This is a genomic window from Bradyrhizobium sp. USDA 241, from assembly GCF_049739505.1.
Classification (GTDB): domain Bacteria; phylum Pseudomonadota; class Alphaproteobacteria; order Rhizobiales; family Xanthobacteraceae; genus Bradyrhizobium; species Bradyrhizobium liaoningense.
In genome coordinates, this window is sequence record NZ_JBMGPZ010000004.1 from 281895 (window position 1) to 339293 (window position 57399).

A 57399-nucleotide genomic window follows, 5' to 3' on the forward strand; every position below is an offset into this window, starting at 1 on the left:
AAAGATGACGTTGAGGACGATCCAGCCGATGGGGAAGAACCCGGTGACGATGCCCAGCACCGAGGCGCGGATCGACATGTTCGCGGGCATGGTGAAAACGAAGATCGTGATCAGGTTGGTCACGATCACGGCGATGACGGCCGCGATATGCGCCTGGACGCGGCCGCTCGCGATGAGGACCAGCAGCGTGACGACGGGCACCGCCGCCGCGATGGTCGACAGCACCGGGCTGTTGAGCGGATCATAGATCTGATTCCACATGGACTTTCTCCCCACGCATGTTGCGACAGGCGGCCCGCGTGGAGAGCCGTCCTGCTTGACGCTGAAAGTGATAACCCCGGGCTGGACGCCAATTCCTCGCGAATGCAGGCGGTTCCCGTCCGCTCACAAGCTCGCGAAATGCCGAACCCCCCGTGGGTCGGTCAAAATCCCCCGGGTATGGTCACTTGAAACTCCCCCACCTGATGATCGCCGTCAGCGCCGCTGAACAGCAGTAGCCGGTCAGGCAGGACGTTTATGTTCGACCCCTTTAGCCAGCAAGGGGCCGGGGAGTTGAACGTCTTGAAGCGACATCTGCAAAGCACCGTACTTACATTACTTGATCGCAACACCAGCCAGCGCGAGATTCACCGGCTGACGGGTGTCGATCGCAAGACGATCCGGCGTTATCAGGCGCTGCGGGCCGGTGCGGAGGCAAATTCCCCCGGGGAAGTGACCACCGGCTCGGTGAGCGCGGACGGCCAAATTCCTCCACCCCGACCACCGGCTTTTGGGACATCGGAAGCGACGGTCACCAGCAGCCTGGCCCGTTCGGCTTGCGAAGCGCATCGGACGTGGATCGAAGAACAGGTCCGGCTGAAGCGGAACGCGCAGGCGATTTACCAGGACCTGGTTGATCAATTTGGCTTTCCGTCCAGCTACCAGAGTGTCAAGCGGTTTGTGCGCCGGTTGCGGCACGCTGATCCTGAGCAGTTTGATCGTCTTGAGTTCCTCCCCGGCGAGGAAGCTCAGGTCGACTATGGCGAGGGCGCGCCGACGGTTGATCCGAAGAGCGGGCGGTACCGTCGTCCCCGCCTGTTCGTGATGACGCTACGCTACTCGCGGCGCAGCTTCCGGCGGGTAGTCTGGAAGTCCAGCCAACAAGTCTGGGCGCAGCTCCACGAAGAGGCGTTCCGGTATTTTGGCGGGGTCCCCAGCTATGTCGTGCTCGACAACCTGAAGGAAGGCGTCCTCAAGCCGGATTTGTACGAGCCCCAGCTCAACCCGATTTACAGCGCGATGCTGGCTCATTACGCCGTGGTCGCCGATCCCGCGCGCGTGGCCGATCCAAATCGGAAAGGATGCGTCGAGAATGCGATTCAACATACCCAGGGCACTGCGCTGGCCGGACGGCGCTTCGAGACGCTGGAGGCGCAAAACGAGTTCTTGAGGCACTGGGAGGAGAACTGGGCTTCCAAACGCATCCACGGCAGCACGCGCCGTCAGGTCGAGGCGATGTTCCAGGAAGAGAAGCCGCACCTGCGGCCGCTGCCTGTCGCTCCCTTCCGCATCTTCACCGAAGTCGTCCGGACTGTCTGCGACGACACCACCGTACGCGTCGACAACAGCTATTACGCCGCGCGGCCCGCGCCGATCGGCAGCCAGGTCGTCGTGCGCATCTACACCACCACGATCGAGATCCGTGATCGCCACACCCGTGCGCTGCTGCGTGTTCATTCCCGGATGGCGCACCCCGGTTCTGTCGTCCTGCCGACCAGCGAACGGCCGTTCAACCCGTCGCGGCAAACCGCCGTGCTGCTGGCGAGCGCCGAGCGCATCGGACCGCAGACCAGGGCCTTGTGCCAGCAGGTGTTCGACACCGAAGGGCGCCCCGGACAGCGCGCGATGTGGGGCATTGTCGGGCTGGGCCGGAAGTATCCGGCGCGGCTGGTCGAGCAGGCCTGCGCGCACGCCATCGACAACCGCATCTACCGCTACAAGCACGTGCGTGCGACCGTCGAGCGGTTGTTCGAACAGGCGATCGAGCAGGTTGGAGTGACGCCACAGCCGGCATCGCCGCTCACCCAGGATCATCCGCTGATCCGTACCCCCGCGGAATACGGCGACCTCTTCAGCCGCGCTGTGCGGCGCGACGCCGACGACAATGGTCGGCAGGCCGAGGCTCACGACGATCACGCCACGGCAATCCGCGCTCGTGTCGCCTGCGCAACCCCGGCCAACTCCGGCGCCACGAGCGCTCCCGCTGCACCTTCTCACCTTAAACTGGAGACCTAGCCACATGATGACCATGCCGGAAATTGAGCGTTGCCTACGACAGCTGCGCCTGTCGGGTGTCCGCGACACGCTGCAGGCGCGCGTGCTCCAGGCGCAGGGTGCGGATTTCACGGATCGTGAGCATCGATTTCGCGCGATCGTGAGCACTGAATTCAGACGATCGTGAGCAGCCCGCTACGGCCGATGGGAGATAGAGTCAGTGTTCTGGTTGGCCGTCAAGGGTGATGGTTTTGGCGCTGCGTTTTCGCATGCTTTCTCCGGTGAGCTGGAGGCGGTGGGCGTTGTGGACGAGGCGATCGAGAATGGCGTCGGCGACCGTGGGGTCCCCAATGGCTCCATGCCAGGTGTCCACGGGGAGCTGACTTGTGACGATGGTGGATGCGCGGCCATGGCGGTCCTCGAGGATTTCGAGCAGATCGCGGCGTTCCGCGGCGGTGAGCACCGATAGTCCCCAATCATCCAAAATCAGAAGCTGAGCGCGGCCGAGGCTTTTGAGGAGCCGGGCGTAGCGTCCGTCTCCGCGCGCGAGCGCGAGCGCCTCGAACAGCCTTGGAACGCGATGATAGAGGACTGATCGGTTGTCGCGGCAGGCCTTGTGGCCGAGCGCGCAGGCTAACCAACTTTTGCCCAGGCCGGTTGCCCCGGTGACGAGCAAATTCTCGTGGCGATCGATCCAGCGACCTTCGACGAGTTTGGCGAAAACGGCGCGGTCGATGCCCCGCGGGGTGCGCAGATCGACGTCCTCGACGCAAGCAGTCTGGCGCAGTGCGGCGATCTTGAGGCGCGTGGTGAGCCGCCTGGTGTCGCGTTCGGCGGCTTCGCGGTCGACCAACAGGCCGATGCGATCTTCGAACGGCAGGGCTTCGAGATCGGGCGATCGGCGCTGCTCCTCGAAGGCCTTGGCCATTCCGGTCAGGCCAAGCTCGATCAGCCGTTCGTGGGTTGGGTGGTTAAGCATGCCGGGTCTCTCCTTGCTTCAGTGGAAGTAGTCGCGTCCGCGGATGTTGCCGTGGCGCAGGGGCTGGTGCTCGAAAGATTCGTCGAAGAACGTGCGATCGAGGCCGTTCTGGAGGATCGATCTAATCGAGGCGACGGAGCGCGCCTTGATGAGGATGCCCCTCTGGCAGGCTGCGTCGAGGCGTTCGGCGCCGTAGCTTTTGACGAGCGCCAGAATGCCAAGGCAGGTTCGAAAGCCTTGTTCTGGATGGGGGCGGGCGTCGATCACGGCCTGGAAAAACGCTGCTGTCGAAGGACCGATCCGCTCGCCGGCGGCGATCACCGCGGCGGGGGTCCATTTGCCGTAGCGGCGATGGGCGCTGGGCATGTGGTCGGCGATGGTGGTGTGTCCGCGTCGGTTGGGCGCGCGGGCATGGCTGGCGATCCGCTGGCCCTTGTGGAAGATCTCGACCGTCCGATCGTCGATACGGGCATCGACCAGCTCGCCAATCAGACGATACGGCGCGGAGTACCAATGGCCGTCGACCTCGACATGATAATCGGGAGCGAGGCGGCAGCGCTTCCAGCGTGCGAAGGCATAAGGCTGATCTGGCAGCGGGGTTAGCTTGGGTTTGTCGAGTTCGGCAAACAGTTCGGCGCGGCTTGAGCCGAAGCCACGCATTTGACGAGCATTGAGTTCGTCGACGAGTGTCTTGATGGCGGCGTTGAGCTCGGCCCGGGAAAAGAAGCGCTGATTGCGCAGCCGGGCCAGAATCCAGCGCTGGGCGATTTGCACCGCGACCTCGACCTTCGCCTTGTCTTTTGGGCGCCGCGGCCGTGCGGCGAGAATGGCCGTGCCGTAATGGCTCGCCATCTCGGCATAAGTGCGATTGAGGCCGGGATCGTAGCGGTCGGGGTTGCTGACGGCGGCTTTGAGGTTGTCGCAGACCACGAACGTCGGCGTTCCGCTCAAAAACGTGAACAAGTTGACGTGGGCCCGGATCCAGTCGGCCAAGCTCTCGCTGGGGCAGGCCTCGGCGTAGGTGTAGTTCGAAGCGCCCATCGCCGCGACGAACAGCTTCATCGGCTGCACTTCCCCGGTCAGGGGATCGACGATGTCGATGGTGTCGCCGGCGAAATCCACGAACACCTTCTCGCCGCCCAGATGAATCTGCCGCATCGAAGGTCGGACCCGCCCCTTCCAGGCCTCGTAGGTAGTGCAGAACCACGTGTACCCGAAACCGTCGGGATTAACGGCGCGATACTCCTCCCAGAGCAGGCGACGGGTTACGTTGCGCCGGCGGAGCTCTTTATCGATGTAGCTCCAGTCGGGCACCGGCCGCTGCGGGCTCTGAGACGCTGGTCGTGGGGCCGGGAAAAGCAAAAGCTCCAGGTCTTCATCGGTCATTCCCTCCGGAAGCGGCCAGCTCAACCCAGCAGAGCGGGCGCGGCTCAGGTAGCTGTGCACAACGCCGTTGCTGACGCCCACGCTCCGCGCGATGGCCCGCTCTGGCAGGCCTTGAAAATGTTTTAACCGAAGGACTTCCTTGATCCGGCGCATCGACAATCTCTGGGTAGGCATTGGACTTCCTCGTTAACCACGAGGTCATCCCTAAGCCGGTTGAGTTGTCGGCCGAAGCGCTGCAAGGCTCCGAAAGCCTTGCTCACGATCCCGCGAAATCGTTGCTCACGATCGTCTGAAATCTCTGCTCACGATCCCCTGAAATCCGCGCTCACGATCCCGCGAAACGCGCACGCAGGGCGCCAACCAGCCCTTCCTCGAGACCTTCTCCCTTATCCTGCAGGATGAACTGGACCGTCGTCAGTCCCGTCTTATCGAGCGGCGATACCAGCAATCCGGGCTCGACGAAAAGCTGACGCTCGCCGAGTTCGACTGGTCCTTCAATCCCAAACTGCCACGTCAGACCTGCTTCCAGCTCCACACCCTGGCGTTCATTGCCGCTGGCGAGAACGCTCTGCTTGTTGGCAAACCTGGCACCGGGAAGTCGCACATCGCCAAGGCGATTGCCTATCAGGCGATCCTGCAAAGCCACAAGGTCCAGTATCTTGAGACCGACGACTTCTTCCACCGCTACGCCCTGAACTCTCCGGCACAACGCGAGGTCCGGCTGCGAACCATCATCGACTGCGATCTCCTCGTGCTGGACGATCTATTCCTCGCACGCGCCATCCCCGACGCCGCCGGCACTTTGCTGCAGACCCTGATCCATCAGCGTTACAAACTGCGCCGCAGCGTCATCGTCACCTCCAATCGCGTCGTGCAGGATTGGGGGGCATACCTTGGGGACAACACTATGAGCACGACGATCCTCGATCGCCTTATGCATCATTGCCATCTGCTTGAGTTCGACGGACGCAGCTATCGGCTCAAAGAAGCCGCTGAAGCTCTTGCCCGGGAAACAAACTCAAACTAACAGTCCCTTGTCCTGCCTCGCGGGTGGAGGAATTTGACTGACCACACCCGGAGGAATTTGAAGTGACCCGCGGGGGCCGAACCACCCTGCCCCGCGCCATCGAACCCCATGCTAGGGTTGTGGGCTGCGACAATCCAACGCAAATTGCAGATCTTGCAACTTTAGTCTAAGCGCGCCCGTTTCCGCCATCGCCTCAAGTGTTTGGCTCTGGGCCGTTATGCACATCTCCCGAGGAGACCCTGCTCTGTGAAGAACATCAGCGCCACGCTCGCGATCGTCTGGCGAATCGCCGTCCCTTATTTCCGATCCGAGGACAAATGGGCCGGCCGCGGCCTGCTCGCCGCCGTGGTCGCGATGGAGCTGGCACTGGTCGCGATCGACGTGCTGGTGAACCAGTGGCAGAACCGGTTCTACAGCGCGCTCCAGAACAGCGACTGGGACATCTTCGTCAGGGAGATCTGGATCTTCGTCGCGCTCGCGTCCACCTATATCGCGCTGGCTGTCTACAAGCTTTACCTGAACCAGTGGCTCCAGATTCGCTGGCGGCAATGGCTCACCCGGCATTATCTCGGCGAATGGCTTCAGAACGCCACGCATTACCGCATGCAGCTCAAGGGCGACGCGGCCGACAACCCGGACCAGCGCATCACCGAGGACGTCAAGAATTTCGTCGAGCAGACCCTGAGCATTGGACTCGGCCTGCTCTCGTCGATCGTGACGCTGTTCTCTTTCGTCATCATCCTTTGGGGCCTTTCCAACGCCGCGCCGCTACGCCTGTTCGGCACCGACCTCATGATCCCCGGCTATCTGTGTTGGGGCGCGCTGATCTACGCGATCTTCGGCACCGCGCTGACGCACTGGATCGGCTCACCGCTGGTCAACCTCAATTTCGAGCAGCAGCGCTACGAGGCCGACTTCCGCTTCAACCTCGTCCGCGTCCGCGAAAATTCCGAGCAGATCGCGCTGCTCAGGGGTGAAGGCGCCGAGCGGGCGCGCCTGCTCGATCGCTTCGGCTTCGTGATCGCCAACTGGTACGCCATCATGAGCCGGACCAAACGCCTCACCGCGTTCACGGCCAGCTATCAGCAGGCCGCAGTGATCTTTCCCTACGTGCTGGTGGCGCCGGCCTTCTTCGCCAAGAAGATCCAGCTTGGCGACATGATGCAGACCGCATCCGCCTTCTCCAGCGTGCAGGGCGCGCTGTCGTTCTTCGTCACGGCCTACCGGTCTCTGGCGGAGTGGCGCTCGATCGTTGCGCGCCTCGATGGCTTTGAGATGTCCGTCGATTCAGCCGCGAACCTGCCGGCACATGAGCCTGCCATTGCGCTGGAGGTCGCCGGCGGCGGCCGCCATATCGACCTCGAACAGCTCTGCGTGAACCTGCCCAACGGCACGCCGCTGGTTGCCGCCAAGGCCTTCACCATCGAGACGTCGGAGCGCGTGTTGGTGACCGGACCGTCCGGCTCCGGCAAGTCCACGCTGTTTCGGGCCATCGCCGGCATTTGGCCGTTCGGTACCGGCACGGTTGTCATCCCCGAGAAGGCAAAGCTGATGATGCTGCCACAGCGACCCTATTTTCCGGTCGGCATGTTGCGCGATGCCGTTGTCTACCCGGCAGCCCCCGGCGCGTTCGACGCCGCGCAAGTCCGCGATGCACTGATCGCCGTCGGGCTGCCCGACCTTGCCGAGCGGCTGGAGGAGGACGGCCACTGGAATCGGACGCTCTCGCTCGGCGAGCAGCAGCGACTGGGGCTTGCGCGCGCGCTGTTGCATGTACCGGACTATCTGTTCCTGGACGAGGCCACGGCGTCGCTGGACGAACCCTCCGAGGCCCGGCTTTACCGCCTGCTGACGGAGAAGCTGCCGCACGCCACCATCGTCTCGATCGGCCACCGCTCGACGCTCGACGCCTTCCACACGCGCAAGGTGGCGCTGGTGAAGGACGGTGCGATTCACGTCCTCGGCGGCGAACGGGCGGCAGCGGAGCCGAGCGCGGCGCGTTGAGGCGCAAAGGGGCGCGGCGCCCGCCTCCTCTCGTGTCCCGGACAAGCCACACGCCCTTCAGCGTTGAGGCGCACAGCCGGGACCCAGGTGTCGTACTTCAGAAGGATGGCCCCGGCTCTGCAGCGCACCGCTGAACCGGACGATGCTTCGCATCGCCGGGGAAGCGCTGCGCTGCGTCCGGGGCACGAGAACGAGACGCGGTTCACATCCATAAATCGACACTGCAAACACAATCACGGAGTGCGAGGCGTCAGCGCCGGTCTTCAGCCCCACCCTTCGCACTCTCGCCCAGCGGTCGAGCATCCTTCTCACCAGCCCCAAAGCGAAAGGGCGGCGGGTTGCCCCGCCGCCCTCGTCAGTCGTCTCGGAAAGAAACTTACTTCAGGTTGGTCATCGCCGTCAGGTCGACAGAGAGCTTGGCGACGCCAGCAGCGCTACACCAGTTGGAGCCGAAAGCCGTGGCTGCGTTCGCACCACCATTGATCGGGGTGACGAAGCCGGGGCTCGAGTTGGTGGCGGAGAAGTCACTGGTGAAGGCGTTGCAGTCGCCCTTCGACAGATCGGTATCATAGTAGCGCAGATCGAGCGTGAACACCTTGTAGGTGAAGCCGACACCGACGTTCCAAGTGTTGTAGCTTGGCTCCTTGATACCGTTCGCGTAGACCGGATCGCCTGCGATGCCGTAGAAGATGTCGGACGTGCCGAGCCACTGGCGGCCGAACTCACCCGACACATACATGCCGACGCCACTGGCGCCGAAGGTCGTGCTCGGCGCAGTCCACTTGGCCGTGACCGAGGCGTAGTTGCCCCAGGCGCCGAGGTTCAGGAAGTTCGGCGAATAGTACTCGTTGAAGCCGACCGTCCACTGGTCGTTGATGGCGACGTTCAGTTTGGCATAGGCTTCGAAGAAGCTCGCGTCCTTCTTGGCGAAGTTGCCGTTGATCGGAAGGCCGATCGCGTCCTGGGAGTTATCCAGGGAGGTACCGCAATTGCCCTGCGCGAGGGTGCCCTGCGAACCGAAGCAGCTTCCGCCCGGATAGAGATAACCCCAGACACCGAAGTCGAAGGCGAACATGCCGAAGGTCGGGCGGATACCGCCGTAGATGTCGACTTCGGCCGCAGCGCGGTTCGGGAACGAGATGCTCGCAGCGGCCGTACCGATATAGAGCTGGAGGTCCTTGTTGACGTTGTAGCGCGGCTCGAAATAGGCCGTGACCGACGGGTTGTGGTTCGACTGGGTAATACCACGGAAGATGTAATCGTTCGTGATACCGGCGCCGAAAGCGACATCCCACGGATCGAAGGCCGGGGGCGGCGGGGCCTTCAGCGCTTTCACCCGCAAGTCCGCCGCGAAAGCCGAGCCCGTGACCATTGCCAGCGCCGTTGCCAACAAAACCGCTTTTTTCATTTCGATCCCCATCGCCAGTTCTTAGACCCCAGTCGGATCCCGGAAGCCCCCCGGGGTGCTCGACCTGATTGCAAATTACATCACTGCGACAATCTGGATTGGCGGATAGGAACCGTGAAGCAAAAAGCGCGGGCATCTGCCGACTTTTTAGGCGTTTTGACCAATTCACGAAAGGTTGTTGGCCTGTGTGGCTTCCCGATCACATTTTTCTCATTCCAAAGTGCACGGGAGGCCCGTGTAAGTCCGGGGTCTTCGGCTGGGTGACGCCCAGGCCACGAATCAGACAGGCGCGGCAAACGGCTGAGACTGAATCAGCTTGCGACGATGCAAAAAGGCCGCAGCGCCCGGCGCCGCGGCCTTCCTGATTGCAGATCGCTTCAAGCAGCCAAGGAGCGGCCCGGCTTACCCCTGCCCCTCTGCCGGCGCGGGTTCCGCAGAAGACGAAGGCATCGCCCAGCTTGTCTCGGAGGCAGGCTCGGGAGCCGGAGCTTCCACTGGTGCCGACGGCTTCGGAGCAGGAGCTGCCTTCGCCTTCTTCGGTGCCGCTTTCTTTGCGGGCTTCTTGGGTGCGGCCTTCTTGGCCGACTTCGCCGCAGCCTTCTTGGCGGCTTTCTTCGGGGCTGCCTTCTTGGCAGACTTCTTCGCAGCTTTCTTTGCAGTCTTCTTGGCAGACTTTCTTGCGGACTTCTTGGCTGCCTTCTTTGCGGTCTTCCTCGCTGCTACGGCCTTCTTCGCTTTCTTGGCCTTCTTGCTTTTCTTCTTCTTCGCTTTCGCCATCGTGGTCCTCCTGTTGCCGCCGAACAATGGTCGATCGGGCGTCGTTCTGCCGTCACCTTCGGACGAAAGCTCGAGCCCTTGAAAGCTCAAGCTTGTGCATTCGATGTCGGCCGCGACCCGCCCGTAGCCCAATCGAGAAGCTCAATCGTGTGTACGACCGGAACTGACGTGCCACTGGCAATCTGCACCATGCAGCCGATATTGCCCGCGGCAATCATGTCCGGCTTGACGCTTGCGATGTTGGCGACCTTGCGGTCGCGCAACCGGCCCGCAAGCTCGGGCTGGAGAATGTTGTAGGTCCCCGCCGAACCGCAACACAAATGACTCTCGGGCACATCTTTCACCACGAATCCATTCTTGGAAAGCAATTCTTTCGGAAGGCCCGTGATTTTCTGCCCGTGCTGCAACGAACACGCGGAGTGATAGGCGACGACGATGTCGTCCTGTCTCGCAGTCGTCGCGAGTTCGAGGCCGGCGACGTATTCGGTGATGTCCTTGGCGAGCGCCGATACCTTCGCCGCATCGGCCGCGAACGCGGAGTCCTCGCGCAGGAGATAGCCATAGTCCTTGATGACCGTGCCGCAGCCGGAGGTCGTCACCAGGATGGCGTCGAGCCCCTCGCCGGCCGCTTCCTTGCGCCACGCCGCGACGTTGGCGCGAGCTCGCGCCAGCGCATCCCGGTCGTTGCCAAGGTGATGGGTCAGCGCGCCGCAGCACTGCTCGTCCCGGACCAGGACCACCTCGATGCCATGGCGGGTGAGGAGACTGATGGCGGCCTGGTTGATGCGCGGCGCCAGCACCTGCTGGGCGCAGCCCTGGAGGAGCGCCACGCGTCCGCGCTTCTTGCCGAGCGCGGCGAATACGCTGCCCGCGGCAGGCCCGGCCGGCGGCAATCGGTTCGGGGCCAGCGCCAGCATCGCCTTGATGCGCTGGACCAATCCGGGCGTGGCCGAAGGCCGGGGCGTCGGCAGCAGGACGCTCAGCGGACGGGCCAGCTGCGCCAGCCACATGCTGATGCGGAAGCGCTGCGGGTCCGGCAGGACGAAGGCCAGCACCTGACGCAGCAGCCGCTCGGGCAGCGGCCGCTGATAGCGCTGCTCGATCCGGACCCGCGCCTGGTCGACGAGGTGCATGTAGTTCACGCCCGAGGGGCAGGTGGTCATGCAGGCAAGGCACGACAGGCAGCGGTCGATATGCTTGACCACTTCGGCCGTCGGCGCCTGGTCCTTCTCCAGCATCTCCTTGATCAGGTAGATGCGGCCGCGCGGGCTATCGAGTTCGTCCCCGAGCAGCACATAGGTCGGACAGGTTGCGGTGCAGAAGCCGCAATGGACGCAGGCACGCAGGATCTTGTCGGCTTCCGCGATGTCGGGGTCGGCGAGTTGCGCGAGCGAGAATTCGGTCTTCATGACGCAGCGCCCCGGCTTAGACGTCCGCGGTTGAGAATGGCCTTTGGATCGAAGCTGGCACGCACCCGCTCGCTGAGGGCGGCGATCCCGGGCGCCTGCGGCTGGAACACGTCGATCGTGCGCCTGACATCCTCGGCCGCCCGGATCAGCGTGGCGTGCCCACCGACCGCGTTCGTGCGCTCGCGCACGGCCGGGGCATGCGCGTCCGGCTTCGGTGGCACTGCCGCCCAGATCAGCCCGCCGCCCCAGTCGTAGATCACATCGCCCCCCGTCTCGCGTGCCAATTGCGTGCCGAGTGCCGCGCCCGAGGCCGGCGGACAGACGATCCGCCACACCGGCCAGGCGCCGAGCGCGCCGCTGGCCGCAAACGGCAGCACATCGCGGATCGCGGCCCACAGCGCCGCGGAGGCCGCGTCCTCGACCAGAGTCGCAGCTCCGAACGGCGCCAGCAATTCACACAGCGAGTTCGCGCGGTGGGCGGCGGAGGCCGTGATGCCCTCGAGCCGCAGCACGGTCAGAGCCTGGCCTTGGCCGGCAATGTCGCCAAGCCCCTCGACCTTGGCCCGGAGTTCCGATTTCGGCAGATGCGCGGCACCGGAGACGTCGAAGGGCGAACCGAGCGCCGCGGTCATGGCCTTGTTGGCGGCGGCATCATCCAGCCCGAGCAGCAGCAGCGTCCGCTCAGCCTCGGGCTTGGGCATCACCTTGAGCGTGACCTCCGTCATCACCGACAGCGTGCCCCAGGACCCCGCGAGCAGCTTGCAGAGGTCGTAGCCGGTGACGTTCTTCACCACCCTGCCGCCGGTCTTGAAGCTGTCGCCGAAGCCCGAGACGGCGTGCGCCCCCAGGAGATGGTCGCGCGCCCCGCCGGCCCTGATCCGCCGCGGTCCGGCGAGCCCGGCCGCGATCATGCCGCCGATGGTGCCGCGCGGGGGCGTGCCGAGCAGCGGCGCGGTGTCCATCGGCTCGAAGGCGAATTGCTGGTTCTTGGCATCGATCAGGGACAGCACGTCGCCCACCGGCGCGCCGGCCTGGAGGGTGATGATGAGTTCGTTCGGCTCGTAGGAGGTGACGGCATTCAGCGCCGAGAGATCGAGCACAGCGTTGGTGGCCATGGCGTGGCCGATGCTGCGCTTGCTGCCATGACCGATGATCTCGAGCGGCTGCTCATTGGCAATCGCCGCGCGCACCACCTGTTCAACGTCTTTGGCGTCTCTGACCTTGAGCGTATCCACGGGAACAGGCGGTAGCGAAATTTGCGCAGGAAATCAATTCGACGCGCGACGAAGCGCAGTGCCGCCCTGCGACATCCGCACTACGATCGTCATCGAACCATTGCCGCCCCGAGCTTTGCTACCGATTGGAGATATCTCGTCGCAAAGGAGCTCCATCATGAACGAACAGGCAATGAACCAACGCGCCGTCCATCAGGCCGTCGGCGGCGGACTTCTCGTCGTGGCGCAATGGGAAGCCAAGGCCGAGGAGGCCGATCGGGTCGCCGAGATCCTGCGCGGCTTCCTCCCGCAGGCGCAGGGCGAGCCAGGCGTCAAGCTGTTCCTGATCAGCCGCGCCAAGGACAATCCGGCGCAGTTCCTTTTCTACGAGCTGTTCCGCGACGAAGCCGCCTTCAAGGCGCACCAGGAGAGCGCGCATTTCAAGACCTACATCGCGGGACAGGCGCTGCCGCTCCTGGCGAGACGGGAGCGGGCGCAATACGGATTGCTGTGAGCGCGCAATCGCACATGCGAGTGATTCCGCCTGCGGCCATCCTTCGAGACGCCCGCCCTTGGTGGGCCCTCAGCATGAACCACCTGTCAGACGTCATCTGAGGTGGTTCATGGAGAGGGACCGCGAAGCGGTCGTCTCGAAGGACGAGGCGCGCGCTCAGGTCTTTCAAGAACGCCCTATGCGATTGCCCTGCCACATGGGGAGAGGGGAAACGATCGCCGACCTCACGTTTCACAGCGCACTTCTAGCCCGTCCTATTCGTGAGAGTGCGGCTTTTGGGCCCGATTGATGCGGCCGCACATCTTGTCTGACGAGGCGCACAGGATTGCCTTCGGCTTTTCGCCGCCTGACGACCGGTACTTTGCAACGCGCTTGAGGGATGGGTTGGGCGAACGGGGGCGGACGCCCCGCCGGTCAAGGACCGAGCGGCAGCAGCGCGCCGGGCAAGCCGCAGATCAGGTCGGCTTCGGGACATGCCGCGGCAAACGCAAGGCGAATGCGGCTCGTGGTCTCGACGACACGGGCGGCGATTTTCAAGAGCCGAAGACGCAGCGTCGCGAACTCGGCAGCGGCCAATTCCCGGGCTTTGGGAATGGCGTCGCGCACGGTCAGCATCAGCCAATAAGCGGCCGTATGGAGCACGAGACGGACCTGGTTGGCGAGCGCCGAACGGCAGCTGGTGCGATCGGAGGCGAGCTGCGTCTTATGCAGCTTGATCAGATTCTCGGCTTGGCCGCGCGCGCAATACAGGCTGTCGTAGATCCACTCGGCCGAGCCGACATCGAGGCTGGTGACGACGAAGCGGATGTCGAGGCCGAGCATCGTCGCCTCAATACGGGCGACAGTGCGCCGTTCGCGATCCCAGGACTTTGCCTTGTGGCGCGTCTCGGTATAGCCACGCAGAACCGGCAGGTTCTCGATGGCGCGTCGCGTGCGGATGTCGTCGGCGACCTCGTCGACTTTTCTGGCGAGAGGCTTGGTGCCGGACAGACCGAAGATGTAGTCGATGCCGTTGGTCTCGCACCACGCCATTGCCTCCGGCCGGGCATAGTGCCCGTCGCCACGGAACGTAATTTGCGTGTTGTGCCATCGCGTCCGGATATGCCGTACCAGGCGGCGCAGATGGGCACGCACCTCGACGCCGCCCGGCGTCTTGCCGGGCCGCAGCACGACGGCCACGGGCCGGCTCTTCTCCGTGTCGTAGACGTGGATCGGCAGGAAGCAGCGTTCGTCATAATGAGCGTTGAACAGCGAGAGCTGCTGATGGCCGTGGACGACGTCGCAGGTATCATCGATGTCGAGCGTGACGGATGCCGGCTCGCGCGGGTAGCTATCCATCCATGCGTCGACCAAAGTGTAGGTCAGCCGGATCACGTCGCGCAGGCGCGGAGCATTCTCCAGCCGCGACAGCGTCGGCTGGGAACACAAATCCCGGCCCGTGTCCGGTAGGCGACCGCAGGCCAGTTTGAATGCCGGATCGGACCTCAGATGATCGAGGTCGTCGGCGTCCTCGTAGCCGCAGCAGATCGCGAACATGCGAGCGCGGAACATATCGACCAGGCTGTGCACGACCCGCGTCGGATCGCGCCGATCCGGGAACACCCGGGCCAGATTGTTGGCCAAACCGAGACGCCGCTCGGCCATCGCCAGAAGCATCACGCCCCCGTTCGAGGTTAGGCGCCCACCATCGAAGGCAGCTGTGACTTTCTTGGCGTGAACGGCTGGAAACGAGAAGGGCGGAATCGTATCGTCGGTCATGGCGGGCGTGGCGTTCGCGGTTGGAGGTGATGGGGTTGGCTTCGCAACCGAATCCTACGCCGCATCAGCGCTTTACCCCTCAGGCGCACTCTTACGAATAAGACGGGTTAAGTTGAAGAAAGATTGAGTGACTCCCGATCATTTCTGTGCCGAAACGTGGAGTCGCGGTCGTGCCGCGTCCAAAGAAACCGGCGCGAGCGGCCTATTAGACGCGGTAGGTGCTCAGCCTCCGAAACGAGACTATCAAGCATGAAGAGATCGAGCGCGAGGCAGAGGTTTTATTTGTGTTGAATTCTTGCTTCTCGATAGTGGTCTGAAATCGTATCATCGGTCATGGCGGGCGTGGCGTTCGCGGTTGAAGGTGATGGGGTGGCTTCGCAACCGAATCCTACGCCGCATCAGCGCTTTACACCACGCTCGCCAGCCTCTCAGGCGCCCTCTCGCGAATAAGACGGGCTAGAACCGCGGAATGTCCGGAAACGCCAGCTTGCCCGCATGGACATGCATGCGGCCGAGCTCGGCGCAGCGGTGCAGGGTCGGAAACACCTTTCCGGGATTGAGCAGGCCCTGCGCATCGAAGGCGCATTTCAGCCGCTGTTGCTGGTTGAGGTCGATCTCGGAGAACATCTCCGGCATCAGGTCGCGCTTCTCGATGCCGACGCCGTGCTCGCCGGTGAGCACGCCGCCGAACTCGACGCAGGCGCGCAGGATGTCGGCGCCGAACGCTTCGGCGCGCTCGATCTCGCCGGGCTTGTTGGCATCGTAGAGAATCAAGGGGTGCAGGTTGCCGTCGCCGGCGTGGAACACGTTGGCGCAGCCGAGCTGGTATTTTTCCGAGAGCTCGCGGATGCGGGCGAGCGCCTTCGGCAGCGCGCCGCGCGGGATCGTGCCGTCCATGCAGAGATAGTCCGGCGAGATGCGGCCCACCGCCGGAAACGCGGCCTTGCGGCCGGCCCAGAACAGGTTGCGCTCGGCCTCCGAGGTCGAGATCTGGCACGTGGTCGAGCCGCAGGCATTGGCGATCGTCTCGACCCGCGTGATCAGCTCGTCGACCTCGATCTTGGGACCGTCGAGCTCGATGATTAGAAGCGCCTCGACGTCGAGGGGATAGCCGGCATGGACGAAGGCCTCGGCGGCGTGGATCGCCGGCTTGTCCATCATCTCCATGCCGCCCGGAATGATGCCGGCACCGATGATGCGCGCCACGCATTCGCCGGCCGCCTCGACCTCTGCAAAGCCGACCATCAGAGCGCGCGCCGTCTCCGGCTTCTGCAGGATGCGCACCGTGATCTCGGTGATGACGCCGAGCAGGCCTTCCGACCCGGTGATGACGCCCATCAGATCGTAGCCCGCGTTCTCCGCCGACTTGCCGCCGATGCGCAATATCTCGCCGCTCATCAGCACGATCTCGCAACCGAGCACGTTGTTGGTGGTCATGCCGTATTTCAGGCAATGAACCCCGCCCGAATTCTCGGCGACATTGCCGCCGATCGAGCAGGCGATCTGCGAGGACGGATCGGGCGCATAGTAGAAGCCGGCATGCGCGACCGCCTGGCTGATCGCAAGGTTGGTGACGCCGGGCTCGGTGACGACGACGCGGTTGTCGAAATCGATCTCGCGAATGCGCTTGAACTTGCCGAGCCCCAGCAGCACGCCGTCTTCGAGCGGCAGCGCGCCGCCGGACAGCGAAGTGCCGGAGCCGCGCGGCACCACCTTGATGCCTTGCGCAGCACAATATTTCAGGACGAGCGAGACCTGCTCGGTCGTATCGGGCAGCACCACGACCATCGGCGGCTGGCGGTAGGCGGTCAGCCCGTCGGATTCATACGCGCGCATCTCGGCTGCGCTGTCGATCACGCCCTCACCGGGGACGATTGCGCGCAACGCAGCAATGATCTCCGCGCGGCGTGCGAGCACCGCCTGGTCGCTCGCAGGCATCATGATGGTCATGACATATCCTTCCGGCTCATCGCCCACGATGAAATTTGTCGCGGCAAATCAATCACGTCCGCGCCTGTTTGGATAGGCCATCCGAAAGTCGGATCGACGATGTTCCGCGAGTTCGCTCTGGGACAAGTAGGAAATCGTGAAACCTGTCATGGTTTGATGGCTTGTCCAAGCCGAACAGGCCTGCCAAAAGCGGCGGGCCGGCGATTGTCGATCAGGCAAGAGACTGACCAGACCCACCAGGGAAGAGACGAAGAGCACCCGATGACAAAACTGACTTTTGGCGCACTGACGATCCTCACCGTGATTGCCACCGCACCTGCCGCGATGGCGCAGGATGTCGCGGCCGGCAAGACGTCGTTCAACAAATGCCTGGCCTGCCACGCGATCGGCGAAGGCGCCAAGAACAAGGTCGGCCCCGAGCTCAACGGCCTCAACGGCCGCAAGTCGGGAACCGCGCCGGACTACAATTACTCGGACGCGAACAAGAATTCCGGCATCACCTGGGATGAAGCCACGTTCAAGGAATATATCAAGGACCCCAAGGCCAAGATTCCCGGCACCAAGATGGCGTTCGCCGGCATCAAGAACGAGACCGAGATCAACAATCTCTGGGCCTTCCTCGCCCAATACGACAAGGACGGGAAGATCAAGCAGTAGGCGCGCAAGGGGCGGCCGCTAGAGCTGACGCGTCTTCTTCACGCGAACTGTATCCACTTCGCTCAAGAGCGCCTTAATCGGCGGCCGCCTGCGCCGGAACGATCCTGCCGATCATCGTCTCGATCTCCGCCTTCACGAGATCCGGCACGGCGTTCTGCACCATGTGGCCGAGGTCGGGCAACACGATCAGCTTCGCATTGGGCACCGCGGCGGCGAACGGGCGCGCGTGGATGCTGGTTTTCACCGTCTTGTCGGGCTCACCGGCGACGATCGTGACCGGCGCCTTTATCTCGCCATAGCGTGCGACTTGCGCGGCGACCGACTCTTTCAGCGTCACCAGATCATAGGCATTGGCGATGAACTCGCGTGGACGCAGCAATAGCGGCGTCGCGGAGTCCTTGACGAAGCCATCCGGCATGGTTTGCGGCAGGAAGACGTTGCGCGCGCCGGATTCAGCGAGGACATAGCCCAGCGGCAGCGTGATCGTGTAGGCGAGCAGCGGGCCGATCACGGGCATTGCGATGATCTCGTTGTAGCGCCCGACACCGCCGCGCCAGGGATGAGTGACGGGCGCAAGCATGACGAGACCGGCAACGCGGTGCGGATGATCGAGCGCGATCCGCGCGCCGAGGGCGCCGCTCCAGGAATGCACCACGAAGACCGCGCGATCGATCCCGAGCTTATGAAGCGCCTCATCGATCATCCGCGCCTGGATTTGCGGCGTCGAATCCTGCCGCCGCCCGCGTGTGCTCCAGCCATGGCCGGGTCGATCGATCAGAATCACGCGGCGGTTCCCGGCGAGGATGTCGCCGAGCGGCCGCCGCATCGCTTCGAGATTGGAGCTCGCGCCGTGCAGCATCACGATCGGAAGACCCGAATCGCGGGGACCGATATCGACGACGTGAAGCCTCGCGCCGTCGACCTCGACCATCCGGCCCTGAGGGGGGAAAGGCGCGTTGCACGGCGACGATTCCCGCCTGTGTGACCAGCGCCAGCAGAACCAGCGTAAGCGACGTTCGCGTCCCACTCGCAAAGGTTTGGCGTGGGGATTGCAGTCTGTTGATCAACGTGTTTGCAAATCGTTGGCGGGGGGTATGGAGGCGGCAACGACGGAGAATTACGAGGTGCGGCCGAACGACCAGGGCAGGAGCTCGTCGATCCGGGACTGCGGGTGACCGGTTGCGATCGCTTTGAGCGTCGCTTTCATCCAGACGTAGGGCTCCACGCTGTTGATTTTGCAGGTGGCGATGAGCGAAGCTATGCGCGCCCATGAACGACCACCTTCGTCGTGACCAGCAAATAAACTATTTTTACGCGTCAGAGTCAGCGGCCTGATTTGATTTTCGACGGGATTGGTGTCCATCTCAACGCAACCATCGTCGAGAAACAAGGTGAGGCCATCCCAATGGTTCAGGAGATAGGCGATCGCCTTGCCCATCTCGCTGCCCGGCGACAGGCGAGCGGCTTGCTCGCGCAGAAACCTCTCGAGTTCAGCGACGAGCGGCCGTGATCGCTCGTTACGGGTCGTTTGCCGAGCCGGGGCGTCGGCGCCACGGATCTCCTTCTCGATCGCATAGAGTGCGGCGATGCGCGCGAGAACGGCTTCGGCGATGGGTGAGCCGGCTTTCGGAGTCGCTGCGATGATCTTGCGCCTTGAGTGGGACCAACATGCGGCCAGCCGCAGCGGCACGCCGCCTTTGCGCTTGGGCCGTGCGAGCCGATGATAGCCCTGGTATCCGTCGACCTGAAGGATGCCGTCGAAGCCCTCGAGGATGCGCTCAGCATGGTCACCACCGCGTCCTGGCGCGTAGTGGTAGACCACGATTGGTGGATCAGCGCCGCCGTGGCCGCGATCGTCGCGCAGGACAGCCCACAGATAGCCGGTCTTCGTTCGGCCCCGGCCCGGATCGAGCACAGGCGCCCTGGTCTCGTCTATGAACAAGCGGCCCGATTGCTTCATCACGACGCTCATGCGCTCGACCAGCGGCGCGAGGTGGAAGGCGACCGTTCCCATCCAGTCTGCCAGAACGGCGCGATCGATGAAGATGCCATGCCGAGCCAGAACCTGCGACTGACGATAGAGTGGCATGTGCTCGCTGAACTTGGCGACCGCCACCTGCGCCAGCAGCGCCTCGGTGGGGATGCCACCCTCCACGAGATGGGCGGGCGCCGGCGCCTGAGCAACACCGGTGCAGCCCTTTGCGCAGGCGTAGCGCGGTCGCACCGTCTCGATCACACGATACTGGGCGGCCATGACATCGAGACGGCGGAGAGCGATCCTCGCCGATCTGGACCATCCGGCCGCAGCCGCAGGGACACTCGAGGTTCTCGGGTTCGATCACCTGCTCGATGCGCGGCAGGTGCGCGGGAAAGGCACGGGCAGCGCGCCTGGTCCGGCGGCTGGACGGCGCCGTGCCGGCGCGGCGCGCACGATCGTCCTGGCGTTCCTGGACTTCGGCGATGGCAAGAGGGTGTCAGTAACTCGGTGTAAGATGGTTTCTGTGAGTTTACCTTTGACAGGAGACTCACATGGCTACGGATTTTTCACCTGAGATTTTGGACCAGCTTCTTGCCGGGGGCAGCCTCAAGCCAGAAGACTTAGCCGGCGAAGACGGGCTTTTCAGACGACTGAAGAAGGCGCTTCTGGAGCGCGCACTGGGTGCGGAGCTGACCCACCACCTTGGCTATGAGAAGGGCGACCCGGCGGGCCGCGGGTCGGGCAACAGCCGCAACGGCACAAGCAGCAAAGCGCTGTTGACGGACGACGGCGAGATCGAGATCGAGGTGCCGCGCGACCGCGCCGGCACGTTCGAACCGGTGATCGTCGCGAAGGGCCAGACCCGCTTCGACGGCTTCGACGAGAAGATCATCAGTCTCTACGGGCGGGGCATGACGGTACGGGAGATCCAGGGCCATCTGGCCGAGCTCTACGGCACCGAGGTGTCCCCCGATCTGATCAGCAAGGTCACCGACGCGATTCTCGACGAGGTCCGCGAATGGCAGAGCCGGCCGCTGGAAGCGATCTATCCGGTGGTCTTCTTCGACGCGCTCAGGGTCAAGATTCGCGATGAGGGGATGGTCAAGAACAAGGCAGTCTACGTCGTGCTGGGCATCACTGCATCGGGCGAGAAAGACGTGCTCGGGCTTTGGATCGAGCAAACCGAAGGCGCCAAATTCTGGCTCAAGGTCATGAACGATCTGAGGAACCGCGGCGTCGCCGACATCCTGATCGCCGTCGTCGACGGTCTGAAGGGCTTTCCCGAGGCGATCAACAGCGTCTTTCCCAAGGCGATGGTCCAGACCTGCATCGTGCATTTGATCCGCAACAGCCTATCCTTCGTGTCCTGGAAGGATCGCAAGGCGATCCTTCCCTCGATCAAGGCGATCTATCATGCCGAGAATGCCGACGCCGCTCTGCTCAGGCTCGAGGACTTCGAAGCCGAGTGGGGCAAGCGCTATCCCGCGATCGGGGCGGCCTGGCGCCGGGCGTGGGAGCACGTCATTCCGTTCTTCGCCTTCGCGCCGGAGATACGCAAAATGATCTATACCACCAACGCGGTCGAGGCGCTGAACCGTTCGCTGCGCAAGATCATCAAAACACGCGGCAGCTTCCCCAACGACGAGGCGGCGATGAAGCTGCTTTACCTCGCCATCAGAAATGCCGGCATCCATTGGCGACGACCGGTTGCATGGACGGCCGCAATGGGCCAGTTTGCCATCCAGTTCGGCGAGCGCTTTGCAGGCTCAGCGGACTGACCCCATGGGGTCAGTCCGCTGACCCCGCAAACCCCTCACAGAGACGCTCTTACACAAAACTTCTGACACTCCCCGATGGCAATCTCGATGTCCTCGAGAACCAGTTGCATCTGATCGGGATTGAACTTCTCCGAGCGTTTACCGAAACGTGCGCGCTCGTACTCCTTCACGAGCAGTTCGAGGCGTTCGACGCTCTCTTTGGACGCAGCCAGTTCACTCTCGACATGAAGGCGCGCCGAGCATTCATCGTCTGCGCGACGACGCTCGGCTTCAATCATCGCTTCCTGCGCGCGGAAGAGCGCGCGCAAATCGGCGGGCAACGCTGCAAGACGGGCGGGATCAATGGGGGACGGCGGCACATCCGCAAGCTATCATCCCAAAGCCCCGCGCGAAACAGGTTGTCGGGTCTGAGTCAGTTCGCCGCAGCTGGCGTCGCGACAATCCGTTCGCCCACTCGCTTCCAGTTCAGCCTTCGAACTGCACGCGCGTCAGATGCATGACGCCGTCGCTGATCTGCGGCCACTCGAAACGACCATCGCGGCCAAGGCGCTTGTAGACCAAAACGAGGCCCGTGCCGTCCCATAGCAAAATCTTCAGCCGGTCGGCGCGCTTCGAACGAAAAACCACGATCAGGCCCGAATGCGGATCGAGCCCAAGCGTGTTTTGCACAAGACCGGCCAGCGCGTCGTGCCCGCACCGGAAGTCAACAGGACGCACAGCAAGCACAATCCGCAGTCCCTGCGCCGGAATGATCATGCGCCGCGCTCGATCGCAGTCACGATCTCCGCGATCCGCACCGCCGACACGTCCGCATCCAGGCGGACCGAAACCTTGCCAATCGTAATCTCGACGGGCCCCTCGCTCTTGCCTGACGCCACTGGATCGCTCAGCTCGATCGACACGAAATCCGCCGCGTCGTCCGTGACCAATGCGAGCCGGCCAGCACGCGCCAATCTGCGCCACGTCGTCAACTGCTGGGCCTTCACACCATAACGCCGTGCGACATCACATACCCGGGCGTCGGGCTTCATGCTCTCGAAAACAGCGCGCCCCTTGATCTCCGCAGACCATAACCGGCCTCCAGAACGCGTCCGGCGCGTAAGCTTCCCCACAAAGCCATCAGCTTCGGCTTCCTCCCCCGATTGTTCCATCGCCTTCAGTCTCCTCTCGGCTCTCTGACAAGCCAAGGATCGCAGAGCGCAAGCCGAAGCGAAACCAGTCAATCAAATGGGAGAAAAGCTCCGCTTACGAACCAGCGCCGTCACGACTGACATCACGATCATGGAGAAGATCCTGGGCACTGGGCAGTTACGGCTCTGATCGCACGGCAGTTTCGCCGCCGGCTTTCCGCGCTTCCACTGAAAATCCCGGGGCTGTGGATATGTGCATAATTGCAGAACGAGAAAATTCAATAAAATCAACGATATTCCAGCAGAGCACGCAAGCCCCGGACCAGCTTCATGCAGCCGTCATCGCCGCTTCCATATAATCGCCATGGTCGGTTCCGCCATCTAGGCGCGGGTAGGTGCCGATCCTCCTCGCATACCTCGGGCTATGCGGGAAAGACCGGCAGGATTTGTCCTGGTTTGACCGGAGAATTTTCAATGAGCTTCAGATCGAACGACACTGCAATCGACGAAATTGTCGCGAGCTGCAATGGTGACTTGCGCGGTGCCGTGCGGGCTCTGCTCCTGATCAACGAGCATCTCGAGACCGAGCTTGCAAAGGCTTACGCCGCAGCCGCCGACCGCGGCCTCGTCGAGCGCGGCAGCAGCGTCCTGCATTGAGCGAAGTGCAGGCTAGTCCGTACCGTCTTCCTCTTTCTCCTCCTCGGGCGTGACCGGAGGACAGACGCGGATCGTCGAACGGGCAAGCTTGGCATCGGCCCTGGATTTGTAGGGACCGTCGCCGAACCAGATATCGCCGATGATCACGGGATTGCTGGTCACGATATTGCATTTTCCGGTGGCGCGGTTGCCGACCACCCAGAACAATCCGTCGGCGAAGCTCACCGCCCCCGACGCGAGCAGCAATATGGCTGCTACTCCCAAACGCTTCATGGCTGTGCTCCCTGTCCTGCAGGTAGGCCTGCGGCAGGTCGCGCAATAGCCCTCGCGACGGCCCGCTTCGGATCGTGGTTAATCCGGACACGCCGCAACCGCTCGGCAGTTGATCAACTTGTCCCTATTTCTTGAGCACGATCTTCGTCGGAAAGCCGCTGCACCCCGTCTACGGATCGTGCCTAGCCCGTCTTATTCGCGAGAGGGCGCCTGAGAGGCTGGCGAGCGTGGTGTAAAGCGCTGATGCGGCGTAGGATTCGGTTGCGAAGCCACCCCATCACCTTCAACCGCGAACGCCACGCCCGCCATGACCGATGATACGATTTCAGACCACTATCGAGAAGCAAGAATTCAACACAAATAAAACCTCTGCCTCGCGCTCGATCTCTTCATGCTTGATAGTCTCGTTTCGGAGGCTGAGCACCTACCGCGTCTAATAGGCCGCTCGCGCCGGTTTCTTTGGACGCGGCACGACCGCGACTCCACGTTTCGGCACAGAAATGATCGGGAGTCACTCAATCTTTCTTCAACTTAACCCGTCTTATTCGTAAGAGTGCGCCTGAGGGGTAAAGCGCTGATGCGGCGTAGGATTCGGTTGCGAAGCCAACCCCATCACCTCCAACCGCGAACGCCACGCCCGCCATGACCGACGATACGATTCCGCCCTTCTCGTTTCCAGCCGTTCACGCCAAGAAAGTCACAGCTGCCTTCGATGGTGGGCGCCTAACCTCGAACGGGGGCGTGATGCTTCTGGCGATGGCCGAGCGGCGTCTCGGTTTGGCCAACAATCTGGCCCGGGTGTTCCCGGATCGGCGCGATCCGACGCGGGTCGTGCACAGCCTGGTCGATATGTTCCGCGCTCGCATGTTCGCGATCTGCTGCGGCTACGAGGACGCCGACGACCTCGATCATCTGAGGTCCGATCCGGCATTCAAGCTGGCCTGCGGTCGCCTACCGGACACGGGCCGGGATTTGTGTTCCCAGCCGACGCTGTCGCGGCTGGAGAATGCTCCGCGCCTGCGCGACGTGATCCGGCTGACCTACACTTTGGTCGACGCATGGATGGATAGCTACCCGCGCGAGCCGGCATCCGTCACGCTCGACATCGATGATACCTGCGACGTCGTCCACGGCCATCAGCAGCTCTCGCTGTTCAACGCTCATTATGACGAACGCTGCTTCCTGCCGATCCACGTCTACGACACGGAGAAGAGCCGGCCCGTGGCCGTCGTGCTGCGGCCCGGCAAGACGCCGGGCGGCGTCGAGGTGCGTGCCCATCTGCGCCGCCTGGTACGGCATATCCGGACGCGATGGCACAACACGCAAATTACGTTCCGTGGCGACGGGCACTATGCCCGGCCGGAGGCAATGGCGTGGTGCGAGACCAACGGCATCGACTACATCTTCGGTCTGTCCGGCACCAAGCCTCTCGCCAGAAAAGTCGACGAGGTCGCCGACGACATCCGCACGCGACGCGCCATCGAGAACCTGCCGGTTCTGCGTGGCTATACCGAGACGCGCCACAAGGCAAAGTCCTGGGATCGCGAACGGCGCACTGTCGCCCGTATTGAGGCGACGATGCTCGGCCTCGACATCCGCTTCGTCGTCACCAGCCTCGATGTCGGCTCGGCCGAGTGGATCTACGACAGCCTGTATTGCGCGCGCGGCCAAGCCGAGAATCTGATCAAGCTGCATAAGACGCAGCTCGCCTCCGATCGCACCAGCTGCCGTTCGGCGCTCGCCAACCAGGTCCGTCTCGTGCTCCATACGGCCGCTTATTGGCTGATGCTGACCGTGCGCGACGCCATTCCCAAAGCCCGGGAATTGGCCGCTGCCGAGTTCGCGACGCTGCGTCTTCGGCTCTTGAAAATCGCCGCCCGTGTCGTCGAGACCACGAGCCGCATTCGCCTTGCGTTTGCCGCGGCATGTCCCGAAGCCGACCTGATCTGCGGCTTGCCCGGCGCGCTGCTGCCGCTCGGTCCTTGACCGGCGGGGCGTCCGCCCCCGTTCGCCCAACCCATCCCTCAAGCGCGTTGCAAAGTACCGGTCGTCAGGCGGCGAAAAGCCGAAGGCAATCCTGTGCGCCTCGTCAGACAAGATGTGCGGCCGCATCAATCGGGCCCAAAAGCCGCACTCTCACGAATAGGACGGGCTAGATGTCGCGACCTTCGACCTTCTCGGTCAGCGCCTTGACCTGATCGGGGATCTTTTCGAGGTGTGGATTGACGGCGAGCGCCTTGCGGTAAGCGTCCAGCGCGCGCTTCTCGTCGCCGACCTCCTGCATGATCATGCCGAGGCCGGCGAGCGCGCCGAAATGGCGCGGCTCCCGGACCAGCACTTGCTGGATATCCGCGAGAGAGCGGCCATAGTCGTTCTGCATGTAATAGAGCGTCGCCCGCCGATTCCAGGCCTCGATGTAATCGGGCCTGAGCTTGATGACCGAATCCAGCAGCTTGATCGCGACATCGATCTTCTTCGCATCGACCGCGGTCTTGGCGCGTGACATCAGAAGCGCCGCGGTGTCGCTCGGGGTCTGGAGCCAGATCGCCCAGATCCGCGCCTCGACATGCTTGGCGCTGGCCTCATCGGGAGCGGCCTTCAGCGCGCCGAACAGGAAATCGAGATTCTTGCCGCGATCGACCTTGGGCAGCTTGGCCGGCGCTTCGGGCAGCTTCTTCTGCTTGCCGGGCGGCTCGACCTGCTGCGCCAGGGCGGGAGCCAGCCCGGCGGTTCCCAGCACAAGGGCGAGACCAATGGTGCGCGCAAAGGGGAATCTGATTGCCATGATGAAAGTCTAAACGCGCAAAGCCGCCCTTGCAAAGCAAAGGCGGCGTCAAACTCGTGTGAGCCGTGGTCTTGCGGGGCGCGCGATGGCGTCCGGCCGGGCGAGATCAGCGGTGCTGATATCAGCCTTGCCGCGCCTTGAAGCGGCGCTGCACCTTGTTGATCACATAAACCCGGCCCTTGCGGCGGACCAGGCGATTGGCGCGATGGCGACCGCGCAGCGATTTCAGCGAGTTACGGACCTTCATGGCAGAATCCTGAACGTTCGAAAGGCCGTGTTCGGCACTACCGTTTCGGCACGCGCGAATGTGGCAAAATGAGATTTTTCCCGCTGGCGGACCGACCGCCCGGGACGGGGCGGTTCTTAAGGCATGGCGGGCGGTGATGTCAATGTTAACCGCCCCGGTCCGGGCCAGCAAATTCGCGAAAACAACCCCATGCACAGTAGAAGCGGCCGGATCGGCCCGATCTACCCGACCGATAACCTGCCGCAATGCCTTGCCAAATTCGTTATATCATATAATCAATTTGCAACCGGTCGGGAGGAAACCAATGCCGAAGCTGAAGCTGCCGAACATCGACGATGTCGTCGCCATCGACATCCACACTCATGCCGAGGAGCCTTGCGGCTGCCATCCCGACGATGGCTATGACGATTTCCAGGCGCAGATGGCCGAGTACTTCAAGTCGCCGAACAAGCACCCGCCGACCGTGCCGGAGACAGCGGCCTACTACCGCTCCAAGAACATCGCCGCGGTGATCTTCCCTGTCGATGCCGAGCGCGAGACCGGCTTCCGCCGCTACAACAATTACGAGATGCTGGAGGTTGCCTCCGAGCATCTCGATGTCCTCATCCCCTTCGTCTCGATCGACCCGCACAAGGGCAAGCTCGGGGCCCGCGAGGCGCGCAAGCTGATCGAGGAATACGGCGTGCGCGGCTTCAAATTCCACCCGACCATGCAGGGCTTCTACGCCAACGACCGCATGGCCTATCCGCTTTATGAAGAGATCAACAATGGCGGCGCGATCGCGCTGTTCCACACCGGCCAGACCGGCGTCGGCTCCGGCATGCCCGGCGGCATGGGCATGCGGCTGAAATATTCCAACCCGATGTACATGGACGACGTCGCGGCCGATTTCCCCGACCTCAAGATCATCCTCGCCCATCCCTCCTTCCCCTGGCAGGAAGAGGCGCTGTCGGTCGCGACCCACAAGCCGAACGTCTATATCGACCTCTCGGGCTGGTCGCCGAAATATTTCCCGCCGATCCTGGTGCGCTACATCAACTCGATTCTGCAGGACAAGATGCTGTTCGGCTCGGACTGGCCGGTGATCACGCCGGACCGCTGGCTGTCCGACTTCGCCAAGATCGACATCCGCGACGAGATCCGGCCGAAGGTGCTGAAGGCGAACGCGCGGAAGCTGCTGGGGATCTAGGCGCGATGGGCTGACGTCGGATCGAACTCGGACAAGAGTAGCGCTCTCTCCGTTCCCTCCCCACAAGGGCAGGGCTATCGCATATGAGATGTGGGCTATGGGCACCGAGCCTCTCCACGTCGTCATGGCCGGGCTTGTCCCGGCCATCCACGTCTTTCTACGCAGCACTAAGAACGTGGATGCCCGGGACAAGCCCGGGCATGACGGCCTCTCGAAAATTCAAATGCAACAGCCCTGCCCACAAGGGGGCAGGGAGCGCAGCTCCGTCGGGGCGCGCAGCGCGTCTCATCTCGTCACGCCTTCGAAGGAGCATCGAGGGCTTCGATCGAGCAACCGAAGCCCTCATGCTCACTCAGACCTGCGCAAGGCCTCCATCGACGAAGACCTCGCCGCCGGTCATGAAGCTGCTGTCCGAGGACGCCAGGAACGCGGCCACGGCCCCGGTCTCGCTCGGGTCGCCTACGCGCCCGATGGGGGTCGAGCTGCCGAGCGCATCAAATGCTTCCTCGCCCACGACCTCGAGCGCCAGTTCCGTTTTGGTCGGCCCCGGCGACAGCACATTGATGCGGATGCCCGTGCCGCGCAGGTCGAGCGCCCAGCTGCGCGCCAGATTGCGGATCGCGGCCTTGGTCGCGCTGTAGATGCTGAATTGCGGGGTCCCCATCACGCCCGTGCTCGAACCGGTCAGGATGATCGACGATCCCTTCCGCATCAGCGGCAGGGCCTTCTGCACCGTGAACACCAGCCCCTTCACATTGACGTCGAAGATGTGATCGTAGTGCTCGGGCGTGATCTCGCCGAGCGGCGCAAACAGTCCGGTCCCGGCATTGGCGAACAGGATGTCGAGTCCGCCGCGTTCGGCTTTGACTGTCGCGTATAGCCGGTCGAGGTCGGACAGATCCGTGACCGAGCCCCTGACGGCGCGCGCCGAGGACCCCAGCTGCGCGAGGGCAGCGTCGAGGGGCTCCTGCCGCCGCCCGAAGATGTAGACGAACGCGCCCTCATCGACGAACCGTTTGGCGGCTCCAAGCCCAATGCCGGTTCCGCCGCCTGTCACCACCGCCGTCTTGCCTTCTGGTCTGCTCATGATGTGCTCCTTCACTAAGGTTGCACTGAGCTGGCGGCGTACCCACCTATCGACAAGTATGCACCTTTTGGTAAGTGCCCGAAAAAAAATGTCGAGAGATCGTCCAGACCTCATCTCCCCATCGGCGCAGGCTCAAGCCGACGTCCAGCGCGCTGCACGCCGAATCTGCCCGGCTTCACTTGCGGCCTGGATGCGACCTTGCGGGTCATCTCGGGCAAATGGAAACCGCTGATCCTGTACTTCCTCGCCCAGGACGGCCCGACCCGCTACGGCGAGCTCCGGCGAGCCGTGCGCGACGTCAGCGACAAGGTGCTGATCCAACAGCTCAAGGAGCTGGAGGCCGACGGTCTGATCAAGCGGACCGACTACAAGGAGGTGCCGCCGCGTGTGGACTACAGCCTCACGCCTCTGGGCCGCAGTCTGGCCGAGGCCCTGGTGCCGCTCTGCTCCTGGGGCACGGAGCATATGGCGGAGGTCAGCCAGGTGTTCGCCGAGCGGGCGACCTGGAACACCAGGGCACGGTAAACTGATCGGCTGGACCTTGGATCGATATCGCGGCGGCGGGTATAGTCCCCTGCGCGCGCAATGATCCCGGAGGACGGCCAATTGAGCATGAAAGCCGTCGTCTTCGACGCCTACGGAACGCTCTACGACATCCAGTCGGTCGCAGAGATCACTGAGGATGCGTTTCCGGGCTATGGCGAGATCATCACGCAGGTCTGGCGCATCAAGCAGCTCGAATACACTTGGCTGCGCTCGCTGATGCGGCGCTACCAGGATTTTGCCGCGGTCACCCGCGACTCCCTCGCCTATACGCTGCGAATATTGGGGCTCGCTTACGAGAACGACGCATTCGAGCGCGTGATCGCGAAATATCTGCAGCTCGATCTCTATCCGGACGCGACGGCAGCGCTCACGGCGCTGAAGCCGCGCAAGCTCGCCATCCTCTCCAACGGCAGCCCGGACATGCTGAATGCGCTCGTGCGCAATTCGGGCCTCGATGACCTGCTCGATGCCACCATCAGCGTCGACGCGAAGAAGATCTTCAAGCCGAGCCCGCAGGCCTATGAGCTGATCGGCGAGGTCCTCGGCACCGCGCCGAACGAGGTTCTGTTCGTCTCCTCCAATCCCTGGGACGTCGCTGGTGCGAAATCGTTCGGATTGAACGTTGCCTGGATCGAGCGGGTGACGCCGGAAGCCATGGCGCTGGCTTGCGTCGAGAACGAACTCGTGGCACCGCTCACCATGTTCAAGGCGATCCGCACCCAGATGGACGAGCTTGGCTTTGCGCCGGACCACCGCGTTCGCGCGCTCTCCGAGCTGCCGGGAATCGCTTAAGGGTCGCCGCCCCGTGAGATTGCAATGAGCTGCCCGGAATGAGCCTGGAATCCGTTCGCGCCTTCTTCGCCGAAAAAGCCCCCGATATCTCCGTCATCGAATCCCCAATCAGCTCCGCGACCGTGGCGCTGGCGGCCGAAGCCTATGGTGTCGAGCCGGGACGGATCGCCAAGACGCTGTCGTTGCGGATCGGCGAGCGCGTGATCCTGATCGTCGCCGCCGGCACCTCACGCATGGACAACAAGAAGGTGAAGGCGCAGTTCGGCGGCAAGCCGAAGATGCTGGGTCTGGAGGAAGTCGCCGACATCACCGGGCACGAGGGTGGCGGCGTCTGCCCCTTCGGTCTGAAATCGCCCCTGCCGATCTACTGCGATGTCTCGCTGAAGGCGTTCGACGTCGTGGTTCCGGCCGCAGGCTCGACCCACAGCGCGGTGCGGATCACGCCTGATCGGCTGGCCGAGCTGGTCGCCGCCGAGTGGGTCGATGTCTGTGAGCATCGTCCCTAAATCGCGACGAGATGAGGACGAATCGTCATCTCGATCGAGCTCGTTGTTTGAGCACAATCCTTTCGGAAAGCCGCGCACTTTTCCGGATCATGCTTCCGAGCGGCTAGTCATCCTCGTCGTAAGGCTGCGGCTGTGCGGGCGGAGGTGGCGGCGCCGCGTTGTAACGCGGAGGCGGAGCGGCGCGATTGCGCGGCACCGCCTGTTGTTGCGGCATCTGGTTGTTGGACTGGAACACCGCGCGGCAGCCGCTTGAGAGCTGCGGCGTGTTCTGCTGCAAACAAGCCGTGATGCGATTCACATCGGGAATCTGGTCGCTGCACAGACGCCATACATCGGGCGTACAAGCCATCTGCTGTTCCATCGTGCCGCGGTATTCCTCAGCGAATGCTGCGCCCTGCGCAACGATGCCGCCAACCGCAAGCGCCACACCCAGCACAATCCGCTCTGCTCGCATGTCTCGGTCCTTCTCGAATCCGACAAATCTCTTCAATCAATGAGGCGAGAGCCGGTTCTGGACCAACAAAAAAATGTGAAAGGTCTGCAGGAACCTATTCCGCCTTGCCGATCTTCTTCACCGCCGCAACTGGCCGCGCTGTCAGCGGCAGCGACGCCCGCGCCACCGCTCCAGTCCCGGACGGACCGAAGACGTCCTTCCGACTACGGCTTGTTGCCCGTTTCCGCGTGCCGCGCCTTCGCGTCCATCGGCGTCATGCCGAAACGCCGCCGAAATGTCCGGTGAAAATACGAGACGTCGTTGAAGCCGGAGAGATGGGCGATGCCGCTGATCTTGCCCGCCCGATGAATCGGATCGCACAGCAGCCGTGCCGCCCGCAGTAGCCGCTGCTCCAGCACGAACTCCGAGAACGTGACGCCGCTGCGCTCGAACAGCAACTGAATGGTGCGAGGGCTGGCGCGATGGCGCCGCGCGAGGTCGGCGAGCGTGAGCCCGCCGTCGCCGAGCCGTGCCAGAATATCGGCCTTGATGGCTTCCAGCCGAGCCGCGGCGAGGCCGCGCTCTTTTGCCTGTTCGGTGGCGTCGCGCCGGCCGCCGAGCACCAGCACCATCAAATCCATCAGGTGTTGTGAAACGGCGTGCTGCGCCAGCGCATCGAGTCCCGGGGCGTGCTGAACCGCGAAGTCGTAATATCGATGCAGCAGCGCAGTGAGCGCGGGGTCATGATCGAGCGGCCTCGCAACGCTGTCTTCGGCATCGGGGCAATACGACAGCAGCGTCCTGCGGTCGAACAAAGCGGCCTTGTTGCTGCCTTTCTCGAGCTGCGCGACGAATGCGCCCTTGATAGAGGCGTCGATGAGACTGATGCCCAGCGGCGCGACCTCGAGCGCACGACGGCCCATGACAGCTTGCAACCGCGAATCCGGCGCCATCAGTAACGCCAGATTGTCGCTGGCGGCGAGCGTCATAAACCTGATCGGCGTGCCGTTGCAGAAGGATATCGTTGCCTGCGGCAACATCAACGCTTTGACGTCGCAGTGAAACGAGCCGTCTGACAAGGGCGCAAGATCGGCTGCCATCACGCGGCGGCAAAACTCCTCCCGCCAGACCTCATAGGCCGGCCCGTGCGGTTCGCCGGTATAGCCGAGGCGCGGCGCGCCATGGATCGATTGGTCATCGGCCGCCATGAAAGCGCGTCTCCGAGCTCATTCCGGACCCAGCAATATCGCGTTTGTTGCAGCGCGCAACACGCTTCAGATGGGGTTGCGCCTCAGGCCAACTGAATTTGCGCTTTAGTCCACTTCCCGTGGCGACGCGCCGCCCCGCTGGCGGCACAGTCCGTGGCATCGCCGCAACAGGGGTGGCGCAAACCGGCGTCTTGCGCCTTTCGCCATAAGGCATTTCGCACAGCGCCAAGAATCGCGACGACGTCCCCGCTAGCAATTGTGCTGGAATGAGGGAATCGTCGATGTCGAATGCTATACCGACCTGCGCACATAGCACCACAAGGGCCTCTGCCCTGCGCAACAAGCTGCTCGTCACCACCGCGCTGGCGCTGGTCTCGCTTCTTGTCGTGATCCCCGGTCAGGCTCTCGCCGCCTGCACCGTGGCCGGCACCGGCACGATCGGCGCGCTCAATTCGGGCGACGTGGCGACCTGCACCGGCGTCGGCAACACCGATCACATCAACGCCACCGGCAGCAGCAACGTCAAGGTCAACGTCGGCGACGGCACGACGACATCGCTGCTGCCGGGCGCAGGCATACCTGCGGTCGTTTTCGACGGCACCATCGGCTCGCATATCACCGTCAACAATCAGGCGACAGCCTCGACCTACAGCGGAGCGGTTCTGCTCTCCAACGGATCGATCCACAACAATGTGACGATCGCGGCCGGTGGGATCGCGGAGGGTACGGGCAATGCCGAGGCGGCGATCGTCATCGACAATTCGAACGACAATCTCATCAACATTCGCGGGACCGCAGTCGGCACTGGAGCAAACACGACGGGACTTCGGATCAGCGGGACGTCGAGCGGCAATGCCATCCTCGTCTATGACAGCGGATCGATCGGCGGCGGCCATACCGGCGTGCAATTCATCGCCGGCGGCAATACACTCATCAATGGCGGCACGATCTCCGGCGGCTTCTTCATCGCCATCCAGGGCTCTTCCGGCAGCGACACCATCTTCAACTCCGGCACCATCTCGGGCGGCGGCAGCGGAGCGATCCAGCTGAATGGGGGCGATGATCTGCTCGGCCTCGCTCCGGGCGCGACGATCACCGGGAATGTTCGCGGCGGGAGCGGTACCGACACGCTGAACCTCGGCAGCGTTGGCAGCGCCTCGTTCGACCTCGGCACTCTCGGCCCCGGCCTGCAATATGACGAGTTCGAGCAACTGAAAAAGAACGGCAACTCCGTCTGGACGCTGACCGGCACCACCGCTTTCAACGGCGTAACGACGGTGGACGCGGGCGGCCTGATCGTGAACGGCACATTGCCCTCGGTCGTCACGATCAATGGCGGCTATCTCGGCGGCACCGGCACGGTCGGCGGCATCGCCGTCAACAATGCCGGCATGGTACGTCAATGGCAACGTCACCTTCAACCCCGGCTCGACCTTCCAGGTCGAGATCAACCCCGCCGGCCAGTCCGACAGGATCGCAGCGACCGGGACAGCGACGCTCAACGGCGGCACGGTGCAGATCGTGCCGCTCGGCGCGGGCTTCATCGCCAACACCCAGTATACGATCCTGACCGCGACGGGCGGCGTCAGCGGCAGTTTCGCCAGCCTCACGACCTCGGGCAGCCCGCTGGTTTCGGGCCAGCTCAGCTACGACGTCAACAACGTCTATTTCATCCTTCAGCAGATTGGTGGCTTCGGCACGCTGTCGGGCCTGTCGCCGAACCAGGCCGCGGTGGCCGGCGCGTTGGACCAGGCACAGCTCGGCGGCGCATCGGGGACGCTGACCACGGCGATCAACACGCTCGCCGCACTCAATGCGTCCGGCATCAGGGCCGGCCTCGATGATCTTGCCGGTCAAGTTCACGCCGATGGACGCCGCTTCGTTGCCGATCAGGCCGACATGTTCCAGAGCTTCATGTGGAATGCGGGCACGCAGTCGCGCGGCGAAACCCTGCGCATGTCGGCCACCGCCTACGCCCCGGAGCCGGCGGATCCGATCGGCAAGGCCCTCGTTGGCCAGCGCCCCACGCCGGCGCGGAGCGTCTGGTTCGGCGGCTACGGCAATTGGGACCAGGTGGCGGCGAGCGGCATTGCCTTCGGAACGAACACGACCGTTGCGGGCGCAGCGCTCGGCGCCGATCTCTGGCACATGCCTGGCTTCACGGCAGGCGTTGCGGTCGGCGCATCGACCGGCCAGCTGCGGATGGCCGGCCGTGCCGACCGGATCGACGCCAATGCCGGCCATGTGGGCTTCTACGCGCGCGGCGAGAGGGGCGACTTCAATCTCGCATCCGCCATCAGCTATTCCTTCGCGGCGCTCGAATCCTCTCGCTCGATCGCGTTCCTCGGTGCGACCGCCTCCTCGCGGGCGAACACCTTTGCCGCCTCGCTCGGCATCGCACGCCCCTTTGCGACCGGATGGGGATTCACGGCGGAGCCGTTCGCCAAGGCCGACTGGTACTCGACACGGCAGGGCAGTCTATCCGAAACGGGTGCACCGGGCGTAAACCAGCTGGTGCAGGCCGGCAGCTTCGACGTTGCCTATGGCACAGCAGGCCTGCGCACCCATCACCAAGTGATCATGCCGAACGGCCAGACGGCACAATTCGGCGCGACCCTCGCCGTCCGCCACGAATTTACCGGCAGCGCGGCGTCCACCACGGCGGCCCTTGAGGGGGCCCCCGGCATTCCCTTCGCGATCACCGGTGTCGAACGCGCGCGGACGGTCGCGCTCACCGGCGCGGAGATCCGGTGGGATTTCACGACTGCGACCTCATTCAAGGCGTCCTACGAGGGCGCGTTTGCGCCGGGATATGACCGGCACACGGTGCGCGGCGTGCTGCGCACCGTGTTCTAGGACTACTCCACCTTGCCGATCTTCTGAACTGCCGCGATCAGACGCGCGCTGCCGGCCGCAATGAGCTGTGCCACGGACTGCGCATCCTGATATTGCGTCCAGTCATGAAGATTCGTTTCGCTCCAGCCTGGCGCGGCGATGGGCAAGAAGCGAGATGTTTACGAAACGGTAACCATATTCGGGGGAGCCAGGAACGCCTCCCGGGGACCCGCTGTTGCCCTCCCGAGGGAGTGAGCGATGCGAAATGTTGGAACCATCGACCTCGCGTTGGACGAGATGCTGGTGAATCTCGCCGCGATCGTCTTGCGGCTTTCAAAGCCCGAGCTGACGCGAACACCGGAAGCGCGGCGCGCGCTGGCGCAATCCGTCCATCAATATGCGGTGTGCGCGAAGCGTTCGAACGACCCTCGCGTTCACGAATTGAAGTCGCAGCTGGAAGAAACGCTGAAGCCGAGCTTGCGAATTGTCGCGATCGACGGCGTGGAGGTATCGTAGTCAGCACCGGCATTGCGAGGCTCTTGCGACGAAGCAATCGAGGTCGTTGAAGGTGCTCGTTCTACGACGCCTTCGCCTTTCCGCGCGTCCGCCGCTTGCAGGTGCCCGGCAGCTTGGCCGCCAGGAAATCGCCGAGCGCCTCGACCCGGGCGGGACGCGGACCGCCGGGCGGCGTCACCAGGTGCACGGCACCTTCGGCCTGCGTCCAGTCCTTCAGGATGACTTCGACCTCGCCGGAGGAAATGGCTTCGCCGACGATGAATTCAGGCAGCTCGGCGATGCCGAGGCCGGCGATCAGTGCCGGCATCACGGCTTCGCCGTTGTTGACGCGAAGCTGTCCTCCCGGGCGTACGCTGGCCTGCTCGCCGGCCGAATTGGTGTAGTGCCAGACGTTCGGCGTCGAGAGATAGGCGTAGCTGAAGCACTTGTGCTGGGCGAGATGCATCGGATGCGTCGGCCGTCCGTGGCGTTTCAGATATGACGGCGCGGCGACCGTGTAGCGCGGCATGGTGAAGAGCCGCCGCGCGATCAGCGAAGAGTCCGGCAGCCGCGCGATCCGCACCGCCATGTCGAAACCCTCGCCGATCAGATCGATGGTCGCATCGCTCAAGTGCAGATCGACCGAGACTTCCGGATAGGCCTCGAAGAACTCCGGCAGCAGCGGCGCCACGGCCTTGATGCCGAACGTCATGGGGACGGCGAGCCGCACCAGCCCGCGCGGCGCGACCGATTGCGCCAGCGCCTCGTTCTCCGCCGCCTCGCCATCGACGAGCAGGCGCGTCGCGCGCTCCGCCAGCTTGTGCCCCGCATCGGTCAGCGCGAGCCGGCGCGAGGTGCGGTTGAACAGCCGCGCGCCGAGCCGCTCCTCCAGCCGGGTCACTGCCTTCGACACCGTCGCCTTGGACATCGCCAGCTCGCTCGCAGCCCCCGCAAACGACCGTAATTCCACGACTTTCGCGAAAATCGCGAGGGCCTCGAAATCGGGGAGTTTTGCCATGCGAGCGACCTTAAGAGGGCGGTTAAGGAAACAATGAGTTTCAACAGTTTCTATTTCTACACCACATAGACGGGCTTATCCAAGGGTCATCAGAAATTCAGGACCGATGTCGACGGCGGGTTCGGCGCTGATCGGAACCGCGGCCCATTCACGTCAGGGAATTGCAAGATGATCGAACTGAGACCTTTCGCAGAACTCGGCGGCGCCGACCATGGCTGGCTCAAGGCCAAGCATCATTTCTCCTTCGCCAGCCACTATGACCCGAACAACATGGGCCACGGCGCCTTGCGGGTGTGGAATGACGACGAGATCGCACCGAACACCGGCTTTCCCGCCCATCCCCACGCCAACATGGAAATCATCACCTATGTGCGCGAGGGCGCAATCACCCATCAGGACAGCCTCGGCAACGAGGGCCGGACTGAAGCGGGCGACGTGCAGGTGATGAGCGCCGGCAGCGGCATCCGTCACTCCGAATACAATCTCGAGCCGACCAGGACGCGGATCTTCCAGATCTGGATCGAGCCGACCGCGCGAGGGGGCCAGCCGACCTGGGGCTCGAAACCGTTCCCGAAGGCGGACCGCTCCGGCAGGCTCGTCACCATCGCCAGTGGCTTCGAGGACGATGCGGACGCACTGCCGATCCGCGCCGATGCGCGGGTGCTCGCCACAACGCTGAAGGCCGGCGAGAGCGCCGAGTACGAACCGCAGCAGTCGCGGCATCTCTACCTCGTGCCCGCGGCGGGTTCCGTCGAGATCAACGGCGTCCGCGTCAATGCCCGCGACGGCGCCGCGATCCGCGACGAGGCCAAGCTGAAGATCACGGCGCTCGAAGACTCCGAACTCGTGCTCGTCGACGCGGCGTAACCATCTCCTCGTCATGGCCGGGCTCGTCCCGGCCATCCCCGCAAAATCCGCCGTCGAACAGAGCGTGGATGCCCGGGACAAGCCTCGGGCATGACGTTCCCAAACCAACCGTCAAACCCCACCCAACGGAGACCACCATGACCAAAGTTCTCGTCCTCTACTACTCCGCCTATGGCCATATCGAAGCCATGGCCAATGCCGTCGCCGAAGGCGCGCGCGAAGCTGGCGCCACCGTCGACATCAAGCGCGTGCCGGAGCTGGTGCCGACCGAGGTCGCGAAGGCCTCGCACTACAAGCTCGACCAGGCCGCGCCGGTCGCTAGAATCGAGGATCTCGCGAACTACGACGCGATCATCGTCGGCACCGGCACCCGCTTCGGCCGGATGGCCTCGCAGATGGCGAACTTCCTCGACCAGGCCGGCGGGCTCTGGGCCAAGGGCGCGCTGCACGGCAAGGTCGGCGGCGCGTTCACCTCCACCGCGACCCAGCACGGCGGCCAGGAGACCACGCTATTCTCGATCATCACCAACCTGCTGCATTTCGGCATGGTGGTGGTCGGCATGAACTACGGCTTCGCCGGCCAGATGAAGCTCGACGAGGTCACCGGCGGGGCACCCTACGGCGCCACCACCATCACCGGTGGCGACGGCAGCCGCCAGCCCAGCGCCAACGAGCTCGCCGGCGCACGCTATCAGGGGCGCCAGATCGCGGAGACCGCCAAGAAGCTGCACGGCTGAGCCTCGCAGTTCAGCTTACGACCGACTGCATGGCTGATGCGACTCGGGCGGCATTCTCATTCGAGGATGCCGCCCCATCTATGACCGGAATACTCGACAAAGAACGATACGAATGGCCTTCGAACTCTTGTTGATCGCGCAGATGATCCGCAAGCCCGCACAAGCACTCGCGCGTCGCTGGTATTGTCGCAGCCTATTCCGCGCCTCACGCGGCCGGCTTCGCTGTGCCAGTTGCACGGGATCGTAAGGCTGTTCGAACGACGCAAACGTTGCACCCTGCAGCACTCTTTATCGAATTCCCTTGCCCATCGCCCGCGCCGTGAGGGCGGCGAGCCTCGGATAGCGGCGCAGGCCCTGCGCGGCGTGGTCGCGCCACGCGTAGGGCAAACCGCGCCAGGACAGCGCCACGCTGACATCGGTCAGCGGCACTTTTTCGGCGCCGAAGCGCCGCTTGTAGTCCTGGTTGCCGATGCTGAGGTCGAAACGGCGGATGCCTTGCACATGCAGCGCGGCCATGGTGCGCTCGGTGACGAGCAGACCCGGCGAACAGCTCGACCACGCATCGCTGGCGTGACTGATGCGCAGCAGGATATAGGTCGCGCCATGCTTGACGCCGAGCGCGGTGGCGACGACGCCCTCGTCGCACACCAGCGCCGAGACAATGGCATAACCTTCCGCGACGCCCTGGCGAACGACCTCGCGATAGAACCGCGCATGGGTCTCGTCGTTGAGGACGAACGGCGAGCCGAGCTTTTGCATGCGCGCCTGCTGCTGCGCATCCATCACGTCCAGCAGTTCATGCGCGCGCCCGACGTCCGTGGCGATCTCGAAGCGCGCGCCGGCATGGCGGCTGAAGACCCGCCAGCAGCGCGGCATCTGCAGGCGCTTGATCGCGGCCTGGTAGTCGCGATAGTCATCGCCCATCAGCACGAGATTGCCATTGAGCGAGGAGGATCCGATCCGCCCGAGCGACACCAGCGGATTGGGCTTGCCTCCGACCTGCGCCGGCATCTTCCTCAGGCGGAGCAGATCGAAACGATCGGGCAACGCGCGCAAAGCGTCGATCAGCGCGTCGCTGATCGCATCCGTCGTCTCCGCGTCCAACGCAGCATCGAGCGCCAGGATCGGCGCATTGTTGTCGGAGACCCCGAGGTCTGCAAACTCGACGATACGGATGCCACGCCTGATATGGCTGATCATCGGCACGATCGCGATGTCCTTGCCAGTGGCGACATCGAAGATCACGGCGATCAGCGGGGAGACGTCGCGAAACGCCTCGTACCAGGCATCGAGCCAGTAGACATGCTGGAACGCGGTGCGGTGCCCGGTGCTCAGGCGTGAGGCCACGTGCCGCCAGTCACGCGCGAAATCGATTGCGATTCCCGACGTGCTGGACACCTGGCCGTCTAGTTGCTCGACGCTGAGAAACGTCATTCCGCTGGACATACGACTACTGAATGTTTCCCGATAGATTATGTTTTGCTGCAGACCACAAGCAACCTCGCCGCTTATCGTTAAGCCGGTGTCACCGGCGACTTGGCTGCGACAAGCTGTCAGCGTTTCGGCTCTATCTGCTCGACGCATTGGAACCTTGCCAGGAAGTGCAGGCCGGCCACGGCAAGCGCGAACATGAACCAGATCGGATTCTGCCGGTCGAGCAGGAAGGTCTCGGTGGCCCCGTAATACAGGCCGAACAACCACACGGTGAGGAACAGCTTCGCCAGAGCGCCGCTGCGGCTGTGGGCCTGGGCCGTCTGGAAGTTGCCGAGCGGTGCGACCACGAAGGTGAGGATCACGAGCATCAGCCCCGGCAGGCCGATTGTGACCGCGAGATCGAGATAGCTGTTGTGGCTGTGCGCCGCAGTTGTCGCCCATTCGGCACCTTGCGCGGTCTGCCGCGCCGTCACGTCGTCCCAGAACGCCGCATAGCCGTGGCCGATGATCGGCTTCTCCGCGACGGCCGCGAGCGCGAACTCCCAGATCGCCGAACGGCCGGTGAAGGTGGGATCGAGCGGAAGCAGCCGCGTCATCGCCCCGAGCGCCGGGCTGAGGACGCTGCCGACCGTCAACAGGTTCATCAGGATCAGCGGCACGAAGCAGATGATCCGCTTCAGCCACAGGCCCGGCGTGACATAGACCAGGGAGGCGAGAGCGTAGATCGCAAGGCACAGCACCGAGGACGTCTTGCCGCCGGTGAAGATCAGGAAGATGCCGGCCAGCGCTGCGACCGCCGGGCCCATCACGAAGGAGCCGACGGCCGACAGGTAGATGCCGACATAGACCAGGATGGTCATCACCGGCGAGGCGACGTTCTTGTGTCCGAAACTGCCGCGCCAGTCGCCGGCAAGTTGCGGTTCGGTGATGTCGAGGGCCGTGTGGATCGAGTATTGCGGCGCGAGAAAGACGCCGAGATAGCAGAACGCGAGCAGCACGAGCGCGGCGATACCCAGGCAAAGGTTGAAGCTGCGCTGCGTCGGCGGCAGCAACGGCAGCAAGACGGCGAGCGAGGTCACGCTGGCCGCGAGCACGAACCGCTGGAGCGAAACCCCGCGGTTCTCGGAGAAGGCGATGTTGATCAGCAGCCAGCCGACGAGGCAGAGGTGCAACGGCGTCACCAGGGTCCTCAGCGACGGAGCGTCGGTGGCGGCGGCGAGCAGAACCGCGACCGCAGCCAGGAGGCCGAAGGAGATGTAGGTCAACGCCATGCGTCCGCCGACGACGGTGACGAGGTCGGGATTGCGCAGGTCCGGGAAGGGATCGAGCGTGACCAGCACCAGCAGCAGCGCCGCGACGGCGACGAGGCAGCGCGCCGCGTGCGCGGCATTCAGCCTCGCGAGCCCATCGCGCAGGACGTGGCCGAACGACCGGGTCTCGACGTCGGTGATGTCAGCGGCGCTGCGATCCAAGCTGCAATCCATGGGCAGGTGGTGGGGCCGGGGAAGCTCCAGGTTCTAGCTCATCCCCGTTAACCCTTCGTCAACCAGCATCGCGACGATGGCGGACACTGGTGCCGCCGGGCCGCGGCCGCACTCTTCCAGATTTGGCACCGGCTCGATGGCAACGGCTTAACGCTAATACACGAAACCGGCACCGCGCAGACCTTCGCGGCAACGCTTCGACCGTAATGGGGATATCATCCGCAACGGCCGAGGTTGCCTATGCTGGCGTTGGCAAGCGCGGCAGATGCGCCCTGGTTAACAGTCCATTAAAAGACGAGCCGCCGCTTGATCACCGCCGACGACGTTCTCGAACTTCCGGTTGCGCCGCGCGCGCCGGCAGGCCTGCGCAGCCTGCTGCCGGCGAATTCGGTCGCGGTGTCCGTCGTCATTCCTGCCAAGAACGCAGCGGCCTATCTCGGCGAAACCCTCGCGAGCGCACTGAGGCAAGGCGATGTCGGCGAGGTGATCGTCGTGGACGACGGCTCGACCGACGATACCGTGGCGATCGTCCGCGCCGTGCGCGATCCGCGGCTGCGCCTGTTGCACAACGACGCTGCCGGCGTGTCGGCGGCACGCAATCTCGGCGCCCGGCATGCGAGCGGCCAGTGGCTTCTCTTCCTGGATGCCGACGACCGCCTGCGGCCCGGTGCGGTCGCGGCGCTGCTGTCGGCGGCGCGCGGCGCTCCGCGCGCGATTCTCGTCTACGGCGACTACAATACGATCGATGGCGAAGGACGGCAGATCGGCCGGCGCGACCTGTTGAAGGGACGCCGCAAGCCGTCCGGCGACGTGCTGGTGCAGCTCACGGCCGGGAACTTCATCGTCAACGGTGGCATTGTGCTCACACGTGCGGACGCTTTCCGCGCCGTCGGCGGCTTCGACGTCTCGCTCAGATATTGCGAGGACTGGCATTGCTGGTGCCGCCTTGCAGCGATCGGCGAGTTCGCATTCGCGCCGAAACTTCTGCTCGACTATCGCCTGCATACGTCAAACACGATGAACGCGGCGGTGCGAACCCCGCAGGATTTCCTGCCTGCGGTCGCGCGGGTCTTCGACGACGGGCTGATCCTGGCGCGACTCCCCGAGGGCACGGCGAGCGGATTGCGACAGGCCGCCGAGATTCATCTCGTCACCTATTCGGCGATGCAAGCGGTTCGCTTCGGCAGATATCGCGAAGCCTTCGCCTATCTCGCGATGATCGGCCGGCTGTCGCTCAGATCGCTGCCACGCGCCGCGATGAGGGTCGCGCTCGCCCGTTTCGGCATCTAGTACCCACTTTTCTTGGAACGTGAGTCGTGATTCAAGGTCGGGATGATACCCGAAGCAAGAGAAGTCCACCTTTCGAGGAAAGATCGCAAGGTGCTTGAGGCGTGCTGTCGCTCACCGGTGACGTTGCAGCGCGATTTGAAGCGGGCGCGGATAGTTCTGTTGGCGGCGGATGGGCGCAGCACCCGGTCGATCGCCAAGGAAGTTGGGGTCCAGCCGCGGATTGTCAGCCTTTGGCGGCATCGCTATGCCGACCATGGCCTTGAAGGGCTGCAAGACAAGCCGCGGCCTGGCAAGCAGCCGATCTATACGAAGACGACCGACAAGCGGATTCTGAAGCTGCTGGATAAGCCGCCACCGCAAGGGTTTGCGCGCTGGACCGGCCCCCTGCTGGCCGAGGCGCTGGGCGATGTCGATGTCCAATATGTCTGGCGGTTCCTGCGCAGCCACAAGATTGACCTGATGGCTCGCAAGTCCTGGTGCGAGAGCAACGACCCGAACTTTACGGCCAAAGCCGCCGATGTTGTCGGCCTCTATGTCGCGCCGCCGGCGAAGGCCATTGTGCTGTGCGTGGACGAGAAGCCCTCGATCCAGGCTTTGGAGCGAGCGCAGGGTTATCTGAAGTTGCCCAAGGGAGTGTCAGAAGTTTTGTGTAAGAGCGTCTCTGTGAGGGGTTTGCGGGGTCAGCGGACTGACCCCATGGGGTCAGTCCGCTGAGCCTGCAAAGCGCTCGCCGAACTGGATGGCAAACTGGCCCATTGCGGCCGTCCATGCAACCGGTCGTCGCCAATGGATGCCGGCATTTCTGATGGCGAGGTAAAGCAGCTTCATCGCCGCCTCGTCGTTGGGGAAGCTGCCGCGTGTTTTGATGATCTTGCGCAGCGAACGGTTCAGCGCCTCGACCGCGTTGGTGGTATAGATCATTTTGCGTATCTCCGGCGCGAAGGCGAAGAACGGAATGACGTGCTCCCACGCCCGGCGCCAGGCCGCCCCGATCGCGGGATAGCGCTTGCCCCACTCGGCTTCGAAGTCCTCGAGCCTGAGCAGAGCGGCGTCGGCATTCTCGGCATGATAGATCGCCTTGATCGAGGGAAGGATCGCCTTGCGATCCTTCCAGGACACGAAGGATAGGCTGTTGCGGATCAAATGCACGATGCAGGTCTGGACCATCGCCTTGGGAAAGACGCTGTTGATCGCCTCGGGAAAGCCCTTCAGACCGTCGACGACGGCGATCAGGATGTCGGCGACGCCGCGGTTCCTCAGATCGTTCATGACCTTGAGCCAGAATTTGGCGCCTTCGGTTTGCTCGATCCAAAGCCCGAGCACGTCTTTCTCGCCCGATGCAGTGATGCCCAGCACGACGTAGACTGCCTTGTTCTTGACCATCCCCTCATCGCGAATCTTGACCCTGAGCGCGTCGAAGAAGACCACCGGATAGATCGCTTCCAGCGGCCGGCTCTGCCATTCGCGGACCTCGTCGAGAATCGCGTCGGTGACCTTGCTGATCAGATCGGGGGACACCTCGGTGCCGTAGAGCTCGGCCAGATGGCCCTGGATCTCCCGTACCGTCATGCCCCGCCCGTAGAGACTGATGATCTTCTCGTCGAAGCCGTCGAAGCGGGTCTGGCCCTTCGCGACGATCACCGGTTCGAACGTGCCGGCGCGGTCGCGCGGCACCTCGATCTCGATCTCGCCGTCGTCCGTCAACAGCGCTTTGCTGCTTGTGCCGTTGCGGCTGTTGCCCGACCCGCGGCCCGCCGGGTCGCCCTTCTCATAGCCAAGGTGGTGGGTCAGCTCCGCACCCAGTGCGCGCTCCAGAAGCGCCTTCTTCAGTCGTCTGAAAAGCCCGTCTTCGCCGGCTAAGTCTTCTGGCTTGAGGCTGCCCCCGGCAAGAAGCTGGTCCAAAATCTCAGGTGAAAAATCCGTAGCCATGTGAGTCTCCTGTCAAAGGTAAACTCACAGAAACCATCTTACACCGAGTTACTGACACCCTCGTTGCCCAATGGCCGCGCCTTAACCGGCCAAAGCCACGATTACAAGCGGCATGGCACCACAACATTGTTTGCGGCGCTCGAAGTCGCCACCGGAAAGATCATCGCGACCCATTCAAAACGCCGGCGCCGCGTCGAGTTTCTCGATTTCATGAACAGCGTCACCGCGACTTTTCCGAACCGCAAGCTTCACGTCATCCTCGACAACCTCAACACCCATAAAAAGAACGAGGACTGGCTCAAGGCCCACCCCAACGTGCAATTTCATTTCACGCCGACAAGTGCGTCATGGCTCAATCAGGTCGAAGTATGGTTTTCCATCTTGCAGGGGCAGTCGCTCAGCGGCACCTCCTTCACGAGCCTCAAGCAGCTTCAGGAACACATCGATGCCTACGTCAACGCATACAACGACAGAGCCGAGCCCTTCGTCTGGACCAAGAAAAAGGTCCGTCAACGCCGTTTCAAAGGCCGCCGTATCACTCAGCTCTGATTCCGGGTACTAGTCCGCCGCCGCGGCATCAAGACACGATCTTCGAGGCCTCATAGGGCCTCGGCTCGAGCCCGAAGGCCGCCAGGGCCGCGCCAAGCGCAACCATCACGGGATGCATCGCGACGACTGCCTTCGACGACCTCAGCAAGGCTGCGGCGCGGACCAGCGACAGCGGCACCCGCCCAAGCATCTGCGCGAACACCCGCGCACGCGCCGCCGTGGTCTGTGCGGCCTTGTACTGCACACGATAGTTGATCGCACCGATGCGCAGGCCGCGCTTTGCGATCCAGCCCAGGCTGGTGCGGTTGTGCGGCACGGTCTCGGTAATGACGGCGTCCGCCATCCAGTGGAACAGCATGCCGGCGTCACGGCACCGCACGAAGAAATCACAATCGCCGCCGCCGAGAAAATTGAAACGCAGGTCGAACGCGGGACGATCGAACCGTTCGAAGGCGGCACGCGTGATCAGACAATTGCCGCACCCATAGATCAGCGGCACCGCTCCGCTGTAATCGTAGGCGGGACAGAAGGCGGGATGACGCGAAAGCCAGGGCTTGCTGTCGTCGTCGAAGACCGGCAGCACCGGCCCGCCGACCACATCGGCACCGGTCGCCTCCGCAGTGCGGACCATTAGCTCGAGCCAGTCGGGTGAAGCGATCTCGTCATCGTCGATCATCAGGAAACGGGTCGCGGCGGGAAACAGCCCCTGCGCCGTCTCGAACGCAGCATTGATCGCCTGGCAGTTCCCCTGCCGCTTCTCGACGAGGCAGACGCCCTGGAGCCGGCCATCGGCGAGATACTCAGCGGCGACCGGCGCGCTCTCGCGCCGCGCAGCGTCGTTCTCGACCATGACGACGGCAAAGGAGCGGGGTGTACGCTGGCTCGCCAGCGAGTCCAGGGTCAGCCGCAGATGCTGCGGGCGCCGGAAACAGGGAATGCAGACGACAATGCCTACCGACAGATCGATGACGCGGGAGCTCGCCAGGATCTCCCGGTTGGGATCGCACACGACGTCCGAGATGCGCGTGGCGGACAGGTCTGTCGGGATCAATGTCATGACGTCCTAGATGGCCGAGATATGTTGAGAAAGCCCTGCTTCGATCGCGCGGATCGGCCTCGTGCCGCGATGGCACGTCGCTGCGGGACAGATGCGTGCCAAAATGACCAATCGGCGCGCGGCACATCCGCCACGCCATCCCGGTGATCTCCAGTCATCCTGGAACGACACCATGCACTTAACCGCCTTCGCGTGTTTCTGCCGCAAAACCTCGCACGCGTGTTAGTGCAATTCGCGGTCCCAGTGTGCCGACAACGTCTCAGCATGAACAATGCCGTAGTTAACGCCTATACGCATTAACCCGACCGTAAGCACTGCGATCAGTGAGACGGCGCGGCATCGGATTTGCTCTTCGGGCGAGCGAGTCTTTTCCTGTAAATTTGAATAGAACAAGCGCGGTCAGAGAATCATGAACAAGCCAGCCACGATCGACTTCGCGACAGCCACGGCAATCAATGTCTCCGGGGCTACAACACCCACCCAGGCGCTGCATGATCTCGTCCCCGGCGAGGCCCGCGACAGCCTGCTCGCCGTCCACGACGTGCTGCGCCGCGAGTTGCCGCAGGACCGGCTCGCCATCTATGAAGCCGGCGGCGGCTCGTGCAGCGTTCTGCCACCGGAATTGCTGAGCCGCAGCAAGGTCACGGTCGTCGACATCGACGAGGACCAGGTCCGCAACAACACCTACGCCGACGAGGCGATCCGCGGCGACGTCCAGACCTACCGCTTCGGGCGCGAGACCTTCGACCTCGTGATCTGCTACAACGTCATCGAGCACCTGCCGAACGTCGACGCGGCGCTCCTGAATTTCCGTGACGCGCTCAAGCGCGGTGGGATGATCCTGATCGGTGCGCCTAATCCGCGCTCGCTCTCCGGAGTCGTCACCAAGTATTCGCCGCACTGGTTTCACGTTTGGTTCTACCGGCACATCCGCGGCATCAAGGACGCCGGCCTGCCCGGTGAGCCGCCGTTCCCGACGTTCTTTCATCCGCTGGTGACGCTGCCCCGGCTCGAGGCATTCGCGACCGCCAACGGCCTCGAGATGATCTATCGTCGTGAGGTCGAGAGTCCGCGCTATCCCGAGATGCGCCGGCGCAAGCCGTTGTTTGCGGCCCTGGTCGACGCCGGCGCCGCGGTGCTGAACGCCGTGCTGCCGCGCGGCACCGACGTCCGTCGCGGCGACTATCATGTCATCCTGCGGAAGCGCTGACGGCCATGACGCGTGCCCGGCCCCTTGCTGGACGAGCGACGGCTCGAGACCACGCTGCGCGCGGTAACGAATCGTTAATCCCTGGAAGATCCCGGTATCGCGAGCGTCACGAGGACGCGCGTAGGGGTGGCATGCGCTTAAACGCTTTGTTTGCCATTTCCGTGAATAGTCCCTCAGCGAGTATGGTTAATTTTCCCTGTTGCGTTGATTGGGCACCCATATGCCGGGTGCGTGGCGTAAAGCGAAGAGTAACCCCTCACGCGAGCTATGGCGGAATCTGGGTGATGACGGTGTGAGGAAGGCGGCGTATCGAGGCGGGTGACGAGCCTGCCAGAACCTCTCGAGGAGAGCGATACGCCATGACCGAGACTACCAATGTTCTTGCTTTCCGTCAGCCGTCCGCGGTTGATGATCCACTGACCGATATCGTTCGTGCCGGCGCGCGGGACCTGCTTGCCAGGGCGATCGAGATCGAGGTTGGCGCGTTTCTGGCCAGCACGGCCAATCTGACGCTGCCCGACGGTCGAGCGCGCCTGGTCCGACATGGGCACGGTCCGGTGCGCGAGATTGCGACCGGCATCGGTCCGGTGGAGGTCGCTCGTCCCAAGGTCCGCGACCGCGGAGCGAGCGGGCCAGGCGACCGCCTCCGCTTCAGTTCGGCAATCCTGCCGCTATGGGCGCGGCGGACGAAGAGCCTGGATGCCTTGATCCCGGTCCTCTATTTGCGCGGCATCTCGACCGGCGACTTCCAGGAGGCGCTCTCGGCGCTGCTCGGCAAGGATGCGCCGAACCTGTCGCCTTCGGTGATCGCCGGCCTGAAGGCCGATTGGCAGGTCGAGTACGAACGCTGGCAGAGACGCGATCTGTCGGCGCGTCGCTATGTCTACATCTGGGCCGATGGCGTGTACCTGCAGGCCCGCATGGAAGATCACAGCGAATGCATGCTGGTGCTGATTGGCACCACGCCGGAAGGCAAGAAGGAGCTGATCGGCTTCCAGGTCGGCGTGCGCGAGAGCGCGCAGAGCTGGCGCGAACTCCTGATCGACCTGCGGCAACGCGGGTTACGGATTGCCCCGCAACTCGCCATCGGCGACGGCGCCCTCGGCTTCTGGAAGGCACTGGACGAGGCCTTTCCCGGCACGCGGCACCAACGATGCTGGTGCCATAAAGTGAGCAACGTACTCGACAAGGTCGCCAAATCCGTGCAGGGCCCCATGAAGAACGACCTGCGGAACATCTATCTGGCCCCACACCGGGCCGAAGCTGAAACCGCGATCGACGTCTTCGTCGAGAAATACCACGTCAAATACGGACGTGCGGTGGAGTGCCTGATCAAGGATCGCCATGCGCTGCTCGCCTTCTTCGACTTCCCTGCTGAGCACTGGATCCACCTACGCAGCTCGAACCCGATCGAGAGCGTCTTCGCCACGGTGCGCCACCGAACGGTGCGGACCAAGGGATCGCTGTCGCAACAAACTGCGAAGCTGATGGTGTTCAAGCTCATCGACGCCGCATCGAAGACCTGGCGGCGATTGAAGAGCACGAACCAGTTGCCGAAAGTCATCGCCGGTGTAAAGTTCATCGACGGAATCGAAGTCATTCCGAACACTGAAAGCCACGCCGCCTGATCAGGCCGCGTCACCCAAAATCAGCCATAGCTCCCCCTCAGCCCGCGGCAGTTGGAATGAAAGCTGGGGATCATGCTTGACTATAACCAGCCGATCGATCGGACCGGACCGGCGGCCCCGCAACGGAAGCCTCAGGCCGGCTTCAACGTGCTCGAGCTCGTCAACTTGCTCTGGCGGCGAAAGGTCGCGATCGCCGCGGCCGCCCTGCTCGGCGCGACGCTCGCGGTGGTCGCCGGCAAGAGCGTGACGCCCCGCTACACCGCCACCGCTCAGCTCTATGTCGACCCGCGCGAGCTCCAACTCGTCGATCGCGAACTCACGCCCCGCGCCCAGGACATCTCCGGCATGTCCATGGTGGTGGAGAGCCAGGCGCGCCTGATCACCTCCAACAGCGTACTGCTCCAGGTCATTCAGCAGGCAGGTCTCGACAAGGATCCGGAATTCGGAGGCGGCGACGGCAGGAGCCTGATGTCGTCGCTGCTCGGCCTGATCGGCCTGCACCCCCGCGCGCCGTCTGCCGCGGAGAAGAATGAAGTGCAGCTTGCTGCGCTCGACGCATTGAACAAGCACATCACCGTCCGCAAGACCGAGAAGAGCTTCATCGTCGACATCGAGGTCTGGTCGACGGATCCCGCGAAAGCGGCGATGCTGGCCAACACGCTGACCAATGCCTACCTCGCCGAATCCCGCAACTCGCAGGCATCGGCGGCACGGCGCGCCACCAACGATCTCTCCAGCCGCCTGAAGGAGCTGCGCGAGCGGCTGCGCAACGCCGAGACTGCGCTTGCCACCTACAAGGCCCAGAACAATTTCGTCGGCACCCAGGATGCGCTGATCAGCGACCAGCAACTCTCCACCAGCAACCAGCGGCTTTCCGCGGCCCGTGCGGCGACGATGGATGCGCAGGCACGGCTCGATCAGATCGAGGCGAGCCGGCGCGCGGCCACGGATGCAGGTGCGATCCCCGAGGCGCTGCAATCGCCGACGATCGCGAATCTGCGCGCGCAATATGCCGATGCCCGCAAGAAATATGCGGAGCAGGCCGGCGAGCTCGGGCCGCGCCATCCGGCGCTGCGCCAGACCGAGAAGCAGGTCGAGGACCTCAAGCGTACCATCAACGAAGAGATCGACCGCTTCGCCCAGTCCGCCAAGAACGATTTGACGCGCGCCCGCGATTTCGAAGCCTCGCTCAACCGGGCGCTGGAGGCCCAGAAGCGGCAGAGTGTCCAGCTCAGCCAGGCCGCCGTACGCCTGCGCGAGCTCGAGCGCGAAGCCGATGCCAGCCGCGACGTCTATCAGTCCTTTCTCAAGCGCTCCCGCGAGACCGAGGAGCAGGAGAGCCTGAACACGTCGGCGGCCCGCGTCATCGGCGAGGCGACGGTGCCGCAGCGGCGCTCGTTCCCGCCCGCAATGAGCTTGTTCGCCATGATCGGCTTCATCTTCGGGGCGATCGCGGCCTCGAGCTGGTTCGTCGCGGTCGAGTTGCTATTCACCGGCGCGACCGCACCAGCGCCGGCGCCTGCCCGTCCACAGCGCGCGCCGGCGCCGGATGCAGATGCAGTGAGAGCTCCGCAGCGCGCGCCCCCGCCGGAGGCGTCGCCGCCTCAACCGGCCTCGCGAATTCCGGAAGTCGAACAGATTCCGCCGGAACTTGCCGCGCCCCCGCTCCAGCCTTCGATGGACGAAAAGCCCGTGATCGAGAAGCCGCTGATCGCACGCTTCCAGGAAGCCGACGTCATCCACACGCTCGGCGCCATCCTCGCTACCGGCGGCGGCGTCGACCTCACGCGGCTGGGTTGGCCAACGCTCCGCCCCGGCTTTCCCCTGACGACACTGCTTAACGCCTGGCGTGACATGCGCGCGGCGGTCGTCCGGCGCGCGGGCGGCAAGGCGATGCCGGTCATCGCGCTTGTCGGTGCCGGCGAGACCACCGGACGTAGCGTGACCACGCTGAATTTCGCGCTGGCCGCCGCCCGCGACGGCGCCCGCGTGCTGATGATCGATGCCGACCATCAGGCACGCTCGCTTTCGAACAAGGTCAGCCGTCCCAGCAAGAGCGAACCGAGCAGGCTCGGATGGCTCTCGATCGGCAGCAAGGACGCACGCGAGATCAAGACGGTCAACGGCATCTCGGTGCTGCCCGCCGCGGAGGGCGATGCCGACAAGGCTGCCGCCGCGATCCGCAAGGCGATTGCGCAGGCCCGTTCCGCCGGCGGCTATGATCTCGTGATCCTCGACGGCCCGGCGATGCCGCTCTCGGCCGGCGGCCGCAAGCTGCTCGACGACACCGACTCGCTGGTGGCCGTGCTGCCGACCAGCCTCGACGTCAACGACAGCCTGGAAGAGATCCTGGCCGCGCTCGGCCCCGCCGAGCGCAAGCTCGTCGGCGTCGTGCTCGACGAGCTCACCCCTGCAATCCAAACGCGCCATCGAGGCAGACAATATGCTTGAGCGCCGTGTCAACCTCGACGGACGGGCAGCGACTGCCGAGGTGCCGAGAATCACCGTGGGCGGGCTTCGCATGGCCGCGCTCGACCTGGAAGCCACCGCCGATTTCATGATCGAGGCGACCGATCCTGACAGTCGCATCGGCCGTCCGCTGTTCCTCACTTCGGCCAATGGCGAGGTGCTGGCGCGCTGCTCGACCGAGCCGCAGACCGAGCGGCTGTTCCGCGCCGCCGACCTGATCAACGCCGACGGCCAGCCTCTGGTCGCGGCCTCGAAGCTGCAATCCTGGTTCCCGCTGCCGGAGCGCGTTGCGACCACGGACCTGTTTCATATCGTTGCGCGCAAGGCTGAGGCCGTCGGCCGCACGTTCTACATGTTCGGCGCAAGCGAGGCCGAGAACGCCGCCGCGGTCGAGAACGTCCAGAAGATGTATCCCAGGCTCAAAATCGTCGGACGCAGCCACGGCTATCTGCGAGGCGAGGCGCTGCGCGCCAAGGTCGAGGAGATCAATGCCCTTGCACCGGACTATTTGTGGGTCGCCCTCGGCGTGCCCAATGAGCAGGCATTCGTAAGAGATTTCACGCCGCATCTCACCAATGTGGGTGTCATCAAGACGTCCGGCGGCCTGTTCAATTTCCTGTCAGGCAGCCGTTCCCGCGCGCCGCAATGGATGCAGAAGATCGGACTCGAATGGGCCTGGCGCACCTTGCTCGAGCCACGCCGCCTGCTGTGGCGCTATTTGACCACCAACCCCCGCGCGCTCTATCTTCTCCTCAGCCGCAACCGCCCCATCCGCTAGAAGAAGAGTAGAAGACGACATGACCGACCGACCGACCGTCCTCGTCACCGGGGGTGCGGGCTATATTGGCTCGCATGCGTGCCGCGCATTGACCGCCGCCGGCTATCAGCCCGTCGTTTATGACAATCTCTCGACAGGTCATCGCAGCTTCGTCTCCGGCCCGCTGGTGACGGGCGATCTGCTCGATGGCGCGGCGCTGGCCCGCGCCTTTGCCGACCACAAGGTCACAGCGGTGATGCACTTCGCGGCGGCGAGCCTCGTCGGGGAGTCCATGACCGACCCGCAGAAATACTACATCAACAACGTCCAGGGCACGTTGTCGCTGTTGCAGGCCATGCGCAACGCGGGCTGCCATCGCATCGTGTTCTCCTCGACCGGCGCCGTCTACGGCAACGCCGATTCCAAGGCGCTGCCGGAAGACTTCCCCTGCGCGCCGATCAATCCGTACGGCGCATCGAAGCTGATGATCGAGCGCATGCTCGCCGACTACCGCACCGCCTATGGCTTCGGTGCGTTCTGCCTGCGCTATTTCAATGCCAGCGGCGCCGATCCGGCCGGCGGGATCGGCGAGCTGCGCGACAACGAAACCCATCTCATTCCACGTGCGATGATGGCGCTGCAGGGCCATGTCGACTTCGCGGTGTTCGGCGACGACTACGACACGCCCGACGGCACCGCCATTCGCGACTACATCCACGTCACGGACCTTGCGGCCGCGCACGTCGCGGCACTGAAGCTTCTGGAACAAGGGCATGCCGGCGGCAGCTTCAATCTCGGCACCGGTTCCGGTTTCTCGGTACGCGAGATCCTCGACGCGATCAGGCAGGAGGCCGGACGCGAGGTGCCGCACAGCGTCAAGCCGCGCCGCGCCGGCGACCCCACCTATCTGGTCGCGGATCCTTCTGCCGCGAGAAAGGTGCTGAACTTCGTGCCGCGCCACTCCGATCTGCCGACGGTCATCCGCACGGCCTGGGCCTGGCACCAGAAGGCGCACCCGTTCAGGTCGCGCTAGGCGACCGTATTGCAGCTTGCCGGCGGGTACCTTAAGCCGCTAAAGGGAATGAAGAGGCTATGAAAACCCGCGCCGGCCGCTTTTCCGGCCGCCGGGTGCTTGTGGTATGGCCGCCGATGGAGCGGCATACGTGGCTGCGCGACGCGCCGTTCTTCAAGCTTCAGGACCACGACCGCGTGCGCGCATCGGCCTGCTTTCAGGCGCGACAAGGAGCACGGAGCGAATGCCTCAGGCCGCAAGCCTGCAATTCGAGCGCGTGGTGAACGAATTCGCCCGCTGGCTCGCCGTGCCTGAGGACGAACGGTCGCCGGCGCCGGCTTGGTGGTGGGGACCCGCGATGGCGGTGCGCGACGCGCGCGAGCCTATGCCAGGTGCGTGGTCGTGCACGCTCGGCCTCGGCGGCGGATCGACCTTTGCCGACGGAGCGCGCCTGCTTCTCGCCCTGTTCGAGGATCAGACCTCACTGCCATGGCCGGACGATTTTCCGCGCAAGGCGGAACGCGAGGCTGACGAGTCCCGTGAGCTGCACCCGCTGCCGTCAGACGACAGCGCGTTTCAACCGTAGCGCCGCGGCCTCCTCGGCGACGGGATCCCGCTCCGGCTGGAGCGGCGGCGCGACGGGCAGCACCATCGGCCGCAGCAACTCCGCGATCTGCCGCGCCGGCAGCGGCTTGGAGATGAGGAAGCCCTGCATCTCGTCGCAGCCATGGGTCCGCAGGAACGCCTCCTGCTCGGCATTCTCGACGCCTTCGGCGACGACCGTCATGCCGAGTGCCTTGCCCATGCTGATGATCGCCTGTGCGATCGCCTGGTCCTCCGAATCCTGCGGCAGGTCGCGCACGAAGGAGCGGTCGATCTTGATGGTGTCGATCGGAAAGTGCTTCATCAGCGACATCGACGAATAGCCGGTGCCGAAATCGTCGATGGCGAGGCGGATGCCGCGGCTCTGGATGGAGTCGAGGACTTTGAGCGCGCGACCGACATTGCGCATCATCATGCTCTCGGTGACCTCCAGCTGGAGCAGCACCGGCGACATGCCGCTGGCGGCCAGCGCTTCGTCGACGTCCTGCAACAGATGCTCGTCGACAAACTGGCGTGGCGACAGGTTGACCGCCATCGACAGCGGCAGCAGGCCGTGGCGCTGCCAGGCCATGGCTTGCGCGCAAGCCTCATTCAGCACCCAGCGGCCGATCGGCACGATCAGCCCGGTTTCCTCCGCAAGCGGAATGAATTGCGCCGGCGAGACATTGCCGAGATCGGGATGAGCCCAGCGCAGCAACGCTTCGACCCCCGTGATCTGGCCGGTCCCCATGTCCACCTTGGGCTGGTAGTTCAGCGAGAACGGCTCGCGCTCCAGCGCGCGGCGTAGTGCGCTCTCGAGCGACAGCCGTTCGATCGACTGCGTCTTCACCTCCTTGGAGAAGAAGCGGTAGCCGTTCTTGCCGTCTTCCTTTGCGAGGTACATCGCCATGTCGGCGTTCTTGGTCAGCGTCTGCGCGTCGGAGCCGTTGGCCGGATACATCGCGATGCCGATGGAGGCCGTAGTGTGGCACTCGTGGCCAGCCAGCTCCATCGGCTCGGCGAGCGCCGCGAGCAGCCCCGTCGCGATGCGCTGGACGTCGTCGATCTCGCCGCACTGATCGAGGATCACCACGAACTCGTCGCCGCCGAGTCGCGCCACCACGTCGCTGGCCCGCAGCGCGCCGCGCAAGCGGTTCGCGACTTCGAGCAGGAGCAGGTCGCCGGCCTCGTGACCCAGCGAATCGTTGATGACCTTGAAACGATCGAGATCGATGAACAGCACCGCAAAGCGGTGATCGCGACGCTGCGCGGTGTCGATCGCCGCGTGCAGCAGCTCGTTGAAGGTCTCGCGGTTCGGCAGGTCCGTCAGGCTGTCATGCGAGGCGAGATACTCGATCCGCTCGTCTGCCTGTTTCTTCTCGTCGGCGCGATCGAAATTCTCCATCGCGAAGGAGACGTTGTCGGCGAGGCGCTGCAACAGCTCGACGAACTCGGGCGTGAAGGTCGCCGGTTCGGTCGACATGTAGATCATGACGCCGACGGCCTGGTCGTGCGCGATGAGCGGAAACGCGGCGCCCGACCGCGCGCCGTCCCCGCGCACGATGGCGTGGAAGACACGGACGCGGTCGTCGTTGAGATAGTCGTTGCTGATGCAGGGCTGGCGCGTGCGGAACGCCGTGCCGCTCATGCCGCGCCCTTCCGGTCGCTCCGGATCGATGGAGAGACAGACGTTGCGCGTGGTGTCGGCGGACGGGCCGGCGGCGGCTACGATCTCGAGCTGGTCCGTGCCGGCCCTGGCCAGCGCAATCGTGGTCGAGGTGAACTTGGCACCGTTCGATGCCGCAAGGCATACGAGCTCGAACAGCTCGGCACGCGACTTCGCCCGCATGATCGCCTCGTTGGTCGCGCTCAGAGCCGCGAACATGCGCGTCAGACGCTCCTTCTGCGCTTCGGTGCGGACCTTCTCCTCGGCGCGATCGAAATTGTCGAGTGCAAAGGAGACGTTCTCTGCCAGGCGCTCGAGCAGCTGGACCAGATCGGGGGTGAACGTATCCTCTTCCAGCGCGAGGAAGAGCAGAATGCCGACCGGCTTGTCGCCCGCCCTCAGAAGCGGGAAGCTCGCCGCAGCACGCGTTCCATCCTCGATGGCCTTTGTGCGCCAGTATGCCGACCGCGGCTCGTTCAGATAGTCGTTCATGACACTGGGCCGGCGGGTTCGGAGTGAGGTGCCGATGATGCCCTGGCCCTCGGGATGGCCGGCGGAAATGTTACAGGTCCGTCCAGCCATGCGCTCCTTCAGGCGCCCCTTGACCGCAACGACTTGAACGAGCTCGCGCTCCTCATCGATGATGCCGATCATCGCCGAGGCAAAGAGATCGCCGAGCACAGCCGCCTGGCAGGCCGCCTCGAACAGCTCCTCGCGCGTCTTGGCGCGCATGATGGCTTCGTTGGTCGCGCTCAGCGCCTCGAACATGCCGCTCAGACGATTGCGCTGCTTGTCCGCTCGCGCCTTCTCGTCGGCGCGGTCGAAACTTTCGAGGGCGAAGGCGACATTGGCCTGGAGTTTGCGCAGCAGCTCGACGAGCTCCGGCGTGAAGGTGCCACGCTCCGGAGAGTTGAACAGAAAGACGCCCTCCACCCGGTCGCCGTTGAACAGCGGCAACGCCGCGGAGGATGCGATGCCGTTGCGGCGGGCGCTGGCCTGCCAAGGCGCGATGCGATCATCGGCGAGCACGTCGTTGCTGACGGCGGGCTGGCAGGTGCGGAACGCCGTGCCCGTCAGTCCGCGCCCCTCGGGCACCCGGTCGGAGCTGGAGAACGTGAAGTTGCGAACCTGATCCGCATTCGGTCCGTAGCAGGCGACGACGCGGAGCAGCTCGGCCCGACGATCGACCAGCGCGATGGTGGCCGAGGTGAACTTGGCTCCCTTCGCGGTCGCCTCGCAGACGAGGTCGAACAGCTCGGACCGCGACCGCGCACGCAGGATCGCCTCGTTGGTGGCGCTGAGCGCCGCATACATTCGCGCCAGGCACTCTTCTTCCGCGGCGATCCTGGCTTTCTCGGCCTCGCGGCCGAAATTCTCGATCGCGAACGAGACATTCTCCGCCATGCGCAGCAGCAGCGCGACGATCTCCTCGTCCTTGGCCCAGGAGCGGCTGATGAAGAACAGCAGCACGCCGACGCTTTCGCCGCGCTTGATCAGCGGCGCGACGACGCACGCGGCAACGCCGGTGTCGACGTTGGCCTGCTCCCAGGGCGAGCCCCTGGTGCGGCTGGCGAGATCGTCCTCGACGATGGCTTTCTGAGTCCGGAACACTTCGCCGGAAATGCCCTTGCCATAAGGATTCTCCGGATCGATCGAATAGCGCGCCTGGGTGACCAGTTCGAGGTTCTGTCCGGTTGCGGCGACCGGAATCATCCAGTGCGAATCCGGCTTGCGGAGCAGCACGATGGTCGCCAGCGACTTTCCGCTGTGCACCGAGGCATCGCACACGAGCTGGTACAGCTCCTGCTCGGTCTTGGCGCGCAGGATGGCTTCGTTGGTGGCGCTGATGGCACCGAACATGCGGTTGAGCCGCCGTGTCGCCCGCTCACTTGCCTGCCGCGCGGTCTCGCGCGCGAAATTGTCCAGTGCGTAGGATATGTTCGCCGACATGCGCTCGAACAGCGACACCATCTGCTCGTCCAGCGAATTGGCTTCGCTACGCGTCACGTACAATACACCGACGCTCTTGCCGTTGCAGAGCAGCGGCAGCGCCGCGGCCGCACCGATGTGAGCCTTGGCGACGCCCTCGCGCCACGCCAGCGAGCGCGGATCGTTCAGATAGTCGTTGCTGATGCACAGCTTCCGATCGCGAAAAGCCTCGCCGCCGACGCCGGATCCTTCAGGTGTGCCGGCTTCCGTCGTGATCACAATCGAACGGAGCCGCGGAATGTCATCGCCACAGCCGGCCGCATAGCGCAGCCGCCGGCCGTCCGGCTCCACCAGGAACACGGCAACGGCCAGAAAATCCCCGCTCGAAAATCCGGCGTCGCAGACCTTCTGGTACAGCTCGTCCGGCGATCTCGCGTAAAGGATCGCTTCATTGATGGCGCTCAACGCCGCAAGGGTGCGCGCGAGTGTCGTCGGCACGATCTCAG

At 64.0% G+C, this 57399-nt stretch carries 48 protein-coding genes and 6 pseudogenes (1 of these 54 cut by a window edge); 26 read left to right on the forward strand and 28 right to left on the reverse strand.

Annotated elements, in window-relative coordinates; translation table 11 throughout:
- Positions 1–261, reverse strand: the 5' portion of a protein-coding gene (locus ABIF91_RS11075) for an L-lactate permease (protein WP_028179553.1). 1404 nt of this gene lie to the left of the window's left edge; 261 of the gene's 1665 nt are visible here — the first part of the coding sequence; it begins with the start codon at positions 259–261; the stop codon falls past the left edge of the window.
- A gap of 255 nt (positions 262–516) precedes the next feature.
- Here ABIF91_RS11075 and istA (ABIF91_RS11080) point away from each other — a divergent pair, with 255 nt between their 5' ends.
- Both istA (ABIF91_RS11080) and ABIF91_RS11085 read left to right on the forward strand, forming a co-directional pair.
- Positions 517–2274 (forward strand): IS21-like element IS1631 family transposase, encoded by a 1758-nt coding sequence (gene istA, locus ABIF91_RS11080; protein WP_100214066.1) that lies wholly within the window; start codon positions 517–519, stop codon positions 2272–2274.
- A 4-nt stretch (positions 2275–2278) separates the two neighbouring features.
- Positions 2279–2380 (forward strand): annotated as a pseudogene (locus ABIF91_RS11085) (ATP-binding protein); the annotation flags it as partial.
- 90 nt (positions 2381–2470) lie between these two features.
- Here the strand turns inward: ABIF91_RS11085 and istB (ABIF91_RS11090) are convergent.
- Both istB (ABIF91_RS11090) and istA (ABIF91_RS11095) read right to left on the reverse strand, forming a co-directional pair.
- Positions 2471–3232, reverse strand: a complete 762-nt coding sequence (istB, locus tag ABIF91_RS11090) for an IS21-like element ISFK1 family helper ATPase IstB (RefSeq protein WP_011090937.1) — start codon at positions 3230–3232, stop codon at positions 2471–2473.
- Between the two features lie 18 nt (positions 3233–3250).
- Entirely contained in the window at positions 3251–4792 is a 1542-nt protein-coding gene (gene istA / locus ABIF91_RS11095; RefSeq protein WP_424578820.1) for an IS21-like element ISFK1 family transposase, read from the reverse strand.
- 169 nt (positions 4793–4961) lie between these two features.
- On the opposite strand from istA (ABIF91_RS11095), the pseudogene istB (ABIF91_RS11100) reads away from it, so the two are divergent.
- A pseudogene (gene istB, locus ABIF91_RS11100) lies at positions 4962–5645 on the forward strand (IS21-like element IS1631 family helper ATPase IstB); the annotation flags it as partial.
- Positions 5646–5891: 246 nt separating this feature from the next.
- On the forward strand, positions 5892–7649 hold the full coding sequence (locus tag ABIF91_RS11105) for an ABC transporter ATP-binding protein/permease (RefSeq protein ID WP_028181870.1): 1758 nt from the start codon (positions 5892–5894) through the stop codon (positions 7647–7649).
- A 376-nt stretch (positions 7650–8025) separates the two neighbouring features.
- Here ABIF91_RS11105 and ABIF91_RS11110 read toward each other — a convergent pair whose 3' ends face one another.
- The 4 genes from ABIF91_RS11110 to ABIF91_RS11125 form a co-directional block, all read right to left on the reverse strand.
- Positions 8026–9057: a TorF family putative porin gene (locus ABIF91_RS11110; protein ID WP_028181869.1), complete on the reverse strand. Its 1032-nt coding sequence runs from the start codon at positions 9055–9057 to the stop codon at positions 8026–8028.
- Between the two features lie 402 nt (positions 9058–9459).
- On the reverse strand, positions 9460–9834 hold the full coding sequence (locus tag ABIF91_RS11115) for a hypothetical protein (protein ID WP_051394020.1): 375 nt from the start codon (positions 9832–9834) through the stop codon (positions 9460–9462).
- A gap of 86 nt (positions 9835–9920) precedes the next feature.
- A complete protein-coding gene (glcF, locus tag ABIF91_RS11120) occupies positions 9921–11243 on the reverse strand; it encodes a glycolate oxidase subunit GlcF (protein WP_028181868.1) in 1323 nt (440 codons plus the stop codon).
- The gene (locus ABIF91_RS11125; RefSeq protein WP_028181867.1) at positions 11240–12478 is read right to left on the reverse strand and encodes an FAD-binding protein; all 1239 of its coding nucleotides are present in this window, start codon (positions 12476–12478) and stop codon (positions 11240–11242) included. Before ABIF91_RS11125 ends, glcF begins: the two co-directional genes overlap by 4 nt.
- 157 nt (positions 12479–12635) lie before the next feature.
- On the opposite strand from ABIF91_RS11125, the gene ABIF91_RS11130 reads away from it, so the two are divergent.
- Positions 12636–12971, forward strand: a complete 336-nt coding sequence (locus tag ABIF91_RS11130; RefSeq protein WP_028181866.1) for a putative quinol monooxygenase — start codon at positions 12636–12638, stop codon at positions 12969–12971.
- A gap of 414 nt (positions 12972–13385) precedes the next feature.
- Here the strand turns inward: ABIF91_RS11130 and ABIF91_RS11135 are convergent, their stop codons facing one another.
- Positions 13386–14729 carry an IS1380-like element ISBdi2 family transposase gene (locus ABIF91_RS11135; RefSeq protein WP_208086440.1) on the reverse strand — a complete coding sequence of 448 codons (1344 nt, stop codon included), beginning with the start codon at positions 14727–14729 and terminating at the stop codon, positions 13386–13388.
- Between the two features lie 456 nt (positions 14730–15185).
- Positions 15186–16679 carry an FAD-linked oxidase C-terminal domain-containing protein gene (locus tag ABIF91_RS11140; protein WP_035673981.1) on the reverse strand — a complete coding sequence of 498 codons (1494 nt, stop codon included), beginning with the start codon at positions 16677–16679 and terminating at the stop codon, positions 15186–15188.
- A 261-nt stretch (positions 16680–16940) separates the two neighbouring features.
- Here ABIF91_RS11140 and cycA point away from each other — a divergent pair, with 261 nt between their 5' ends.
- Positions 16941–17336: a cytochrome c-550 CycA gene (gene cycA, locus ABIF91_RS11145; protein ID WP_028182288.1), complete on the forward strand. Its 396-nt coding sequence runs from the start codon at positions 16941–16943 to the stop codon at positions 17334–17336.
- A 73-nt stretch (positions 17337–17409) separates the two neighbouring features.
- Here the strand turns inward: cycA and ABIF91_RS11150 are convergent.
- Both ABIF91_RS11150 and tnpC read right to left on the reverse strand, forming a co-directional pair.
- Positions 17410–18340, reverse strand: a pseudogene (locus ABIF91_RS11150) (alpha/beta fold hydrolase).
- Between the two features lie 113 nt (positions 18341–18453).
- A pseudogene (gene tnpC, locus ABIF91_RS11155) lies at positions 18454–19801 on the reverse strand (IS66 family transposase); the annotation flags it as partial.
- 64 nt (positions 19802–19865) lie between these two features.
- Here tnpC and ABIF91_RS11160 point away from each other — a divergent pair.
- Positions 19866–21092, forward strand: coding sequence for an IS256 family transposase (locus ABIF91_RS11160; RefSeq protein WP_038960272.1), 1227 nt, complete (start codon positions 19866–19868; stop codon positions 21090–21092).
- 35 nt (positions 21093–21127) lie between these two features.
- Here ABIF91_RS11160 and ABIF91_RS11165 read toward each other — a convergent pair whose 3' ends face one another.
- From ABIF91_RS11165 to ABIF91_RS11175, 3 genes are all read right to left on the reverse strand, one after another.
- Entirely contained in the window at positions 21128–21451 is a 324-nt protein-coding gene (locus ABIF91_RS11165; RefSeq protein ID WP_424579152.1) for a transposase domain-containing protein, read from the reverse strand.
- Positions 21452–21557: 106 nt separating this feature from the next.
- On the reverse strand, positions 21558–21848 hold the full coding sequence (tnpB, locus tag ABIF91_RS11170; RefSeq protein ID WP_060909206.1) for an IS66 family insertion sequence element accessory protein TnpB: 291 nt from the start codon (positions 21846–21848) through the stop codon (positions 21558–21560).
- Positions 21845–22243 (reverse strand): transposase, encoded by a 399-nt coding sequence (locus tag ABIF91_RS11175; protein WP_026192391.1) that lies wholly within the window; start codon positions 22241–22243, stop codon positions 21845–21847. The genes tnpB and ABIF91_RS11175 overlap by 4 nt, the downstream gene beginning before the upstream one ends.
- Positions 22244–22696: 453 nt before the next feature.
- On the opposite strand from ABIF91_RS11175, the gene ABIF91_RS11180 reads away from it, so the two are divergent.
- Positions 22697–22879 (forward strand): hypothetical protein, encoded by a 183-nt coding sequence (locus tag ABIF91_RS11180; RefSeq protein ID WP_028180446.1) that lies wholly within the window; start codon positions 22697–22699, stop codon positions 22877–22879.
- Positions 22880–22891: 12 nt separating this feature from the next.
- Here the strand turns inward: ABIF91_RS11180 and ABIF91_RS11185 are convergent, their stop codons facing one another.
- Positions 22892–23152: a hypothetical protein gene (locus tag ABIF91_RS11185; RefSeq protein ID WP_028180447.1), complete on the reverse strand. Its 261-nt coding sequence runs from the start codon at positions 23150–23152 to the stop codon at positions 22892–22894.
- A gap of 642 nt (positions 23153–23794) precedes the next feature.
- Here ABIF91_RS11185 and ABIF91_RS11190 point away from each other — a divergent pair.
- Positions 23795–25138 (forward strand): IS1380-like element ISBdi2 family transposase, encoded by a 1344-nt coding sequence (locus ABIF91_RS11190; protein WP_208086440.1) that lies wholly within the window; start codon positions 23795–23797, stop codon positions 25136–25138.
- 166 nt (positions 25139–25304) lie between these two features.
- Here ABIF91_RS11190 and ABIF91_RS11195 read toward each other — a convergent pair whose 3' ends face one another.
- Positions 25305–25937, reverse strand: coding sequence for a tetratricopeptide repeat protein (locus ABIF91_RS11195; RefSeq protein WP_028180448.1), 633 nt, complete (start codon positions 25935–25937; stop codon positions 25305–25307).
- A 121-nt stretch (positions 25938–26058) separates the two neighbouring features.
- Positions 26059–26184 carry a type B 50S ribosomal protein L36 gene (gene ykgO / locus ABIF91_RS11200; protein WP_006611362.1) on the reverse strand — a complete coding sequence of 42 codons (126 nt, stop codon included), beginning with the start codon at positions 26182–26184 and terminating at the stop codon, positions 26059–26061.
- A 304-nt stretch (positions 26185–26488) separates the two neighbouring features.
- Here ykgO and ABIF91_RS11205 point away from each other — a divergent pair, with 304 nt between their 5' ends.
- Positions 26489–27373 (forward strand): amidohydrolase family protein, encoded by an 885-nt coding sequence (locus ABIF91_RS11205; protein WP_028180449.1) that lies wholly within the window; start codon positions 26489–26491, stop codon positions 27371–27373.
- Positions 27374–27725: 352 nt separating this feature from the next.
- Here ABIF91_RS11205 and ABIF91_RS11210 read toward each other — a convergent pair whose 3' ends face one another.
- Positions 27726–28460 (reverse strand): SDR family NAD(P)-dependent oxidoreductase, encoded by a 735-nt coding sequence (locus ABIF91_RS11210; RefSeq protein WP_424579358.1) that lies wholly within the window; start codon positions 28458–28460, stop codon positions 27726–27728.
- A 165-nt stretch (positions 28461–28625) separates the two neighbouring features.
- On the opposite strand from ABIF91_RS11210, the gene ABIF91_RS11215 reads away from it, so the two are divergent.
- The 3 genes from ABIF91_RS11215 (at position 28626) to ABIF91_RS11225 (ending at position 30304) form a co-directional block, all read left to right on the forward strand.
- Complete coding sequence (locus ABIF91_RS11215; protein ID WP_028180451.1) at positions 28626–28985, forward strand: winged helix-turn-helix transcriptional regulator; 360 nt, start codon at positions 28626–28628, stop codon at positions 28983–28985.
- A gap of 81 nt (positions 28986–29066) precedes the next feature.
- Positions 29067–29798 carry a haloacid dehalogenase type II gene (locus tag ABIF91_RS11220; protein ID WP_028180452.1) on the forward strand — a complete coding sequence of 244 codons (732 nt, stop codon included), beginning with the start codon at positions 29067–29069 and terminating at the stop codon, positions 29796–29798.
- 38 nt (positions 29799–29836) lie between these two features.
- On the forward strand, positions 29837–30304 hold the full coding sequence (locus ABIF91_RS11225) for a YbaK/EbsC family protein (protein ID WP_028180453.1): 468 nt from the start codon (positions 29837–29839) through the stop codon (positions 30302–30304).
- 103 nt (positions 30305–30407) lie between these two features.
- On the opposite strand, the gene ABIF91_RS11230 is transcribed toward ABIF91_RS11225, so the two are convergent.
- The 3 genes from ABIF91_RS11230 to ABIF91_RS11240 all read right to left on the reverse strand — a co-directional run bounded on the left by ABIF91_RS11230 (position 30408) and on the right by ABIF91_RS11240 (position 33366).
- Positions 30408–30758, reverse strand: coding sequence for a hypothetical protein (locus ABIF91_RS11230; RefSeq protein ID WP_028180454.1), 351 nt, complete (start codon positions 30756–30758; stop codon positions 30408–30410).
- Positions 30759–30961: 203 nt separating this feature from the next.
- Positions 30962–31945: an AraC family transcriptional regulator gene (locus ABIF91_RS11235; RefSeq protein WP_028180455.1), complete on the reverse strand. Its 984-nt coding sequence runs from the start codon at positions 31943–31945 to the stop codon at positions 30962–30964.
- An 83-nt stretch (positions 31946–32028) separates the two neighbouring features.
- On the reverse strand, positions 32029–33366 hold the full coding sequence (locus tag ABIF91_RS11240; RefSeq protein ID WP_424579153.1) for a hypothetical protein: 1338 nt from the start codon (positions 33364–33366) through the stop codon (positions 32029–32031).
- Here ABIF91_RS11240 and ABIF91_RS11245 point away from each other — a divergent pair.
- Positions 33329–34801: an autotransporter outer membrane beta-barrel domain-containing protein gene (locus tag ABIF91_RS11245; RefSeq protein ID WP_424579154.1), complete on the forward strand. Its 1473-nt coding sequence runs from the start codon at positions 33329–33331 to the stop codon at positions 34799–34801. The two genes, ABIF91_RS11240 and ABIF91_RS11245, sit on opposite strands and share 38 nt — an antisense overlap.
- Before the next feature lie 2 nt (positions 34802–34803).
- Here ABIF91_RS11245 and ABIF91_RS11250 read toward each other — a convergent pair whose 3' ends face one another.
- Positions 34804–34947 carry a hypothetical protein gene (locus ABIF91_RS11250; RefSeq protein ID WP_155251974.1) on the reverse strand — a complete coding sequence of 48 codons (144 nt, stop codon included), beginning with the start codon at positions 34945–34947 and terminating at the stop codon, positions 34804–34806.
- A 91-nt stretch (positions 34948–35038) separates the two neighbouring features.
- On the opposite strand from ABIF91_RS11250, the gene ABIF91_RS11255 reads away from it, so the two are divergent.
- Positions 35039–35296 (forward strand): hypothetical protein, encoded by a 258-nt coding sequence (locus tag ABIF91_RS11255; RefSeq protein WP_028180458.1) that lies wholly within the window; start codon positions 35039–35041, stop codon positions 35294–35296.
- A gap of 61 nt (positions 35297–35357) precedes the next feature.
- Here the strand turns inward: ABIF91_RS11255 and ABIF91_RS11260 are convergent, their stop codons facing one another.
- Positions 35358–36293, reverse strand: a complete 936-nt coding sequence (locus ABIF91_RS11260) for a LysR family transcriptional regulator (protein WP_028180459.1) — start codon at positions 36291–36293, stop codon at positions 35358–35360.
- Between the two features lie 168 nt (positions 36294–36461).
- On the opposite strand from ABIF91_RS11260, the gene ABIF91_RS11265 reads away from it, so the two are divergent.
- Positions 36462–37160, forward strand: coding sequence for a pirin family protein (locus ABIF91_RS11265; protein ID WP_028180460.1), 699 nt, complete (start codon positions 36462–36464; stop codon positions 37158–37160).
- 137 nt (positions 37161–37297) lie between these two features.
- Positions 37298–37897: an NAD(P)H:quinone oxidoreductase gene (gene wrbA, locus ABIF91_RS11270; protein WP_028180461.1), complete on the forward strand. Its 600-nt coding sequence runs from the start codon at positions 37298–37300 to the stop codon at positions 37895–37897.
- A gap of 288 nt (positions 37898–38185) precedes the next feature.
- Here the strand turns inward: wrbA and ABIF91_RS11275 are convergent, their stop codons facing one another.
- Both ABIF91_RS11275 and ABIF91_RS11280 read right to left on the reverse strand, forming a co-directional pair.
- Positions 38186–39331: a GNAT family N-acetyltransferase gene (locus tag ABIF91_RS11275; protein WP_035676996.1), complete on the reverse strand. Its 1146-nt coding sequence runs from the start codon at positions 39329–39331 to the stop codon at positions 38186–38188.
- A gap of 119 nt (positions 39332–39450) precedes the next feature.
- Positions 39451–40803: an O-antigen ligase family protein gene (locus ABIF91_RS11280; RefSeq protein ID WP_028180463.1), complete on the reverse strand. Its 1353-nt coding sequence runs from the start codon at positions 40801–40803 to the stop codon at positions 39451–39453.
- 318 nt (positions 40804–41121) lie between these two features.
- On the opposite strand from ABIF91_RS11280, the gene ABIF91_RS11285 reads away from it, so the two are divergent.
- Both ABIF91_RS11285 and ABIF91_RS11290 read left to right on the forward strand, forming a co-directional pair.
- Positions 41122–42105, forward strand: a complete 984-nt coding sequence (locus ABIF91_RS11285) for a glycosyltransferase (protein ID WP_028180464.1) — start codon at positions 41122–41124, stop codon at positions 42103–42105.
- A 42-nt stretch (positions 42106–42147) separates the two neighbouring features.
- Positions 42148–42738, forward strand: a pseudogene (locus ABIF91_RS11290) (IS630-like element ISRj1 family transposase); the annotation flags it as partial.
- 69 nt (positions 42739–42807) lie between these two features.
- Here the strand turns inward: ABIF91_RS11290 and ABIF91_RS11295 are convergent.
- A complete protein-coding gene (locus ABIF91_RS11295) occupies positions 42808–44034 on the reverse strand; it encodes an IS256 family transposase (RefSeq protein ID WP_038960272.1) in 1227 nt (408 codons plus the stop codon).
- 63 nt (positions 44035–44097) lie between these two features.
- Between ABIF91_RS11295 and ABIF91_RS11300 the strand changes: the two are divergent.
- Positions 44098–44583, forward strand: a pseudogene (locus tag ABIF91_RS11300) (IS630 family transposase); the annotation flags it as partial.
- A gap of 28 nt (positions 44584–44611) precedes the next feature.
- Here ABIF91_RS11300 and ABIF91_RS11305 read toward each other — a convergent pair.
- Positions 44612–45640: a glycosyltransferase family 2 protein gene (locus ABIF91_RS11305; RefSeq protein ID WP_028182437.1), complete on the reverse strand. Its 1029-nt coding sequence runs from the start codon at positions 45638–45640 to the stop codon at positions 44612–44614.
- A 409-nt stretch (positions 45641–46049) separates the two neighbouring features.
- Between ABIF91_RS11305 and ABIF91_RS11310 the strand changes: the two genes are divergently transcribed.
- The 6 genes from ABIF91_RS11310 (at position 46050) to ABIF91_RS11335 (ending at position 53302) form a co-directional block, all read left to right on the forward strand.
- A complete protein-coding gene (locus tag ABIF91_RS11310) occupies positions 46050–46850 on the forward strand; it encodes a class I SAM-dependent methyltransferase (RefSeq protein ID WP_028182440.1) in 801 nt (266 codons plus the stop codon).
- Between the two features lie 359 nt (positions 46851–47209).
- On the forward strand, positions 47210–48478 hold the full coding sequence (locus tag ABIF91_RS11315) for an IS256 family transposase (protein ID WP_038952271.1): 1269 nt from the start codon (positions 47210–47212) through the stop codon (positions 48476–48478).
- Positions 48479–48550: 72 nt separating this feature from the next.
- The gene (locus ABIF91_RS11320) at positions 48551–50929 is read left to right on the forward strand and encodes a Wzz/FepE/Etk N-terminal domain-containing protein (RefSeq protein ID WP_028181135.1); all 2379 of its coding nucleotides are present in this window, start codon (positions 48551–48553) and stop codon (positions 50927–50929) included.
- On the forward strand, positions 50922–51725 hold the full coding sequence (locus tag ABIF91_RS11325; RefSeq protein ID WP_028181134.1) for a WecB/TagA/CpsF family glycosyltransferase: 804 nt from the start codon (positions 50922–50924) through the stop codon (positions 51723–51725). The genes ABIF91_RS11320 and ABIF91_RS11325 overlap by 8 nt, the downstream gene beginning before the upstream one ends.
- 19 nt (positions 51726–51744) lie before the next feature.
- Positions 51745–52737: a UDP-glucose 4-epimerase GalE gene (galE, locus tag ABIF91_RS11330; RefSeq protein ID WP_028181133.1), complete on the forward strand. Its 993-nt coding sequence runs from the start codon at positions 51745–51747 to the stop codon at positions 52735–52737.
- Between the two features lie 223 nt (positions 52738–52960).
- Complete coding sequence (locus tag ABIF91_RS11335) at positions 52961–53302, forward strand: hypothetical protein (RefSeq protein WP_028181132.1); 342 nt, start codon at positions 52961–52963, stop codon at positions 53300–53302.
- On the opposite strand, the gene ABIF91_RS11340 is transcribed toward ABIF91_RS11335, so the two are convergent.
- Entirely contained in the window at positions 53276–57391 is a 4116-nt protein-coding gene (locus tag ABIF91_RS11340) for a bifunctional diguanylate cyclase/phosphodiesterase (RefSeq protein ID WP_284278892.1), read from the reverse strand. The two genes, ABIF91_RS11335 and ABIF91_RS11340, sit on opposite strands and share 27 nt — an antisense overlap.
- Positions 57392–57399: the final 8 nt, after the last annotated feature.

Bases quoted from the DNA above. Each gene is read 5' to 3' on its own strand.
- ABIF91_RS11260 (WP_028180459.1), bottom strand. From the start codon at position 36,293: ATGGCAAAACTCCCCGATTTCGAGGCCCTCGCGATTTTCGCGAAAGTC.
- ABIF91_RS11310 (WP_028182440.1), top strand. From the start codon at position 46,050: ATGAACAAGCCAGCCACGATCGACTTCGCGACAGCCACGGCAATCAAT.
- ABIF91_RS11335 (WP_028181132.1), top strand. From the start codon at position 52,961: ATGCCTCAGGCCGCAAGCCTGCAATTCGAGCGCGTGGTGAACGAATTC.
- ABIF91_RS11195 (WP_028180448.1), bottom strand. From the start codon at position 25,937: ATGGCAATCAGATTCCCCTTTGCGCGCACCATTGGTCTCGCCCTTGTG.
- ABIF91_RS11315 (WP_038952271.1), top strand. From the start codon at position 47,210: ATGACCGAGACTACCAATGTTCTTGCTTTCCGTCAGCCGTCCGCGGTT.
- ABIF91_RS11245 (WP_424579154.1), top strand. From the start codon at position 33,329: ATGCCGGCATGGTACGTCAATGGCAACGTCACCTTCAACCCCGGCTCG.
- ABIF91_RS11205 (WP_028180449.1), top strand. From the start codon at position 26,489: ATGCCGAAGCTGAAGCTGCCGAACATCGACGATGTCGTCGCCATCGAC.
- galE (WP_028181133.1), top strand. From the start codon at position 51,745: ATGACCGACCGACCGACCGTCCTCGTCACCGGGGGTGCGGGCTATATT.
- ABIF91_RS11160 (WP_038960272.1), top strand. From the start codon at position 19,866: ATGGCTACGGATTTTTCACCTGAGATTTTGGACCAGCTTCTTGCCGGG.
- ABIF91_RS11230 (WP_028180454.1), bottom strand. From the start codon at position 30,758: ATGCGAGCAGAGCGGATTGTGCTGGGTGTGGCGCTTGCGGTTGGCGGC.
- ABIF91_RS11265 (WP_028180460.1), top strand. From the start codon at position 36,462: ATGATCGAACTGAGACCTTTCGCAGAACTCGGCGGCGCCGACCATGGC.
- ABIF91_RS11180 (WP_028180446.1), top strand. From the start codon at position 22,697: ATGAGCTTCAGATCGAACGACACTGCAATCGACGAAATTGTCGCGAGC.
- ABIF91_RS11130 (WP_028181866.1), top strand. From the start codon at position 12,636: ATGAACGAACAGGCAATGAACCAACGCGCCGTCCATCAGGCCGTCGGC.
- ABIF91_RS11110 (WP_028181869.1), bottom strand. From the start codon at position 9,057: ATGAAAAAAGCGGTTTTGTTGGCAACGGCGCTGGCAATGGTCACGGGC.
- ABIF91_RS11325 (WP_028181134.1), top strand. From the start codon at position 50,922: ATGCTTGAGCGCCGTGTCAACCTCGACGGACGGGCAGCGACTGCCGAG.
- glcF (WP_028181868.1), bottom strand. From the start codon at position 11,243: ATGAAGACCGAATTCTCGCTCGCGCAACTCGCCGACCCCGACATCGCG.
- istB (WP_011090937.1), bottom strand. From the start codon at position 3,232: ATGCTTAACCACCCAACCCACGAACGGCTGATCGAGCTTGGCCTGACC.
- ABIF91_RS11210 (WP_424579358.1), bottom strand. From the start codon at position 28,460: ATGAGCAGACCAGAAGGCAAGACGGCGGTGGTGACAGGCGGCGGAACC.
- ABIF91_RS11320 (WP_028181135.1), top strand. From the start codon at position 48,551: ATGCTTGACTATAACCAGCCGATCGATCGGACCGGACCGGCGGCCCCG.
- ABIF91_RS11115 (WP_051394020.1), bottom strand. From the start codon at position 9,834: ATGGCGAAAGCGAAGAAGAAGAAAAGCAAGAAGGCCAAGAAAGCGAAG.
- istA (WP_100214066.1), top strand. From the start codon at position 517: ATGTTCGACCCCTTTAGCCAGCAAGGGGCCGGGGAGTTGAACGTCTTG.
- ABIF91_RS11295 (WP_038960272.1), bottom strand. From the start codon at position 44,034: ATGGCTACGGATTTTTCACCTGAGATTTTGGACCAGCTTCTTGCCGGG.
- ABIF91_RS11305 (WP_028182437.1), bottom strand. From the start codon at position 45,640: ATGACATTGATCCCGACAGACCTGTCCGCCACGCGCATCTCGGACGTC.
- ABIF91_RS11175 (WP_026192391.1), bottom strand. From the start codon at position 22,243: ATGGAACAATCGGGGGAGGAAGCCGAAGCTGATGGCTTTGTGGGGAAG.
- ABIF91_RS11225 (WP_028180453.1), top strand. From the start codon at position 29,837: ATGAGCCTGGAATCCGTTCGCGCCTTCTTCGCCGAAAAAGCCCCCGAT.
- cycA (WP_028182288.1), top strand. From the start codon at position 16,941: ATGACAAAACTGACTTTTGGCGCACTGACGATCCTCACCGTGATTGCC.
- istA (WP_424578820.1), bottom strand. From the start codon at position 4,792: ATGCCTACCCAGAGATTGTCGATGCGCCGGATCAAGGAAGTCCTTCGG.
- ABIF91_RS11140 (WP_035673981.1), bottom strand. From the start codon at position 16,679: ATGACCATCATGATGCCTGCGAGCGACCAGGCGGTGCTCGCACGCCGC.
- ABIF91_RS11235 (WP_028180455.1), bottom strand. From the start codon at position 31,945: ATGGCGGCCGATGACCAATCGATCCATGGCGCGCCGCGCCTCGGCTAT.
- tnpB (WP_060909206.1), bottom strand. From the start codon at position 21,848: ATGATCATTCCGGCGCAGGGACTGCGGATTGTGCTTGCTGTGCGTCCT.
- wrbA (WP_028180461.1), top strand. From the start codon at position 37,298: ATGACCAAAGTTCTCGTCCTCTACTACTCCGCCTATGGCCATATCGAA.
- ykgO (WP_006611362.1), bottom strand. From the start codon at position 26,184: ATGAAGGTCCGTAACTCGCTGAAATCGCTGCGCGGTCGCCATCGCGCC.
- ABIF91_RS11255 (WP_028180458.1), top strand. From the start codon at position 35,039: ATGCGAAATGTTGGAACCATCGACCTCGCGTTGGACGAGATGCTGGTG.
- ABIF91_RS11185 (WP_028180447.1), bottom strand. From the start codon at position 23,152: ATGAAGCGTTTGGGAGTAGCAGCCATATTGCTGCTCGCGTCGGGGGCG.
- ABIF91_RS11135 (WP_208086440.1), bottom strand. From the start codon at position 14,729: ATGACCGACGATACGATTCCGCCCTTCTCGTTTCCAGCCGTTCACGCC.
- ABIF91_RS11190 (WP_208086440.1), top strand. From the start codon at position 23,795: ATGACCGACGATACGATTCCGCCCTTCTCGTTTCCAGCCGTTCACGCC.
- ABIF91_RS11275 (WP_035676996.1), bottom strand. From the start codon at position 39,331: ATGACGTTTCTCAGCGTCGAGCAACTAGACGGCCAGGTGTCCAGCACG.